The organism is Serratia sp. JKS296 (assembly GCF_900215445.1).
Taxonomy (GTDB): domain Bacteria; phylum Pseudomonadota; class Gammaproteobacteria; order Enterobacterales; family Enterobacteriaceae; genus Serratia; species Serratia marcescens.
In genome coordinates, this window is the sequence record NZ_OCMX01000001.1 from 1 (window position 1) to 55,780 (window position 55,780).

Below are 55,780 nucleotides of genomic sequence, written 5' to 3' on the forward strand. Positions count from 1 at the left end.
TCTAAGCATCAGGTAACATTAAATCGTACCCCAAACCGACACAGGTGGTCAGGTAGAGAATACCAAGGCGCTTGAGAGAACTCGGGTGAAGGAACTAGGCAAAATGGTGCCGTAACTTCGGGAGAAGGCACGCTGGCATGTAGGTGAAGTCCCTCGCGGATGGAGCTGAAGCCAGTCGAAGATACCAGCTGGCTGCAACTGTTTAATAAAAACACAGCACTGTGCAAACACGAAAGTGGACGTATACGGTGTGACGCCTGCCCGGTGCTGGAAGGTTAATTGATGGGGTCAGCCGCAAGGCGAAGCTCTTGATCGAAGCCCCAGTAAACGGCGGCCGTAACTATAACGGTCCTAAGGTAGCGAAATTCCTTGTCGGGTAAGTTCCGACCTGCACGAATGGCGTAATGATGGCCAGGCTGTCTCCACCCGAGACTCAGTGAAATTGAACTCGCTGTGAAGATGCAGTGTACCCGCGGCAAGACGGAAAGACCCCGTGAACCTTTACTATAGCTTGACACTGAACATTGAGCCTTGATGTGTAGGATAGGTGGGAGGCTTTGAAGCGTGGACGCCAGTCTGCGTGGAGCCATCCTTGAAATACCACCCTTTAATGTTTGATGTTCTAACTCGGCCCCGTGATCCGGGGTGAGGACAGTGTCTGGTGGGTAGTTTGACTGGGGCGGTCTCCTCCCAAAGAGTAACGGAGGAGCACGAAGGTTAGCTAATCACGGTCGGACATCGTGAGGTTAGTGCAAAGGCATAAGCTAGCTTGACTGCGAGAGTGACGGCTCGAGCAGGTACGAAAGTAGGTCTTAGTGATCCGGTGGTTCTGAATGGAAGGGCCATCGCTCAACGGATAAAAGGTACTCCGGGGATAACAGGCTGATACCGCCCAAGAGTTCATATCGACGGCGGTGTTTGGCACCTCGATGTCGGCTCATCACATCCTGGGGCTGAAGTAGGTCCCAAGGGTATGGCTGTTCGCCATTTAAAGTGGTACGCGAGCTGGGTTTAGAACGTCGTGAGACAGTTCGGTCCCTATCTGCCGTGGGCGTTGGAAGATTGAGAGGGGTTGCTCCTAGTACGAGAGGACCGGAGTGAACGCACCACTGGTGTTCGGGTTGTCATGCCAATGGCATTGCCCGGTAGCTAAGTGCGGAAAAGATAAGCGCTGAAAGCATCTAAGCGCGAAACTTGCCTCAAGATGAGTCTTCCCTGGGCCTTTAAGGCCCCTGAAGGAACGTTTAAGACTAAGACGTTGATAGGCTGGGTGTGTAAGTGCAGCGATGCATTGAGCTAACCAGTACTAATGATCCGTGAGGCTTAACCTTACAACACCGAAGGTGTTTTTAGAGAGATTTTCAGCGAAGTTCCGAGATTGGTTCTGATGGCTTCATGGAAGTGAAGCGGTTGGAATGAAACAGAATTTGCCTGGCGGCAATAGCGCGGTGGTCCCACCTGACCCCATGCCGAACTCAGAAGTGAAACGCCGTAGCGCCGATGGTAGTGTGGGGTCTCCCCATGCGAGAGTAGGACACTGCCAGGCATCAAACAAAGCCGAAAGCCCTGAACTGACGTTCAGGGCTTTTTGCTATGCGTAAAACGTCAAAAAGCGCAGCTACGCTGCGCCTTTCAACCACTCGACAATAAAGTCGGCGATGCTTTCCGGTCGGTTGAGATCCAGCTGCTTAACCGTGATGGATAGCGGTCGGTCGCTGGCTACCGCTATAACAAACTGATCCAGCATATCTTCCAACGGTCTGCCGATCTCGGCCCGATAAAGCAGGATCTTGCTGACCGGTTCATGTTTGAACCCTTCCACCAGGATCAAATCGACCTTATCGGCGTCAAAGCGCCCCGCCAGATAATGCAGATCCAACGGTTGTTGCTCCGGCGTTTCGGTCATTAATGCCCAACGCCGATCGCTGGCGACCAGCGTTTGGTCTGCGCCCGCTTTACGCAGCTCATAGCTGTCTTTACCCGGCGTATCCACATCCATATCGTGGTGCGTATGCTTTATCAGCCCAACCCGTACCTGGCGCTGTTTCAGCAACGGGATCAGCTGTTTGAGCAGGGTGGTTTTCCCCGTACCGCTGTAGGCACCGATGGCCAGCAAGGGGGGCAATACAGGATTCATTTCTTTAGCTCTCGCGTTTGTTGCCAATTCAGGCAGTCAGCCGGCGTATTCAGGTTATGAAATGCCGCTTGTTGCCCGCTGAACACTACGCGTTGTGCGCCAATTTGATGCAAGAACAGCATCAGCTTGCGTTCACCGCGAGCCAGATAGTCGGCCAGCTGCGGCGCTATTTGGCTATGCAGTAACACTAGGGTGGGGTGATCTCGTTCACCATCGCTGGCAAAGGCCGCCTGCGCCGCGCCTTTTTGCTGCCATAGCTGAGCGACTAAGTCGGCGGGAAAGTCGGGGACATCACAAGGGACGAAGGCCACCCATTCGCTGGAAGATTGCTTGAGCCCGGCCAGCATGCCGGCCAGCGGCCCGGCGAAATCGGGCGTCAGATCGCCAATCACCGGCAAACCGCTCGCCTGATAACATGCCTGATTGCGATTGGCGCTGATGACGATGGAAGTCACCTGTGGCCGTAACCTAGCCAATACGTGTTGATAGAGTGCGATCCCGCCAATCGACACCAGGCCTTTGTCTTCACCGCCCATGCGCGTGGCCCGTCCGCCGGCCAAAATGACGCCGCTGATTTCTTTATGCATCTCGTTTATCCCGCCTTGTCGATGGGCTGATTGTAGCGCTAAAGCAGACGTGACATCAGGATTTACCTTTATTGACAAGCCGGTTCTTTCACTGCGTGGGTAAGCCTGTTACTTTGTGAGTTTATTCATGCTATTGGACGATATTGAGATGAAAACGCATCGCGTAAACGAGTTGATCGAGCTGTTGCACCCGGCCTGGCAGGAAGATCCCGATCTCAATTTGATGCAGTTTTTGCAAAAGCTGGCGAAGGAAGCGGGCTTCCAGGGCGAGTTGTCCGAACTGAGCGACGACATTCTCATTTATCACCTGAAAATGCGCGGTAGCGCCGGCACGGATCAGATCCCGGGTCTGAAGAAAGATTACGAAGAAGATTTTAAAACGGCGCTGCTGCGCGCTCGCGGCGTTATCAAGGACTGATCCTCGTGCGGTGCGAGAAAGCATAGCGCGTGAAATGCGCCATTAATGCTACTATTTCTCATTCCCGGCACCGTGCTGTCAGCGATCAAACGAACGTTATGAATAACTCTGCTTTTAATTTCGACACCCTGTCGCCCGATTTGGTTATTGACGCTCTAGAAGGAGTTGGCCTGCGCGTCGATTCCGGCCTGACGGCGCTGAACAGCTACGAGAACCGTGTCTATCAGTTTATGGACGAAGATCGCCGGCGCTACGTGGTGAAGTTTTACCGCCCGGAGCGCTGGAGCGCCGCACAGATCGGTGAGGAACATCAGTTCGCTCTGGATCTGGCCGGCGCGGAGATCCCGGCGGTGGCGCCGTTGGCGCTGCAAGGCGCTACGCTGCATACGCACGGCGGCTTTTTCTTTGCCCTGTTCCCCAGCGTGGGGGGCCGGCAATACGAGATAGACAATCTGGATCAGTTGGAATGGGTGGGCCGTTTTCTGGGGCGTATCCACCAGGTCGGCGGTGAGCGTTTGTTCGCCGAGCGGCCAACGATGGGGATTGAAGAGTACCTCACCGCCCCGCGCCAGGTGCTGGCCGATTGCGAGCTGCTACCGGCAACGCAGCATGACGCGTTCCTGCAGGCGACGGATAATCTGATTGCGGCGATCAAGTCGCACTGGCATCTGAACTGGCAGCCGCGCCGTTTGCACGGTGATTGCCATCCGGGCAATATTCTGTGGCGCGATGGCCCGCTGTTCGTCGATCTTGATGACGCGCGCAACGGCCCGGCAGTGCAGGATCTGTGGATGTTGCTGCACGGCGAACGTCGCGATCAACTGATGCAGCTGGATGTCTTGCTGGAGGCGTATAGCGAATTTGCCGAGTTTGATCAGCGCGAGCTGGCGTTGATTGAACCACTGCGGGCGATGCGCATGGTGTATTACCTGGCCTGGGTCGCTCGCCGTTGGCAGGATCCGGCCTTCCCCAAGAGTTTTCCGTGGATGGCGGAGTCTGATTTCTGGTTGTCTCAGACTGCGGCCTTCACCGAACAGGTTAAGCTGTTGCAGGAGCCCCCTCTGCAGCTGACGCCAATGTATTGAAGCTTTAACACAATGGAGAGTTTAGTCTTATGAAAAAAATATGGTTGGCGCTCGTTGGCATGGTGATGGCATTCAGTGCCTCGGCGGCACAGTTTAGCGATGGCGCTCAGTATGTGACCCTGGACAAACCGGTGACCGGCGAGCCGCAGGTGTTGGAGTTCTTCTCCTTCTACTGCCCGCACTGCTACCAGTTCGAGCAGGTCTATCATGTGTCTGAGAACGTAAAGAAAGCGCTGCCTGCCGGCACCAAAATGACCAAGTACCACGTTGAATTCCTGGGGCCGTTGGGCAAACAGCTGACTCAGGCATGGGCGGTGGCGATGGCGCTGGGCGTGGAAGACAAGGTGAGCCCGCTGATGTTTGAAGCGGTGCAGAAAACCCAGACCGTGCAAACGCCGGATGATATCCGCAATGTCTTCGTGAAAGCAGGTGTGACCGCAGCAGATTATGATGCGGCTTGGAACAGCTTCGTGGTGAAATCTCTGGTGGTTCAACAAGAGAAAGCCGCAGAAGATCTGCAGCTGCGCGGCGTGCCGGCGGTATTCGTCAACGGCAAATACATGGTTAAGAACGATGGCCTGGACACCAGCTCGATGGACGCTTACGTGAAGCAGTTCGCCGATGTGGTTAAATTCCTCAGCCAGCAAAAATAAGCCAGACCCCATGCGAAAACGCCGGCATCGCCGGCGTTTTTTTATCCATATTGCCGTTTCAATTTATCCAGCAACCGATCTTTTTCCTGCCATAGCGTATTCAGCCACAGCTGGAAGCGCCGCTTGAACTGCTTGTCGTTGAAGTAGTCCCCGTGCAGGGTTTCATCGATCGGCAGCGTCTCTATTCTCACCACGATACGCGTCAGCCGCCCGCACAGCATATCCCTAAAAGGCCGTTGGTTATTTTCCGGATAGAGCAGAGTAACGTTCAATACTTTGTCGAACTGATTGCCCAACGCGCTGAGCGTAAACGCGATGCCGGCGGCTTTAGGCGCCAGCAAATTGCGATACGGCGAATTGCTTTTAATTTTCTTGGCTTCGGTGAAGCGTGAACCCTCGACGAAATTGACGATGGTGGTTGGACGCTGGCGGAATTTTTCGCAGGAACGGCGCGTCGTTTCGATATCCTTGCCGCGCTTTTCCGGATGCTTGAGCAAATAGGTGCGGGAGTAACGCTTCATGAATGGCATATCCAGCGCCCAGCAGGCCAGGCCGACAAAAGGCACCCAGGCGAGCTGTTGCTTGAGAAAATACTTATTCATTGGAATATGATTTCTGAACAGCACGCACAGTACGACAATGTCCGACCAACTTTCGTGGTTGCTGATCAGCAGATACCAGTTTTTGCGGTCCAGCCCTTCCAGCCCTTCAATATCCCAACGCAATTGCCCGTTAATGCGCAATAACAGCGCCAACCCTTGGCACCAACACCACATCATGAAATCGGCGAAAGCCGAGATATATCGCCAGACGGCGGGAATGGGCACCAGGAGTTTCACGATGCCGGCCAGCGTGATGGGGATGGAGCACAACACCGTCACCAGAATGGTAAGTATGACGGAAATGATAAAGATAACAGGCGTTAACAATCTTGGCATGATTATGGGCTGACGGTTGTTGGGAACATCGTTGCATGCCAAAACGCATGAACAAAAACGCATTTTAACAGAAATCGCCGGGGTAAAGCGCCGCTAAAAATCACTGTTTTTCGTCTCATCGGATAACCATTTGCTGAGTTTTCGTGCAACTTGTCCAGCTTGTGCTATGGTAATTGAGGCGCCGAATTTGATGAATAGTGCGATTAAAATCCGGCGAAAGTTATATCCACAAATCCAATAAAAGCCAATAATAAAGCGTCGCCGGAATTCGTTCTTTTAACGCGGTGATTTAAATAGGAATTTTATTCGCCGTTATAACGATAATCGCAGCGTTATAATTCGGTCTCTTTTCTATGCACAAAGTTATCCACAGGTAAGATCTTGCGGATCCTCGCACACAATCACATCATTTTCGTCCGCAATGCACGCTAAGGTTCGTCTCCGACGGCCAGCTATGGCATGCTTACCCCTATGTCCGATCACGATAAAGAAACGCTATGGCCCAGATTGCAGAAAACCCACTAATCCTGGTTGACGGTTCCTCCTACCTCTACCGCGCTTATCACGCCTTCCCGCCGCTGACCAACTCGGCGGGCGAGCCGACCGGCGCGATGTACGGCGTGCTGAATATGCTGCGCAGCCTGCTGCTGCAGTATCAACCGAGCCACGTTGCCGTGGTGTTTGATGCCAAAGGGAAGACCTTCCGCGATGATCTCTTCGCTGAATACAAGTCACACCGGCCGCCGATGCCGGACGATCTGCGCGCGCAGATCGAGCCGCTGCACAGCATGGTCAAGGCGATGGGCCTGCCGCTGCTGGTGACGCCCGGCGTTGAGGCGGACGACGTTATCGGTACGCTGGCGCTGGAGGCCGAAAAGGCCGGCCATGCGGTGCTGATCAGCACCGGCGACAAAGACATGGCGCAGCTGGTGACGCCGAACGTCACCCTGATCAACACCATGAACAACACGATCCTCGGTCCGCAGGAAGTGTGCGACAAGTACGGCATTCCGCCGGAGTTGATCATCGACTTCCTGGCGCTGATGGGCGATTCATCGGACAACATTCCCGGCGTACCGGGCGTGGGCGAGAAAACCGCCCAGGCGTTGCTGCAGGGTATCGGCGGGCTGGATGCGCTGTACGGTAATTTGGAGAACATCGCCACGCTGAGCTTCCGCGGCGCCAAAACCATGGCGGCCAAGCTGGAACAGAATAAAGAGGTCGCGTACCTCTCCTATAAGCTGGCGACGATCAAAACCGACGTCGAGCTGGATCTGACCTGCGCGGACCTGACGGTCTCCGCGCCGGATGTCGACACGTTGCAACAGCTGTTCAAACAGTACGAGTTCAAACGCTGGCTGGCGGACGTGGAAGCCGGCGTCTGGCTGGAACACAAGAAAGGCGCGGGCGCGAAAGCTGCCGGCGCCGCCAAACCGGCTGCCGCCGTGGAAGCGCCGAAAGCCTTGGCGGAAGCCAAGCTGTCCCAGGACGGGTATGTCACTATCCTGGACGAAGCGACCTTTACCGACTGGCTGGCGCGGCTGAAAAAGGCCGACGTGTTTGCCTTCGATACCGAAACCGACGGTCTGGATACCCTGACCGCCAACCTGATCGGCCTGTCCTTCGCGATCGCGCCGGGCGAAGCGGCTTATTTGCCGGTGGCGCACGATTATCTGGATGCGCCGGCGCAGCTGGATCGCGCTTATGTGCTGGAGGCGCTCAAGCCGCTGCTGGAAGACGAGAAGGCGCTCAAGGTCGGGCAAAACCTGAAGTTCGACATGAGCCTGCTGGCGCGCTATGGCATCGAGATGCGCGGCATCGCCTACGACACCATGCTGGAGTCCTATGTGCTGGACAGCGTCGGCGGCCGTCACGATATGGACAGCCTGGCCGATCGCTATCTGGGCCACAAAACCATCACCTTTGAAGAGATCGCCGGCAAGGGCAAAAACCAGCTGACGTTCAACCAGATCGCGCTGGAGCAGGCGGCGCCTTACGCCGCCGAAGACGCCGATGTCACGCTGCAGCTGCACCTGGCGATGTGGCCGCAGCTGAAACAGAGCGCGGAACTGCTGACGGTATTCAATGAGATTGAAATGCCGCTGCTGCCGGTGCTGTCGCATATCGAACGCACCGGGGTGCTGATCGATCCGGCCATTTTGTCGGCCCACTCCCAAGAGCTGGCCAAGCGTCTGGCTGAGCTGGAAGCGCAGGCCCACGAGCTGGCGGAAGAGCCGTTCAACCTGGCCTCGACCAAGCAACTGCAGGCGATCCTGTACGAAAAACAAAAGCTGCCGGTGCTGAAGAAAACCCCGGGCGGGGCGCCGTCCACTAACGAAGAGGTGCTGGCCGAGCTGGCGCTGGACTACCCGCTGCCGAAGGTGATCCTGGAATACCGCGGCCTGGCGAAGCTGAAGACCACCTATACCGACAAGCTGCCGCTGATGATCAATCCGGTCAGCGGCCGGGTGCATACCTCGTACCATCAGGCGGTGACCGCCACCGGCCGCCTCTCCTCGAGCGATCCGAACCTGCAGAACATCCCGGTGCGCAACGAAGAAGGGCGGCGCATTCGCCAGGCCTTTATTGCGCCGGAAGGTTACCGCATCGTCGCGGCCGACTACTCGCAGATCGAGCTGCGCATCATGGCGCATCTGTCACAGGATGAAGGGCTGCTGAAGGCCTTTGCCGAAGGGAAAGACATTCACCGCGCCACGGCGTCGGAAGTCTTCGGCGTGCCGCTGGATAAAGTGACCGGCGAGCAGCGCCGCAGCGCCAAGGCGATTAACTTTGGTTTGATTTACGGCATGAGCGCCTTCGGACTGGCGCGTCAGCTGGGGATCCCGCGTGGGGAAGCCCAGCGCTATATGGATCTCTACTTCGAGCGTTACCCGGGCGTGCTGGATTACATGGAGCGCACCCGTCAGCAGGCTTCCGAACAGGGCTATGTCAGCACGCTGGACGGCCGCCGTCTGTATCTGCCGGACGTCCGCTCCAGTAACGCCATGCGCCGCAAGGCGGCCGAGCGCGCCGCCATCAACGCCCCGATGCAGGGCACGGCGGCCGATATCATCAAGCGTGCGATGATCGAGGTCGACGCCTGGCTGCAGGGGCAGGAGAAGCCGTTGGTGCGCGCGATCATGCAGGTGCACGATGAATTGGTGTTCGAGGTGCATGAATCGGTGATCGACGAAGCCAGCCAGCGCATCCGCCAACTGATGGAAGGCAGCATGACGCTGGCGGTGCCGCTGAAGGTCGATGTGGGCGTCGGCATGAACTGGGATGAGGCGCACTGATCGCCGGGTTATCGCCGTATGCGCTAACTGGCGATAACCTAAGCACTTTTCGTAATTAAGCTACAAGATGCGGCGATAGTTTCCCCAACTTCGCCGTTCTTGCGCCGCAAATTGTGTAAGTAAACTACAAAAAATTCTTTTGCCCTGCGAAAAAATGATGTAGAGTTACAGGCGTAGGGTACAGAGGTAAGATGTTCTATCTTTCAGACCTTTTACTTCACGTAATCGGATTTGGCTGAATATTTAGCCGCCCCAGTCAGTATTGACTGGGGCGTTTTTTATTGTAAAAACAGCAGCAAACCATACGTTTTTCCTATCGCTCGGCTCCGCTTTTCATTTCAGCTTCCGCTCCCTCAATCCGCGTAATTCGGCGAGACAAGCCCGTTTTGGCAATAAGTCTTTATGATGGCTTTATTTCAAAAATGTAATTAGATAACGAAAAATCCCGCCTGCGGCCGATCTGCGGGCATAAAAAAGCCGATGCGGCGAGGCATCGGCTCAAACGTGCGATCAGGGCTTATTCGCCGATGTCCTCTTCCGGCAGCACTTCCGGCGGGATCTCGTTAAACCAGGTGTCCAGCTTCTGGCGCAACTTGTCGACGCCGATCTTTTTCAGCGATGAGAAGGCTTCGACCTGGATATCCCCCATAAACGGCAGCACCGCTTCACGCACCATGTTGAGCTGCGCCTTGCGTGCGCCGGAGGCCAGCTTGTCGGCCTTGGTCAGCAACACCAGCACCGGCGTGCCGACGTCGACCGCCCACTGGATCATCTGCTGGTCGAGATCTTTCAGCGGATGGCGGATATCCATCAGCACCACCAGCCCTTTCAGGCTGTTGCGCATCTGCAGGTATTCGCCCAGCGCGCGTTGCCATTTGCGCTTCATTTCTTCCGGCACTTCGGCGTAGCCATAACCCGGCAGGTCGACCAGACGAATGCCGTCTTCCACTTCGAACAGGTTGATCAGCTGGGTGCGCCCCGGCGTCTTACTGGTGCGCGCCAAGCTTTTTTGATTGGTCAGCGTATTCAGCGCGCTGGATTTACCGGCGTTGGAACGGCCGGCAAAGGCGACTTCAATTCCTGCATCCCCCGGCAGATGGCGAATATCGGGTGCGCTGGTGACGAAATGGGTCACATGATAGTTGTAGTTCTTGCTGGTCAAAATTTTTCGTCTCCGTGAGGATGGCTAACTGGTTGGCGATTATAACTGCATCAGCGGTAAAAATGGCGTGTTTCTCCGTTTTTAAGCGGCGGGGCGCGATAAAACGGCAGTTATGCCGACCGTACGTTGTGAGACATTTGCCATTCGAATCGCGGGTAATGTCGCTTTATTCGAAAGCGATATTTCTGTTTCTACTTTAAAAACAATGTGTTGTTTTTTCGTTGTGTGGAAATGTCAGTCAAATCGGCGTCAGGTGCCTTGAGCCTTCGCAACAATAACGTAAAGTACTCGTTAACGCAGGGTTGCGCAGGATTAGGGAACATCCGGGAAGGATGACAAATCTCAGGGAATGCACAGGGCGTGCAATGAGTGCCAGGATGAACGCAAAAGGAAGTGACCCTTTCGCACCGGAATAGGCGGCAGGCACATCGGATGGTGAAGTATCGGCAGTTTGGATGCCCGCAGGAAGCACGCTCGGGAAGAGCGGATGCGAATGGATTGCGCCATGGACGATTTTCCTTTCAGGATGAAGGACGTAGTGGCAGGGAATGCGGTTATAGCAGAAGGAAAAACCGGGATGTTGCATGTACGCAAGGAGCGCGTAACAGGAATACCCTTCGCAAGAAGGTGCGAAATAGGCGGCAGGTTTAACCTGCCGCCTTTTTTCTTTGTCCGCTTTCTGCTAGATTCCGCCGCAATTCTATACTGAATCTACATACCTAAGAGCACACGCTATGAACCAGCCATCAAAAGCACCTCGCGGCAGCGCGGCGAAGTCAAAAACGAAAAAGAAAAGCCGTATGGAGCTCGATCAGGAAGCGCGCGAGCGCAAACGCCTGAAAAAGCGCCGCGGCCACGCTTCCGGTTCACGCACCCAGGTTGAGTCCGGCAGCCAAAAAAACAAATCGGCGGCGGAAGCCAAAGATCCGCGTATCGGCAGTAAAGTGCCGGTTGCGTTGGTGGTCGACGAAACCAAAGTGAAGGCCAAACCGCAGCCGAAGCCAAAGGCCGAAGCGAAACCGCGCCTGTCGCCGGAAGAAGAGCTGGCGAAGCTCGAAAATGACGAACGTCTGAACGCGCTGCTGGATCGCATCGACGATGGCGAAACGCTGAACGCGCAAGAACAGGCGTATGTCGATAAGACGCTGGATCGTATCGATGTGCTGATGGACGTGCTGGGCATCGAGCTGGGCGATGAAGACGACGAGGAAGAAGAAGAGAAGCAGGAAGATATTCTGAAGCTGCTGAAAGGCGGCAACCCGAAAGACGCCTTTTAACGCGCCATGTGGCTGATCCCGACAATAGCCCTACTCTTGATGTGTTATCTGCTGTGGTTATTCGGTAAACTATGGCGGCTGTCTAAGCGCAAAGCGCGTTTTCGCAGCGCTTCCGTGGCCAGACAGCGCAGACAACCGCCCCTCTCCCGGCCCGGTAGAAAAAGATATCGGAAGGAGTGAGCATGTCAGAGCAGACGATTGTCTGGGATTTGGCCCTGATCCAAAAATATAACTACTCAGGGCCGCGTTATACCTCATACCCCACGGCGCTGGAGTTTAACCAGCGCTACGACGAAGCGGCGTTTCAACGCGCCGCGGCGCGCTACCCTGAGCGCCCGCTGTCGCTGTACGTGCATATCCCTTTCTGCCATAAGCTGTGCTACTTCTGCGGCTGCAACAAACTGGTGACGCGTCAGACGCACAAGGCCGATGAATACCTGAATGTCCTGGCGCAAGAGATCGCCAGCCGTGCGCCGCTGTTCGCCGGCCGCAAGGTTGGCCAGATGCACTGGGGCGGCGGTACGCCAACCTACCTGGACAAAGCGCAAATCAGCCGGCTGGTGGCGCTGCTGCGCGAACATTTTGATTTTCTGCCCGATGCGGAGATGTCGATCGAAGTCGATCCGCGCGAGATTGAGCTGGATGTGCTCGATCATTTACGCGCCGAAGGCTTTAACCGTTTGAGCATGGGGGTGCAGGATTTCAACAAGCAGGTGCAGCAGTTGGTCAACCGCGAGCAGGACGAAGCCTTCATCTTCGCTCTGATCGAACGGGCCAAAGCGCTGGGCTTCCGCTCGACCAATATCGATCTGATCTACGGCCTGCCGAAACAGACGCCGGAAAGCTTCGCCTTCACGCTGCAGCGGGTGGCCGAACTGAATCCCGATCGCCTCAGCGTGTTCAACTACGCGCATATGCCGAATTTGTTCGCCGCCCAGCGCAAAATCAAAGACGCCGATCTGCCCAGCGCGCAGCAGAAGTTGGATATCTTGCAGCAAAGCATCGCGTTCCTGACTGACGCCGGCTATCAGTTTATCGGCATGGATCACTTTGCACGCCCGGACGATGAGCTGGCGATTGCGCAACGCGAAGGCAAGCTGCACCGCAATTTCCAGGGCTACACCACCCAGGGCGACAGCGATCTGCTGGGATTGGGCGTGTCGGCCATCAGCATGCTCGGCGACAGCTATGCGCAGAACCAGAAAGAGCTGAAGCGTTACTATGAGAGCGTACCGGCGCAGGGCAACGCGCTGTGGCGCGGGCTGGCGCTGACGGACGACGATTGCCTGCGGCGCGATCTGATCAAAACGTTGATCTGCAACTTCCGGTTGGCGTATCAGCCGCTTGAACGGCAATACGGCATCGATTTCACCGCTTACTTCGCCGAAGACCTGCAGCTGCTGGCACCGTTTGAACGCGATGGGTTGGTGGAGCGCGATGAGCAGGGCATTCGCGTCACGCCGCGCGGGCGCCTGCTGATCCGCAATATCTGTATGTGTTTCGACCGCTATCTGCGGCAACAGGCGCGCAGCCAGCAGTTCTCTCGGGTGATCTGAGGATGAAAAAACAGCCGCTGATGCGGCTGTTTTTTTAACTGAAGAAGTTAATCAGCGCGGCGCACAGCACCGCGGCGACCGCCGCCTGCGGAGTGTGGCTGGCGGCGGAGCCCAGCTCCGCGCCCTGAGAAATGAATGCGATGAATGAGTCCAGCATCGTCAACCTCCAGAGTGTGCGACACGATCATACTGCGCCCGCACCGGCTGTAAAGCCTGCGGTTGGCGTTTTTTTGTGCGCCGGACTGCGTTTTTCATCATCCATCCCCGTTCCTATTCCATGCCCAGCTCTTTAAGCTTGCGGGTGAGGGTATTGCGCCCCCAGCCCAGCAGGCGCGCGGCTTCCTGTTTGTGCCCCTGGGTGTGGCGCAGGGCGGTGGTGAGCAGCGTGCGCTCCATTTCCGGCTGGGCTTCCGACAGCAGGTTTTGATGACCGGAACGCAGCGCGCGATCGGCCCACTGCGCCAGCAGCGTGGCCCAGCTGTCCGGCAGACTGTGGCTGGGGCTCTCCGGCGCGGCGGTTTCGAACAGCTCACCCGGCAGATCCTGAATCAGCACTTCCTGGCCGGCGGCCATCACCGTCAGCCAGCGGCAGGTGTTCTCCAACTGGCGCACGTTGCCCGGCCAGGGCAGGCGGGTCAGCGCGGTTTCGGTTTCCGGATGCAGGTTCTTGGCCTCGACGCCCAGCTCTTTGGCGGCGATCTGCAGGAAGTGGCGCGCCAGCCGCGGGATGTCTTCACGGCGCTCGCGCAGCGGCGGCAGGTGTACGCGGATCACGTTCAGGCGGTGGAACAGATCCTCGCGGAACTTGCCTTCCTGTACCCGCAGCTCCAGGTTCTGGTGCGTGGCGGCGATGATGCGCACGTCGACCTTCACCGGCGCATAGCCGCCGACCCGGTAGAACTGGCCGTCCGCCAGCACCCGCAGCAGGCGCGTTTGCACGTCGAGCGGCATATCGCCGATCTCGTCGAGGAACAGCGTGCCGCCGTCGGCCTGTTCAAAGCGCCCCTGGCGGATTTGGTTCGCGCCGGTGAAGGCGCCTTTCTCGTGGCCGAACAGCTCGGACTCGATCAGATCCTTGGGAATAGCGGCCATGTTCAGGGCGATGAACGGTGATTTGGCGCGCGGGCTGTGGCGGTGCAGCGCATGCGCCACCAGCTCTTTACCGGTGCCGGATTCGCCGTTGATCAGCACGCTGATCGACGAACGCGAGAGCCGGCCGATGATGCGAAACACGTCCTGCATCGCCGGCGCCTCGCCGATGATGTCCGCCGCCGGATCGCTGGCTGGCTGGCTGCGCACCGGCTGCTGCTGTTCCTGATAATGGCTGATGGCGCGCTCGACCAGCGCCACCGCTTCGTCGATGTCGAACGGCTTCGGCAGGTAGTCGAAGGCCCCTTGCTGATAAGCGCTGACGGCGGCGTCCAAATCCGAATGCGCGGTCATGATGATCACCGGCAGCATCGGGTGACGCTGTTTGATCTGCTTGAGCAGCGCCAGACCATCAATGCCCGGCATGCGGATATCGGACAGCAGCACGTCGGGAGTTTGCGTGGCCAAGGCTTCCAGCACGTCATTGCCGCCTTCGAAGGTGGCGCAGCTCAGGCCCGCGCCGGTGAGCGCGCGCTCAAGCACCCAGCGGATGGAGCTATCGTCATCGACGATCCAGACTATCCCTCGTTGCATTGCAAACCTCACTGACGAATGGGCAGGTAGACCGAGAATTCGGTATGACCTGGCCAACTGTTGAATTCAATTTTTCCGCAATGCTGATCGATCAGATTGCGGGCGATGGATAATCCCAGGCCGGTACCGCCTTCACGGCCGCTGACCATCGGGTAGAACAGCGTGTCCTGCAGCTGCGCCGGCACGCCGGGGCCGTCGTCTTCGACGTCGATGCGCGCCGCCAGTCGGTAGCGGGTGCCGTGCAACGTAATCTGAAACGCGGTGCGGGTGCGCAGCGTGATGGTGCCGCCCGCCTCGCCCAACGCCTGCAGCGCATTGCGGGTGATGTTCAGCAGCACCTGTTCTATCTGATCCGGATCGTGGGCCATTTCCGGCAGGCTCGGATCGTAGTCGCGCACCAGCGTGACGTTATCCGGCATTTCCAGCGACACCAGTTGGCAGACGCGCTCCGCGACCTGATGGATGCTTTGGGTGATGTGCTGGCCGGGCCGTTGCGGCCCGAGCAGGCGATCCACCAGATTGCGCAGCCGATCGGCCTGCTCAATGATCACCTTGGTGTATTCGGTCAGCGCCGGATCGGGCAGCGCCTTGGCCAGCAGCTGCGCCGCGCCCCGCAGGCCGCCCAGCGGGTTTTTGATTTCGTGCGCCAAACCGCGCACCAGATCGCGGGCCGCCACCTGTTGGGCATGCTGCAGCTGTTCCTGGCTCAGGCGGCGCTGATTGTCCATCGGCGCCAGTTCGACCAGGATATAGCCTTCCGGCAGCGCCTGAGCGGTCAGGGAAAGGATATGCGCGCGGCCGTCGACCACCAGGGTCACTTCGTTATCGGTGAAGCCCTGCCCGGCGCGCAGGCTTTCGCGCATCAAAGAGACGTTCAGCGAAAAATAACCGAGCAAATCGGGCAGCGGCGTACCGAACAGCTTGCGGGAGCTTTGCGCCAGCAGCTGCTGTGCCGCCGGGTTGGCGTAGTGAACCGCCAGTGAGTCATCCAACAGCAGGATGCTGTTGATGAGTGAATTGAGGATCTGCCCAGCATCGGGCAGCTTGCCAGTTGCCATACAGCAGACTCCTGCACCTTTTTAGTGCATCTATCCTACTCCATCCGGGATCGACACGGTATGGAATAGTTTTGCAGAAAATACGGTGGAGAAAAAAACCCATCCGAAGATGGGCTGAAAGTTTCCACGGCAACAAAAAAGCGATAACAAAAATTGTGGGCGCCGTCCGCCAGGGCAGACGGCGCGGGTAGAGCTTAGACGCTGTAGTACAGTTCGAACTCGACCGGGTGTGGCGTCATGCGAATGCGGTCCATCTCTTCTTTGCGCAGTTCGATGTAGGCATCGATCGCATCGTCGGTGAACACGCCGCCGCGGGTCAGGAACTCGCGGTCTTCGTTCAGTGCGGCCATCGCCTCGTCCAGCGAGCCGGCCACTTTTGGGATCTCGGCTTCTTCTTCCGGCGGCAGGTCGTACAGGTTTTTGTCCATGGCGTCGCCAGGGTGGATCTTGTTGATGATGCCGTCCAGGCCGGCCATCAGCAGCGCGGCGAAGCACAGGTATGGGTTAGCCGCCGGATCCGGGAAGCGGGCTTCGATGCGGCGCGCTTTCGGGCTGGCGACCACCGGGATACGGATGGACGCGGAGCGGTTACGGGCGGAGTAAGCCAGCATCACCGGCGCTTCGTAGCCCGGCACCAGACGTTTGTACGAGTTGGTGGTCGGGTTGGCCAGCGCGTTGATCGCCTTGGCGTGCTTGATGATGCCGCCGATGTAGAACAGCGCGGTTTCAGACAGGCCGCCGTATTTGTCGCCGGCGAACAGGTTGGTGCCGTTCTTGGACAGCGACATATGGCAGTGCATGCCGGAACCGTTGTCGCCGAACATAGGCTTCGGCATGAAGGTCGCGGTTTTACCGAAGGCGTGCGCCACGTTGTGCACTACGTACTTGTAGATCTGAATTTCGTCGGCTTTCTTGGTCATGGTGTTGAAGCGGGTCGCCACTTCGTTCTGACCGGCGGTCGCCACTTCGTGGTGGTGCGCTTCAACCACCAGGCCCATCTCTTCCATGGTCAGACACATGGTGGAACGCAGATCCTGCGAAGAGTCGACCGGTGGAACCGGGAAGTAACCGCCTTTCACCGCCGGACGGTGGCCTTTGTTGCCGCCGTCGTATTTTGTGCCGGAGTTCCAGGCGCCTTCGATATCGTCGATCGCCACGTGGGAACCGCGGATGCTGCTGCCGAAGCGGATGTCGTCGAACAGGAAGAACTCAGGCTCTGGCCCGAACAGCACGGTGTCCGCGATGCCGGAGGAGCGCAGGAAGTCTTCGGCGCGTTTGGAAATGGAGCGCGGGTCGCGATCATAGCCTTGCATGGTGCCCGGCTCGAGAATGTCGCAGCGAATGATCAGCGTAGGTTCTTCGAAGAATGGATCCAGAACCGCCGTGCTGGCGTCCGGCATCAGCACCATGTCAGATTCGTTGATGCCCTTCCAACCACCGATAGAGGAGCCGTCAAACATTTTACCTTCTTCGAAGAAGTCGGCGTTTACCTGGTGAGCCGGGATAGTCACGTGCTGTTCCTTACCCTTGGTGTCAGTGAAACGCAGGTCTACGAATTTCACTTCATGCTCATTCAGCATCGTCAAAACGTGTTCAGCGGACATACTTAACTCTCCCGGTTTATCATTGTCGTCGTCGTGGAACGAATCTGTGGAACTGGCTTTTTTTCGCCTTGAAAAGACTAAAGCGAAAAGCGTGCCAACTTTTAAAAAAGGCTTTCATCGCCTTTCTGCGCGGGTTTTACCCAACCCCAGTATGCACCATCAGTGATAAATTGCACCGAAATGGTGCAATTGGAGTGAGCGAGGGCACTGAAATGGTGCAAAAGTGCAACGGTTGCGGCTTTTTGCACCGTGAAAGGGATCACAAACTGACCGGTACGCGGTTGTTTATAAGAGATGGTTGTGATCTTGTTTAGTCCCTCGCTTAATACGTGTACAATAGCGCGCTATTTCTAATGCCCGAGGCAAAGCTGTGATCGAAAATTTGCGTAACATCGCCATTATTGCCCACGTTGACCATGGTAAAACCACCCTGGTTGATAAGCTGCTGCAACAATCCGGTACTTTCGGAGAGCGTGCGGAAGCCACCGAACGCGTAATGGACTCCAACGATTTGGAGAAAGAGCGTGGGATTACCATCCTCGCAAAAAACACCGCCATTAATTGGAACGGTTACCGTATCAACATCGTGGATACCCCAGGACACGCCGACTTCGGCGGCGAGGTAGAGCGCGTGATGTCGATGGTTGACTCGGTGCTGCTGGTTGTGGATGCAATGGATGGCCCTATGCCGCAAACCCGCTTCGTGACCAAGAAGGCCTTCGCCAATGGTCTGAAGCCGATCGTGGTCATCAACAAGGTTGACCGCCCTGGCGCGCGCCCTGACTGGGTTGTGGATCAGGTGTTCGACCTGTTCGTGAACCTCGATGCGACCGACGAGCAGCTCGACTTCCCGATCATCTACGCTTCTGCGCTGAACGGCATCGCCGGCGTCGACCACACCGACATGGCGGAAGACATGACCCCGCTGTATCAGGCGATCGTCGACCACGTGTCTGCGCCGCAGGTTGAGCTGGAAGCGCCATTCCAGATGCAGATCTCCCAGTTGGACTACAACAACTACCTGGGCGTTATCGGCATCGGCCGCATCAAGCGCGGTAAAGTGAAGCCGAACCAGCAGGTCACCATCATCGACAGCGAAGGTAAAACTCGCAACGGTAAAGTGGGTAAAGTGCTGGGTCACCTGGGTCTGGAGCGTATCGACAGCACCCTGGCGGAAGCGGGCGACATCATCGCCATCACCGGCCTGGGCGAGCTGAACATCTCCGACACCATCTGCGACACCAACGCCGTAGAAGCGCTGCCGGCGCTGTCCGTCGACGAACCGACCGTCACCATGTTCTTCAACGTCAACACCTCGCCGTTCTGCGGTAAAGAAGGCAAGTACGTGACGTCGCGTCAGATCCTTGACCGTCTGAACAAAGAGCTGGTGCACAACGTGGCGCTGCGTGTTGAAGAAACCGACGATGCGGACGCCTTCCGCGTATCCGGTCGTGGCGAGCTGCACCTGTCGGTGCTGATCGAAAACATGCGCCGTGAAGGTTTCGAGCTGGCGGTTTCCCGTCCGAAAGTTATCTTCCGCGAAATCGATGGCCGCAAGCAGGAGCCATTCGAGAACGTGACGCTGGATATCGAAGAGCAGCATCAGGGTTCCGTGATGCAGGCGATGGGCGAGCGTAAAGCCGACCTGAAAAACATGGATCCGGACGGTAAGGGCCGCGTGCGTCTCGACTACGTGATCCCAAGCCGCGGTCTGATCGGCTTCCGTAACGAATTCATGACCATGACTTCGGGTACCGGTCTGCTGTACTCCACCTTCAGCCACTACGACGACGTGCGTCCGGGCGAAGTGGGCCAGCGTCAGAACGGCGTGCTGATCTCCAACGGCCAGGGCAAAGCGGTCGCGTTCGCGCTGTTCGGCCTGCAGGATCGCGGCAAGCTGTTCCTGGGCCACGGTGCGGAAGTGTATGAAGGCCAGATCATCGGTATTCACTCACGTTCCAACGACCTGACCGTAAACTGCCTGACCGGTAAGAAGCTGACCAACATGCGTGCTTCCGGTACTGACGAAGCGACTACCCTGGTTCCGGCCATCAAAATGACCCTGGAGCAAGCTCTGGAGTTCATCGATGACGACGAACTGGTAGAAGTGACGCCAACCTCGATCCGTATCCGTAAGCGTCACCTGACGGAAAACGATCGTAAGCGTGCCAGCCGCGGTCCAAAAGACGCTTAATCGCTGATTGAGTGTCTCATGCTTAGGGCGCGGTTCTCGCGCCCTGAGTTTTTTCCTCTGTTGTTCCCCGTTTGTGCGGCGCGCTATGCGCTTTTCCGTTCGCTCCCTGTTCAGCTGTTCCTTTTCCCGCTACAGTGAAATCTCACCGGCCCATCAGGAGAGGACTATGCTGTATATCTTTGATTTAGGTAATGTGATCGTCGATATCGATTTCAAGCGTGTGCTGGGCGTGTGGAGCAATTTGAGCGGTACGCCGTTGGCGGTGCTGTCCGATCGTTTCGCCATGGGTGAGGTGTTCCAGCAACATGAGCGCGGTGAAATCAGCGACGAAGACTTCGCCGGCAAGCTGTGCGATGAAATGGGCATCGCGCTCAGCTTCGAACAATTCGCCACCGGCTGGCAGGCGGTATTCGTCGCGCTGCGTCCGGAAGTGATCGACATCATGCAGCGCCTGCGCAACGAAGGCCACCGGGTGGTGGTGCTGTCGAACACCAACCGTCTGCACTGCAACTACTGGCCGCAGCACTATCCTGAAGTGGCCGCCGCCGCCGATCATCTCTATTTGTCGCAAGATCTCGGCATGCGCAAGCCGGAGGCCGATATCTATCAACATGTGCTGGCCGCGGAAAACACCGCCGCCGCCGACGCGGTGTTCTTCGACGATCACCCGGCGAACGTCCTCGCCGCGCAGGCGCTGGGGATCAAGACGGTGCACGTCACCGATCGCGACGTGGTGCCGGCCTATTTTGCCCAATGAGCGCAGGGCGCGTTAAGCTTAAGGCGTATCAACGGACATCAAGGAGTGACCATGTCGTTTTTCCGCCGCAAGAAGCTGCCCCCTGCGATTAAGCCCGGCGTTACTTTTGGGCGTTTGCTGTACCAGCGCATCGACCACGATGGCCTGACGATGCTGGCGGGCCATCTCGCCTATGTTTCTCTGCTGTCGCTGGTGCCGTTGGTCACCGTGGTGTTCGCGCTGTTCGCCGCTTTCCCGATGTTTGCCGACATCAGCGAACAGCTGAAGCGCTTTGTTTTTGCCAATTTCGTGCCGGCCGCCGGCAATGTGATCCAGAACTACCTGGAGCAGTTCGTCGCCAACTCCAACAAGATGACCGCCGTCGGCACCTGCGGGCTGATTGTCACCGCGCTGTTGCTGATCTCCTCGGTGGACAGCGTGCTGAACACCATCTGGCGCAGCAAGAACAAACGGCCGATCGTCTTCTCCTTCGCCGTGTACTGGATGGTGCTGACGTTGGGGCCGCTGCTGGTGGGCGCCAGCATGGCCATCAGCTCCTACCTGCTGTCGCTCAACTGGCTGGCGCAGACCGGGGTTAACGGGCTGGTGGATCAGGTGCTGCGCATTTTCCCGCTGATTTTGTCGTGTATCTCCTTCTGGTTGCTGTATTGCATCGTGCCGACGGTGCGCGTGCCGCCCAAAGACGCGCTGATCGGCGCGGTGGTGGCCGGATTGCTGTTCGAGCTGGGCAAGAAGGGATTCGCGCTGTACGTCACCATGTTCCCTTCCTATCAGCTGATTTACGGCGTGCTGGCGGTGATCCCGATTTTATTCCTGTGGGTCTACTGGAGCTGGTGTATCGTGTTACTCGGCGCGGAAATCACCGTGACCATCGGCGAATACCGCGACTACCGCCGGCAGAAGGCGGAACAACAGGAACCAAAACCAGAAGGGCAGCAGGAATGATTGCGTTGATTCAACGGGTGTTAAACGCCAGCGTCACGGTAGGTGGCGAGACGGTAGGCAAAATTGGCCCCGGTTTGTTAGTGTTATTGGGCGTGGAGCAGGGCGATAACGAGCAAAAAGCGCAGCGCCTGTGCGAACGCGTGTTGGGATACCGCATTTTCGGCGACGAGAACGACAAGATGAACCTCAACGTCCAGCAGGCCGGGGGCAGCGTGCTGGTCGTTTCGCAGTTCACCCTGGCGGCGGACACCCAGAAGGGCATGCGGCCCAGCTTCTCGCGCGGCGCCGCGCCTTTGGTCGCCGATCGGTTGTATCAATATTTTGTTGGCCAATGCCGCGAACGCGGCGTAGAGACCCAGACCGGCGAGTTCGCCGCCGACATGCAGGTGGCGCTGGTCAACGATGGTCCGGTGACATTCTGGCTACAGGTCTAAGCATTCGGAGAACAGGCGTCTATGTATCACCTACGAGTACCCGTAACAGAGCAAGAACTGAAGGAATATTACCAGTTTCGCTGGGAAATGCTGCGCAAGCCGCTGCACCAGCCGGTGGGTTCGGAAAAGGATGCCTATGACGCCATGGCCCATCACCAAATGGTGGTGGACGAGGCCGGTAAAATCGTCGCCATTGGGCGGCTGTACATCAATGCCGACAACGAGGCGGCGATCCGTTTTCTGGCGGTAGACCCGACGTTGCAGGATAAAGGGCTCGGGACGCTGGTAGCGATAACGCTGGAGTCCGTCGCGCGGCAGGAAGGCGTGAAGCGGGTGGTATGCAGCGCCCGTGAAGACGCGGTGGATTTCTTCGCCAAGCTGGGGTTCGTCAATCAGGGCGAGATCACCGCGCCGCAGACCACCCCGATCCGTCACTTCTTGATGATTAAACCGGTAGCGACGCTGGACGATATCCTGCATCGCCCCGACTGGTGCGGCCAATTGCAGCAGGCCTGGTATGAACATATCCCGCTGAGCGAAAAGATGGGCGTGCGCATCAGCCAATACACCGGCCAGCGCTTCGTCACCACCATGCCGGAGATCGGCAACCAGAATCCGCACCATACGCTGTTTGCCGGCAGCCTGTTCTCACTGGCGACGCTGACCGCCTGGGGGTTGATTTGGCTGCTGTTGCGCGAGCGCCATCTCGGCGGCACCATCATTCTGGCGGACGCGCACATTCGCTACAGCAAACCGATCACCGGCAGGCCGCGGGCGGTGGCGGATCTTGGTTCGCTGAGCGGCGACTTGGCGCGTCTGGCGCGCGGCCGCCGCGCGCGCGTGCACGCCGAAGTGCATCTGTTCGGCGATGAGGATAAGGGCGCGGTGTTCGAAGGCACTTACATGGTGTTGCCGGCCGAGCCGGATGTGCCGCTGGATCAGGGCGGCTCTGAAGCGCTGGAGGAGTAAGGCGGCGGCCCTGCCCTGAGGGCGGGCCGCGCAGTGCATTACGGCAGCTGTTGGTTCACCGTCTGGCCGTCGCCGGCGGTGGCTTGCAGAGTCCCCTTCAATGAAGCTTTGAACGGCCCGTCGCTGTTCAGCAGCCCTTTCAACTGCAGCTCAAGGTTGCCGTCGCCCGTCAGCGGCACCGGCTGCCATCCCCATTGCTGCAAGGTATTGAGCGGTACCGAGCGGCCGTGCAGCATCAGCTGGAACGGCTTGCCCGGCAACTGATCGACGGTCGCTTTGGCCTCAAGCAACCCATTAGGCATGAAGGCGCTGAGTTCGGTGACGGCGATCTGGCTGGCGTCGGCGTTCAGCGCCAGCGAAGGGCGCCGCACGTCGATCTTGTTGAAGGTCGCCTCGCTGCCGTTCAGGTTCAGCGAACCGGACCATATACCCCACTGGTGGTCGCGCGCCAGCAGCAGGTTGCTGCCGTAACCGTCCAGCGCGGTGATCTGGAACGGGAATGCCGGGTTGATATCGATAATCAGATTGCGGTTGGTGGTCAGCTTGGTGACGTACACCTCGGCCAGCCAGTCCGGCAGCGGTTTCAGCCACAGCTCGCGCCAGTCGATAGGCAGGGTGTACTCCAGCGCCGCCATGGCCACTTCATCCAGCTGCAGGCGTTTGCCGGCGCGCAGCCAATTGCCGGAGGTGCGCAGCAGCCCGCCTTCCCAACGGGTGGTGAACTGCTGAATGGCGATGCCGGCGGAGGAGAGGCGCAGGGTGGCGATCGGGTCGATCAGATGGAAACCGCCGTTGATCACATCACTGGCATTGACGTTGAGTGAGCCGTCTTCGCTGCGCCAATCGCCTTTTTCGATGCTGACGTTTTGCAGCGACAGATCGAGATCGTTAAACGCCCACGCCTTGCCTTCCAGGCGCGCGTCGATCAGATCGAAACGCTTGAGGGTGACCGGCGGCAGGGCGGTAAAGCGCCGCATGAATTCCGCCAACGTCATCGGGGTCTGCAGGCGCACGCCGCTCAGCCGCAGGCGATCCACCTGCCAACTGCCGTCGGCGGCGCGGCTGGCTACGCCGGTCAGGTCGCCCTGCGCCAGATCGGCGCCGAAATTGTTCAACAGCAGCTGACCCTGCTTTTGCTCCCCCTGCACCAACACCTTCGAAGCGGGGATGCCGTTCAGCGTCATCGAACCGGCGCTGAACTGGAACTGATTGTTGTCCCCCAGCAGATGGCCGGCCAGCGGGCGCCACGGCGTGATGCCGGCATTGACCTGCTGCGCGTTGAGCTGCCACGCGTTATCGTTGGATTGCAGCGCCATGTTGCTCAGTTGCAGCACGTCGGCCTGTACAGGCAGCGCCGCAGTCTGCGGCTGCACGTTCAGCGTGCCGTCACGCAGCGTGACGCTGTGGAAATAGCGCGGTTCGGTGATTTGGCGCAGGCTGAGGCCGAGATCGACGCGTTTGGCGACCAGCGCCTGCGGCTGGCCGCTGCGCGCCAGCTGCACGTCTTCCAGAGCGATCTGGTCCGGTTGGCGCCACGAATGGGTGATTTTTCCTATCGACAGGCGGTATTCGCTGTTGTCGCTGATCCAGGCGCTCAGGCGGCCTGCCGCCCAGCGGGTTTGCCCGACCAGGTACAGCAGCACCACCGCCAGCACGATCAGCAGCAGCAACGTCAGCAACAGCTTTCCGATAAATTTCATCGTCTACATCCGCATCGGTCAAAAAAGATACCCTGTTTATGCCGCAATTGGCTGGGCATCTCAAGGGCAATGGTCTGATAGACAATAAAAAACGGCCGCAAGCGGCCGTTTGAACGCCAATGGGCGGGTTACTTTTTCTCGTGTTCCTGCGGAAACACCAGGTTCAGCACGATGGCGGTAATGCCGCCGGCGGCGATGCCGGAAGAGAGCAGGGTTTTCAGCCAGTCCGGCGCGAACTGCAGGATCAGCGGCTGCTGGGAGACGCCCATGCCGACGGCCAGCGACAGCGCCATGATCATGATGGCGCGGCGGTTCAGGCGCTCGCGCGACACGATGCGCACGCCGGAGGCGGCGATGGTGCCGAACATCACGATGGTCGCGCCGCCCAGTACCGGCTCGGGGATGTGCTGCACGAAGCCGGCCACCGCCGGGAACAGCCCCAGCGCGATCAGCATCAGCGCCACCACGAAGCCGACATAGCGGCTGGCGACGCCGGTCAGCTGGATCACGCCGTTGTTCTGGCCGAAGCAGGAGTTGGGGAAGGTGTTGAACACCGCCGACAGCATCGAGTTCAGGCCGTTGGCCAGTACGCCGCCCTTCAGGCGCTTCATGTACAGCGGCCCGCTGACAGGCTGTTCGGAGACGTCGGAAGTGGCGGTGATGTCGCCGATGGTTTCCAGCGAGGTGACCATAAAGATCAGCATCAGCGGCAGCAGCAGGTTCCAGTCGAAGCCCAGACCGTAATAGAGCGGCGTGGGGATGGTGATCGCCGCCGTTGGAGCTGCCGGTGCGTCGGCGGGCAGCATGTCCATCGCCCAGGCCAACAGATAGCCGACCGCCATGGCGATCACCAGCGAAGCGACGCGCAGGTAAGGGTTGCGCTGGCGGTTCAGCAGGATGATGACCGCCAGCACCGCGCCGGCCAGCAGCAGGTTTTTCGGTGAGCCGAAGCTGTGATCGTTCATCGCGGCATAACCGCCGCCGATCGAGGTCAGACCGACCTGAATCAGCGACAGGCCAATGATCATCACCACGATGCCGGAAACCAGCGGGGTGATGATGCGGCGCGCCAGATGCAGCACGCGCGACAGTAAAATTTCGGTGCAAGAAGCGACCATCAGGGTGCCGAACAGCGCGGCCATCATGGTCGGCACGTCGGCGCCGCCGTTTTTCAGCGCCAGACCGCCCATGATCAGCGGCGAAACGAAATTGAAGCTGGTGCCCTGAATCGACAACAGCCCGGAACCCACCGGTCCCCAGGTTTTGATTTGCAGAATGGAAGCCAGACCGGAGGCGAACAGCGACATGCTGATGATGTGCTGGGTATCCTGTGCCGGCAGGCCCAGCGCCTGGCAGATCAGCAGAGCCGGTGTGATCACCGCGACGAACATCGCCAGCAGATGCTGGCCGGCGGCAAACAGCGTTTGCGGCAGCGGCGGGCGATCTTCCAGGCGATAAATCAGTTCACTGGCGCGGGGTTCTGAGGCGGCTTGGCGCGCGGCATCAAGCTCGGAGGATGACATGCTCATGGTGTGGCGTTTCCAGATACGGCAAAGCAGGCATTTTAATGCCCCGCCCCGCAAAAGCAAACGGTTGCGCGCAAATATTATGTTGCCGACTTTCCCGTTTATGTCGCATTTTCATTCATTTTTTCTTGTCATCTCAGCGTTTTTTACTTCTAATCCTGCACTCATCAAGTTTAAAAACTAAGTGGTTTTCTATAACTTATTATTTTTATTTGGATCTTTTCCCTTACATGGAGTACCTGGATGTTTCATCTTGATACTTATGGCACGTTAGTCGCGGCGACGCTGGTTTTGCTTCTCGGAGGCAAGTGCGTCAGAAGCATTCCCCTGCTGCGAAAATATACCATTCCCGCTCCCGTCGCCGGCGGTTTGCTGGTGGCCCTCCTGCTGTTAGCCCTGAAAAAGTTCGCCAACTGGGAAATCAGCTTTGACATGTCGCTGAAGGATCCGCTGATGCTGGCCTTCTTCGCCACCATCGGCCTGAACGCCAACCTGGCGCGGTTGCGCGCCGGCGGCAAGGCGCTGATGGTATTCCTGTTCGTGGTGCTGGGGCTGCTGCTGGTACAGAACGCCATCGGCATCGGCATGGCGAAAATGCTGGGGTTGGATCCGCTGATGGGTCTGATCGCCGGGTCGATCACCCTGTCGGGCGGCCACGGCACCGGGGCGGCCTGGAGCAAGCTGTTCATCGAGCGCTACGGCTTTGAAAACGCGACGGAAGTCGCCATGGCCTGCGCCACCTTCGGCCTGGTGCTGGGCGGCCTGATCGGCGGCCCGGTGGCGCGCTATCTGGTCAAACACTCCTCTACGCCGGAAGGCACCCCGGAGGACAGCGTGCAGCCGAGCGGTTTCGAGAAGCCGGAAAGCGGCCGCCTGATCACCTCGCTGGTGATGATCGAAACCATCGCCATGATCGCCATCTGTCTGAGCCTGGGGCAGCTGATTGCCGGCCTGCTGAACGGTACGGTGTTTGAGCTGCCTAACTTCGTTTGCGTGCTGTTCGTCGGGGTGATCCTCAGCAACACTCTGGCCTTCACCGGTTTCTATACCGTGTTCGAACGGGCGGTATCGGTGCTGGGTAATGTCAGCCTGTCGCTGTTCCTGGCGATGGCGTTGATGAGCCTGCGCCTGTGGGAGCTGGCTTCGCTGGCGTTGCCGATGCTGGCGATCCTGGCGGTGCAGACGCTGGTGATGGCGCTGTACGCGATCTTTGTTACTTACCGGGTGATGGGCAAGAACTACGACGCGGCGGTGCTGGCCGCCGGCCACTGCGGCTTCGGCATGGGCGCCACGCCGACGGCGATCGCCAACATGCAGGCGATCACCGATCGCTTCGGCCCGTCGCATCTGGCGTTTCTGGTGGTGCCGATGGTGGGGGCGTTCTTTATCGATATCGCCAACGCCATCGTCATCAAGCTGTATCTGCTGCTGCCGGTGTTCCCGGCGGTGGGGTGATATCGCGAGTCATCACGAAAAGGGCGCCGCAGGCGCCCTTTTTTATGCGTTGGAGTAGCGCGCCTTCTCCGGCAGCCAGCGTTCGATCAGCGCCTGGGCGTGTTCCGGATAGTGCTGATGGAGATGGCGAGCGACGCGCTGCACTTCGGGGATCATCGCCTGGTCGCGCAGCAGATCCGCCACCTTGAATTCGGCGCTGCCGGTCTGGCGGGTACCCAGCAGCTCGCCCGGGCCGCGGATCTCCAGATCGCGCTGCGCGATGACGAAGCCGTCGTTGCTGTCGCGCAGCACTTGCAGGCGCGTTTGCGCGGTTTTGCTCAGCGGCGTTTTGTACAGCAACACGCAGTGTGAGGCCACGGCGCCGCGTCCTACGCGGCCGCGCAGCTGGTGCAGCTGCGCCAGGCCCAGCCGTTCCGGGTTTTCGATGATCATCAGGCTGGCGTTCGGCACGTCGACGCCGACTTCGATCACCGTGGTGGCGACCAACAGCTGCAGCTCGCCCTGTTTAAACGCCTGCATTACCGCCTGCTTTTCCTGCGCTTTCATGCGGCCGTGCACCAGCGCTACCTTCAGCTCCGGCAGCGCGGTTTTCAATTCTTCCCAGGTGGCTTCCGCCGCCTGCGCTTCCAGCAGCTCGGACTCTTCGATCAGCGTGCACACCCAGTAAGCCTGTCGCCCCTCTTCCAGACAGGCGCTTTTCACCCGCTGAATGATGTCGGCGCGGCGGGTATCGGGAATGGCGACGGTGGTCACCGGCGTACGGCCCGGCGGCAGCTCGTCGATGACCGAGGTATCGAGATCGGCGTAGGCGGTCATTGCCAGCGTGCGCGGGATCGGCGTGGCGGTCATGATCAGCTGATGGGCGTGGAAGCCTTGCTCTTCGCCTTTCTCCCACAGCGCCAGCCGCTGATGTACCCCGAATCGGTGCTGCTCATCGATGATCACCAGCGCCAGGCCGTTGAACTGCACCTGCTCCTGGAAGATGGCGTGGGTGCCGACCACCATCGACACCTGGCCGCTGGCGATGGCTTCCTGCTGGGCAATGCGCGCCTTGCCTTTCTGCTTGCCGGCCAGCCAGCCGACTTCCAACCCCAGCGGTTCGAACCACTGGCGGAAGTTGTTGGCATGCTGTTCGGCCAGCAGCTCGGTCGGCGCCATCAGCGCCACCTGCTTGCCGTGCGCGATGGCGCGAAGCGCCGCCAGCGCCGCCACCAGCGTTTTGCCGGAGCCGACGTCGCCCTGCACCAGCCGCATCATCGGGAAGTCTTTTTGCATATCGGCTTCGATGTCGGCCACCACGCGCGTTTGCGCGCCGGTCGGCGAGAACGGCAACTGGGCGAGAAAACGGTTTTTCAGCCGATCGTCCGGCAGCAGCGGCTGCGCCTGATAACTCTGCGCGCCGGCGCGCACCGCCAGCATGCTGAGGTTATGCGCCAGCAGCTCTTCGAGGATCAGACGCTTTTGCGCCGGGTGTTTGCCCAGCTCCAGATCTGCCAGCTGGATGTCCGGCGGCGGGCGGTGCAGGGTGTGCAGCGCCTGCGGCAGGCTCATCAGGCCGCCGCTCAGCTCCGGCGGCAGCAGCTCGGCGATGGCGCAGGTATCCAGCAGCGCCAGCGCCTGATCGGTCAGCTTGCGCAGCGTGGCCTGCCGCACCCCTTCGGTGGTGGGGTAAACCGGCGTCAGCGACTCCTGCAGCTCAACCTCGCTGGTTTCGCCCTGAATACGGTATTCCGGATGGATGATCTCCGCGCCGTGGTTGCCGCGTTTGATCTCGCCGTAGGCGGTCACGCGGCGGCCGGTGGCCAGGCTGTTTTTCATTGCGGAATTGAAGTTGAAGAACCGCATGGTGAGGATGCCGGTGCCGTCGCTGATCTGGCAGGTCAGCATGCGGCGACGGCCGAAGCTGATGTCGCTGCGCAGCACTTCCCCTTCTACCGTGGCGTAGATGCCCGGCAGCAGATCGTTGATCGGGTAGAGGCGGGTGCGGTCTTCGTAGCGCAGCGGCAGGTGCAGCAGCAGATCCTGAATGGTGTCGAGGCCAAGCTTGGCCAGTTTGCCCGCCTGGCTGGCGCCAACCCCGGAAAGCGTGGTGAGTGGGACAGCATCCAGCAGGCGGCCTTTCATTTGCGCACCGTCGCCTGCATGGCCGCCCACCATTCGGCGCTGGCGACCACCTGGCCCTGTTCGTCGATCTGTGGACGCGGCAGCCCCTTGCGCTTGGCCACGTTGGCCAGCACCGGATAGCCGCCTTCGAACAGCAGACGCTGCTGCTCTTCTTCGTCCAACATGCTGTTGTCGCGGCGGTACAGGCCGGCGTTTTGCCGCTGGCGCTGCGCCTCATACAGGATCAGCGCCGAAGCCACGGAGACGTTGAGCGATTGCACCATGCCGATCATCGGAATGACGATGTCTTGATCGGCCAGCGCCAGCGCTTCTTCGGTGATGCCGGTTTTTTCCTGGCCGAGCAGCACGCAGGTTGGCCGGGTGTAGTCCACCTCGCGGAAATCGACCGCGCGCGCAGACAGGTTGGTGGCCAGAATTTGCATGCCCTGCGCTTTCAGGTGACCGACCGCGTCGCCGATGGTGGGATGGGTTTTAACGCTGACCCAGCTGTTGCTGCCGGCGGCGGAGGAAACCAGGGTGCGCATGCGGGTGGTGGGCCACACGGCGTGGACCTGATGCACGCCGACGGCGTCGGCGGTGCGGATAATGGCGGAGACGTTATGCGGCTTGTGCACCTGCTCCAGGCAGACCGTCAGATCCGGCTGCCGGGTCGCAAGCATTTCACAAATCCGCGCATAGCGTTCAGGACTCATAAGCGCTAGTTTCGGTTGCGGTTAACTTTGATCACATCCGGCATGATACGGATTTTACGCATAATGTTTGCCAAATGGATGCGATCGCGGGTGGTCAAGCGGATAAAGGCGCTATAAACCCGACCGTCTTTCTCTTCGGTGTTCAGGCTCTGAATATTGGACTCGGCCGCGTTGATCGCCGCCGTCAGGTTGGCCAGCGCGCCCTGGTGGTTAAACATATCCACCTTGATCTCGGCGATGAACTCCTGCTCGGTCTCTTTATCCCACTCAACCGCCATGAACTTCTCAGGCTCTTTCTGATAGCCGCGAATATTGCGGCAAGATTCATGGTGGATCACCAGCCCTTTGCCCGGACTGACGTGAGCGATAATCGGGTCGCCCGGAATCGGACGGCAGCACTTGGCGAAGGTGATCAACACGCCGTCGGCGCCCTTGATGGCCAGGTTACGCACGCCGGAGGTGGTGCCTAGGCTGGACTGATCGCCCTGCAGGTTCTTCGCCACCACCACGCTCATGGCGTTGCCCAGGCCGATTTCCGCCAGCAGATCGTCCAGCGTCGCCAGCTTCATGCGGTCCAGCTCGTGCTGAATGTTTTCCTGCGGAATTTCGGCCAGCTTGCGGCTGCCGCCCAGCGCATGGTTGAGCAGACGGCGGCCGAGGCCGACAGAGTCGTCGCGCTTGAGGTTCTTCAGCATCTGGCGAATTTTGGCGCGCGCTTTCGAGCTGACCACGAAGTTCAACCAGGCGGCGTTGGGCCGCGCGCCCGGCGCGGTGATGATCTCGACGGTCTGGCCGCTGGTCAGCGACTGCGACAGCGGGTACGGCTGACGATCGACGCGCGCGCCGACGCAGGCATGGCCGATATCGGTATGCACCGCATAGGCGAAGTCGACCGGCGTGGCGCCGGCGGGCAGCTCGACGATGCGGCCTTCCGGGGTGAAAACGTAAATCTCATCCGGGAACAGATCGGATTTGACGCTCTCGATAAATTCAAACGAACTGCCGGCGCTTTGCTGCAGCTCCAGCAGGCTTTGCATCCAGCGTTGGGCGCGGATCTGCGCCGTGGTGCCGGTTTCGCCCTGTTCTCTTTCCTTGTAAGCCCAGTGCGCGGCCACCCCCATCTCAGCCATCTGGTCCATGTCTTCGGTGCGGATCTGCACTTCGACCGGCACGCCGTGCGGGCCGATCAGCGAGGTATGCAGCGATTGATAGCCGTTGGCCTTGGGAATGGCGATGTAATCTTTCACCCGCCCCGGGCGCGGTTTATACAGGCTGTGCACCTGGCCGAGTACGCGGTAGCAGGTATCGACCTCTTTCACGATCACCCGGAACGCGTAGATATCCATGATGGAATGGAAACGCTGTTCTTTCAGGTGCATCTTGAGGTAGATGGAGTAGAGGTGTTTTTCCCTTCCGCTGACGCGGCAGGCGATGCCGGCCTCGGTCAGCCGCCCTTCGATCTCGGAGAGGATTTTTTGAATCATCTCTTTGCGATTGCCGCGCGCGGCTTTCACCACTTCCTTGATCACGCGATAGCGGTTTGGGTACAGCGCCTCGAAACCCAGCTCTTCCAGCTCGGTTTTCAGGTGATGAATACCCAGACGGTGGGCGAGGGGGCTGTAGATTTCCAGGGTTTCACGCGCGATGCGCCGGCGTTTGTCGGGGCGCAGCGAACCGAGGGTGCGCATGTTGTGCGTACGGTCGGCCAGCTTGATCAGCACGACGCGGATATCCTGCACCATCGCCATGATCATCTTGCGGAAGTTTTCCGCCTGCGCTTCTTTCTTGTCCTGGAACTTCAGTTTGTCGAGCTTGGAGACGCCCTCAACCAGTTCGGCGACGCTCTTGCCGAACAGCTGTTCCATATCTTGATAGGTGGCCGGGGTGTCTTCGATGACGTCGTGCAACAACGCCGCCATCAGCGTCTCGTGGTCGAGACGCATTTCCGCCAGGATGCAGGCCACGGCGACCGGGTGAGTAATGTAGGGCTCACCGCTGGAGCGTGTCTGGCCCTCGTGCGCGTCGCGCGCGACGAGGTATGCCTGTTTGAGGCGCTTAATCTGCTCCTCGGGCAGGTAACGTTGAATCAGCAGATTCAGGCTTTCAAACAGGTACAAGGCGGACTCGCTGTCTAATTAACGACGACCTTCAGCAATCGCGGTAACCGCTTGAATCTCTGCGGCTTCCTGCTCTTGCTGCTCCTGGCGCTCACGCACGTCGAGGATCTGGCTGGTGATCAGGCCTTCTTCGATTTCGCGCAGGGCGATAACGGTGTACTTGTCGTTCTCTTCCGGAACCAGTGCATCTTTGCCGCCGGTCTGGATCTGACGCGCCCGACGAGCAGCGACCAACACCAGGTCAAAACGGTTACCAATTTTCTCTACAGCGTCTTGAACAGTTACGCGTGCCATATTTGTGCTACTCCACAGGTGACGAAAAGACTGGGCATGATACTGAAACTGCCTTCAGTCTGCCAATAGTTTGCTGATTAAAGCGTCATGCCGCAGCAACTGGCGGCCCAAACGCAGGCGTTCGGCGCGAATGATGGTCTTCAGATCGGACAGCGCCAGATCGAAGTCATCGTTCACGATCAGGTAATCGTACTCCGCGTAATGCGTCATTTCCGCCACGGCCTGAGCCATGCGTTTGGCGATCACCTCTTCGGAGTCCTGCCCGCGCCCGCGCAGGCGACGGCCCAGTTCCTCCTTCGACGGCGGCAGAATGAAGATGCTGCGCGCCTGCGGCATTTTGGCGCGGATTTGCTGCGCGCCCTGCCAGTCGATATCCAGAAACACATCCACGCCGGTCGACAAGACTTGTTCGATGGCGGCGCGCGAGGTGCCGTAATAGTTGCCGAACACTTCGGCGTGCTCAAGAAACGCGTCCTGCTCGATCATCCGGCGGAATTCGTCTTTCGAGACGAAGAAATAGTGCTCGCCGTGATTTTCACCCGGGCGACTGTCGCGCGTGGTGTGCGAAACCGAAACCTGCGTGTCGTACAGCGGTTGCGTCTTTAACAAAGCCTGAATCAGACTTGATTTACCTGCGCCACTGGGAGCAGAGACAATATAAAGCGTGCCTTGAGCCATGATGATGTTCGTTGATAACGGTTGATATGCCAAAAACAGCGGATGTGTATTTTCTCCGCACAGTATACACGGCTAACGCGCCGGGTGCAGCGTTAGCTCGCATTTTGCCCGCGGCTTTGCGTGGAAAAAGCGTCGAATGAGCGAATATGCGCGCTGAAGAGCGACATTTTTGCAGTTTTGGCCTCGGCGGCGGCGCGTTGCCGCCCCGAGATCAGTGATCCGGATGCTGGTAGTTGAACACCGGCAGGCCGAGGCGGAAGCGCAGGGCGATAAGACGCGCGCTCAGGCCGGCGACCAAGGTGAGGATCACCACCAGATTGTGCGGCAGGCTGAGGTGCTGCAGGCCGATATACAGCCAGGCGGCGCTGAAGGAGATGCCGGCGTAGATCTCCTTCTGGAAAACCAGCGGGATGCGGTTGCAGAACATATCGCGCAGCACCCCGCCGAAGACGCCGGTGATCACCGCGGCGATGGCGGCGATAATGGCGCTGTGCCCCATATCCAGCGCCACCTGCGCGCCGATGATCGAGAAGACGATCAGGCCGACGGCGTCGAGCACCAGGAACAGGCGGCGCAGATGGCGCATCAGAGGAGCCACCCAGGTGGTGACGATCGCCGCTATCGCGACGATGACGATGTATTCCGGGTGTTTGACCCAGCCCAACGGAAAATGCCCGAGCAACATATCGCGCACCGACCCGCCGCCGATTGCGGTGACAGAGGCGATGATGATCACGCCGAACATGTCCATTTGGCGGCGGCCGGCCGCCAGCGCGCCGGTCATGGCTTCGGCGGTGATGCCGATGATATAAAGGATGCTCAGTAACATAAGGGGTTCACAGCGTAATTGCGTCAGAATGATGGCCGGCAGGGTAATCGCCGCCGAGGACGCGCGCCACTGAGTTTTTTTCACCGATGGCGTTTCGGATTAATATAGCTAATCCAAACTCCGTTTTTATTGCCGATAACCAGCCTTTTTTAACATCTGGCTGTTAATGAAAGCATTAGAAATTTCGCGCTAATTTCCATCGCTGACTATGATTTTTGCAGCGAATTCTTCAACCGAAAAATCGAGATTGCAGATGAAAAACTCCCCGAGACTGGCCGCCGGCGCCGTGGTGGCCGCCCTGCTGCTGAGCGGCTGCGTGGCGCCAGGCCACCAGGCAACGTCACCCGCCCCGGTTTGCCGCACCGGTGATCCGCTGGTGCAAACAACGCTCTACTTCGGCCTGAACCGCCCTGCGGGGCCGGCGATCACCGCCGCCGAGTGGCAAACCTTCGTCGATAGCCAGGTGACGCCGCGCTTTAAAGACGGGCTGACGGTGTTTGATGCCAAAGGCCAGTGGCTGGGCCACGACGGCAAACTGGCGCGCGAGAACAGCAAGGCGCTGCTGTTGATCCATGCGCCGGGCAAAGAGAGCGAGGCGAATATCGAGGCGCTGCGCAGCGGCTATAAGCAGCAGTTTGCGCAGGATTCGGTAATGCGGGTGGATGCGCCGGTGTGCGTGGCGTTTTAAAGCGAACTCCCGGCCCTGTGGCCGGGAGTGGGGATTACAGCACCAGGCCGGCGATGGCCGCCGACAACAGGCTCACCAGCGTCGAGCCGTAAACCAGCTTCAGGCCAAAACGGGAAACCACGTTGCCTTGCTGCTCGTTCAGCCCCTTGATGGCGCCGGCGACGATGCCGATGGAGGCGAAGTTGGCGAACGACACCAGGAACACCGACAGAATGCCCAACCCGCGCGGCGACAGCTCCGCCGCGATCTTCTTCAGCTCAATCATCGCCACGAATTCGTTGGCCACCAGTTTGGTCGCCATGATGCTGCCCGCCTTCAGGGCCTCCTCCGCCGGGATGCCGATCAGCCAGGCCAGCGGATAGAACACGTAGCCGAGGATTTGCTGGAAGCTGATGCCGAGCACTGCCGAGAACAGCGCATTGACGGCGGAGATCAGCGCGATAAAGCCGATCAGCATCGCCGCGATGATCATCGCAATTTTGAAGCCGGCCAGAATGTACTCGCCCAACATTTCGAAGAAGCTCTGATCTTCGTGCAGCTTGTTCAGCTTCAGCTCCGGCTCGTCTTCGACCTGATACGGGTTGATGATCGACAGGATGATGAAGGTGCTGAACATATTAAGGATCAACGCCGCTACCACGTACTGCGCGTCGATCATCGACATGTAGGCGCCGACGATGGAGAGCGATACCGTCGACATGGCGGTCGCGGCCATGGTGTACATGCGGCGCGGCGAGATGTCGCCGATGATGCCCTTGTAGGCGATGAAGTTCTCCGACTGCCCCAGCACCAGCGTGCTGACGGCGTTGAACGATTCCAGCTTGCCCATGCCGTTGACCTTGGACAGCAGGGTGCCCACCAGGCGGATGATCAGCGGCAGGATGCGGAAATGCTGCAAAATGCCGATCAGGGCGGAAATAAAGATGATAGGGCACAAAACGCCGAGGAAGATAAACGCCAGGCCATCCTTGCTCATGCCGCCGAACACGAACTCCGACCCTTGGGCGGCGTAGGCGAGCAGGGTGTCGAAGAAGCCGGCGACGTGCTTGATCACGCTGAGCCCGCTGGCGGAGTGCAGGAAGAAGTAGGCCAGCGCGCCTTCGATCACCAACAGCTGGATGATATAGCGCAGGCGGATTTTCTTGCGATTATTGCTGACCAGCAGCGCCAGGGCGACGATCACCACCAGGGCCATAATAAATTGCAGAATTTGTGGCATAAACGGTCCGTACGGTTCACGGGCAGGAAAAAAACACATTTAGCCACAGCATCGCCGTCCTTTCATTACCTTGCGTGATAATTAGAACAAAATACTTATGGCATGCGGGATATCTTGCCGATTGTCATCCGCACGCGCTGCTCGGCAGTTTTTCATAAGCCCCCGACGTTCCTTAGTGGGCTGTCTTCCATGATGCCTGCCGGCTCGCAGCCTGATGCAACCACCGTCCCGCAGGTTCAGGCGCCTGGAATCTGGCTCGCAATGGGCGATTTTTCCCGGCGCAAAGCGTGGTTTTCTCGGCTAAGGCGGAGAAACATGTTTGGGCAAGGCGCCGCGACCGGCGCGCATTTTATCGAACCAGGAGGCGAACGATGAATACCGGCATGTTGCTCAGGGCGCTGGCCAACGGCGTTAATCCCGACACCGGCGAACTGTTGAAACCGGCTTCAGCGGCCTGCGCGCCGGAGGCTATCCGGCTGCTGTTCGCATTGGCCAGCGAGTTCGACGGCGAATCCGAACTGCAGAAAAAAGCCAGGTTGACGCCGGAGGAGAAGTGGCAGATGAATCTGGCCGAGGGCCGGCCGGCCAATGCCTGCTTCCCCTGGTCGGAAGAAGAAAAACTGCGGCTGCGTGAGAGCCATGCGGCCGGGGCGACGCTGGAAGCGCTGAGCGATGAGTTTGAGCGCTCAACCTGGAGCATTGCGGTGCAGCTGCAGAAAATGGGGCTGATGGAGGAAGAGCAGGCGGCCGCCTATCGCTGATCTGCAGCCATAAAAAAGCCCGCTTGGCGCGGGCTTGATGGCGTGCGGAGCGGGATCACTCGATGTTGGATCTGCTCATTGAGTAGTGGCCTGAAATCCTTGTGATAAAAGAGTTTTATATGATGCTTTTTTCTATTGTGTACACCCATGGGTACACACTAAAACGGAGTGCTCACCGAGCTGTATATTTTTTACTCCGCTACGGTGGTGAGGTTCGAAGGGGAAAACTTTGGACGGCGATCTACGATTATTGACCTTCGCAAAAACCTAATCAAAACTCATCTTTTCGCACCTCAACATTTCTCAACATATCGGTCAAGTGAAGCGCAGTTATAGGCAGGGGGAGCTCTCTATCTGTAGGATTCGTTGCGAAGATCTACACAATATTGAACCCACAACACCATAATACATATACACTCAAAAACAGCGTTTCAATCGTTTCAGCGTTTCATCGGGCTGAGAGGTTCGTCCTCTCTGCCTTTAGGAGAAACGACAAGTTGAACGACCTGTGTTTCGGGTCGTTTCATAGCTGAAAATTCTGTGTTTGTAGGGCTGAGTGAGTTGGTATCGGCACAATATCATGTAGAACTTTGCAAGTTTCGTAAAAAAGCCTGCAAATCGTGAGAAGTGCAGGCTTAATGATTAAATCATATCTGTTCCTGGTGGCGGTGACTCTTCTTCCTGTTCAGTTATTGGCACTAACATGAGCGCATAAGTTCGATGCTGGTGACCATTAATCCGGGGGGTCAATGCCGTATACCCCTTCTTATCTTTTTTCCACAAAACACCTTCCTCATGCATTAGTTTTACGGCGTTAAGGGGCTCTTTACCCGGAATTACCTCTGCTTTAAGCACTCCAGGCAAAACGTAATAGACGTTTCGCCCATCTGGTGCACTGTTTGGCACCAACCATCCAGCACGCTTATTTTTGTCTGTTGTCCATGGGAGATCTTCAGATCCATAGATCAAATCAAAGCGGTTTTCATTCACCAGCAGGAAGTTTTCCACCATTTCCACAAGTTGAACCCGTTCTCGGTTCCCTACGCCGTAAATGCCTAACCAATTTTTGAAAGTATGCTCTATCGCAGCCTGGCAATCAGTTGCCTCCCATCCAGTCAGCGGTAAGGAAAGCATCAGTGCAGCTTCCAGAATGGCAAAACAGTCTGCTACTCGCCCGGCTTGTTCGCTGCCTTGTGCCGGAATTAGCGGTTTCCATCGCTGTTTAGCTATCGCTACGGCTTCCCGAGCCTGCTGAGGGCTTTCGGCCAGCATGCTTACCCACTTACGCCCCGCGGCCCCATAATGACCCTGATATGCTGTTTTTAGCCCATCAGCATGAGCCTTACCGTCGGGCAGGGTGTGGTACTCGCTGGCCTTCGTCAGTGGAATATTCAGTAATCGCACCAACTGCCCGGCGTTAACAGTGCCCCCATCTTCACGGATGAAGCTCTCTAAGTCCGTTTCGCCTGTGCTGAGTGCTACAGTGGTATAGCGCAGCACTTCACGGTTGCCGCCATCCCGGCGCCCTTGTAGCTTACCCACGCCGTTGAACAGTGCATAAGCCGATTCAGCTACATCACGGCGGCGGGTGTTCTGACTGATCTCATCCAGTGACATAAACCCGTCATTATGCGCAGCCGCCTCGTTAACCATCCCCAGCGCTGTGCCGTACCAGGTCAGCTTTGTTTTATCCGGTGAACCATAAAGACTGGCTGCAGTGTTGGCCGTGGTAGTTTTTCCCGCGCTGGATTGTTCATAGAAGTGAATGCCGAAGCCATCAGCACCTACTAGTGCCAGCATAGGGGCAGCGAACGCTGCCGCTACAGCAGTGACCATCGACGGGTTGCCAGCCACCAGTCTGGCGACGTTATCGCGCCAGCTCTCGGCAGTGCCCTTAACCGTATAACCTTGCGCAGTAGCAGAGTGGCCACAAAAAATAACGGGTTTGGACGGTGTGCCGATGATCTCACCATCGGGCATGATGTAGGCGCCATGTTGCCAACCCGTAGTTTTTGCCACATTCCAGCGGGTTGGGTCGCCATGCAGTTGGAGGTGATCACCCAAAACAGCTCGGAGGCTGCTTTTTGTCGTGACATTTAGCCCTCCAGCTTTCATACGTCGCCAGCCGTCGCGCTCACCAATTTCACAAAGCGGGATCGCCTCTATCACTTTACGGCAATTACACATCCACGACAGGATCAGGTACTCCTCTGCACCGTCTGCACCTCGGCCAATAACCTCAAGCGGGGAGCACAACCAAGCTGCGGGTTCTTCTATCTCCCCCGTCAGCTTATTAACTCGTGGCGTCACGTGATACAGGCCATTATCCCGTGTTTCTACTCGCGGAAGTAATCGGGCAGTAGCGCGCTTTGTAGCCTCGTTCACCCAGCCTATATCCTGCGAAGCCGCGAAAATTCCCCGATAACTGGAGCGTTCAGCGGTAAAGGTTTCCCATTTATCCTCTGTGAAGTCGGGATTGTTCGCTGGCGAACGGGCGCTGTACTCAAGCCACAACGCTTTTGCATCATCCTCGTATTCAGTATCTTTCAATGAGGCAAGACGAATACCATTACCGATCCATGTCTCATAATCGTCGCTCGGGTTCTGCCATTTAGGAAAACTAAGTGCACTGCGTAGATCAGAAATTGTGTATTCGTCAGGGGCGCCTGCATTGAGTGCGTCAAAACCATCCCCTATGTCCCTCGGTGCGGTTTTTTTCCCTTTTATTTTGCTGGTAACCTTCCCAATATCTGGCGCAACCAAGGGCAGAGGGAGAGCATCGACGTCGACTACCTCACCTTCATAAAGCTTCCCTACAGCACCCTTGTGGGGACAGTAATGGTAGCTCTGTGCGCCATACACACTTCGATCAAAAACTGCGTAATCGTCACCTTTCGTCCATTTGGCTTTTTCACCTTCAAGACTGGCCAGTGTGAAACCGGCTTCCAGCATCAGTAATGCTTCAACTGCCTCACCGACAGTGCGACGTTCTGCTGGTGCTACCGGGCGACAGTACTCTGGCACTATGCGCAGGCGCGGATTGGTAGGGGTATGGCTCGCCGTCTGGTATACCAACACGGAATAACGTTGCAGAACGGGAGTTAGCACCTTGATTGCATCGGGAGTACTATCGTCAATGTCAGCGCCGCCAAAAGCGCAGGCGTCCATATTCTCCACTTTGCGACGTACACCTTTAGAGCGGGTCGGCGGGGAGAACCAGAACAACTTTGCTTTTTCCTTGCGCCGTTCATCTTTGGTCATTTTCGGATTGATGGAAATATCTACACGTTTGGATAGAATGAAAGTGCTGAAATCTGCAAAATTGTTCGCTGTCCTAAGCTCGGGGGTAAGCCGTTGCCCCTGAGCGCACAAGAAGTTAACCGTCATTATTTATCGCCCCCCTTCAACATCACACATTTTTTTAGCTTCAATGCCGAACTTCTTACGCAACATACGGCGGGTATGGCGATTTGTTGCATACGTGCCTGTTGGCTCATTGGGTAATAAAGTGGGGTGGCTGTCGGTTGTCTGTATATCCTCGCGGCCTACTCCTTTCTGGCGTTCCATCAATTGGATAAGATTTGTGGATGAGAGGTGTTTACGCATTTGCCTTCTCTCCTTGTTGGTGATCGCTATCTTTCAGATCGGCCATATAGTCGGCGTGGTCGCTGTAGAAGCCTGTAACCCTAGCCATCTGCGCAGTGTGTTTGAGGAAGTCTGCCAACGCAGGGAGATCGTGAACATGGTCGGTGTAGTTAGGGTTTTCACACGCCCACGAAGTGATATTGCCGATAGCCGCTAACCCGCGCAGATAGTCGTTCACTGCTAAGCGGCCTGCATCAGCGGTAATACGCAGTTCGGCTTCACTCAACTCTTTCTCTGTACCGGTCATTGGTGCCGTCATCAGCGTATACACGTTGAGATTACGCATTGCCTACCTCCTCATTTTCTTTGGCGGCCAACGTATGTGATTTAGCCATTTCTTGAGCGTAAGCGATCAGATCAGCCGCCAGTTCTTTAGCGCGCGGGTCAAGCTGCAGAAACTGTACTGCCTCCAGGAACACCGCCAACGGGTGGATCACATCTTGAGGATGCGAATAAACGCGAGTGATATTGTTGTTATGCATGACACACCCCCAGGAGCGGCAGACGAGCAGCGAAAGAGAGGATGAAATGGGGAGCGAGAATTTGGCGTGCCTCCTGCTCGCTGGTGGCCTCAATGGACAGCTGGCGGGGTTTAGCCTGATGTTCGGCACGGTTTATGGCCAGAAATCGATACTGAAATTTAGGGTGAGTTTGGTTACACTGCGGCTTAGCCATAGCGTTAGTCTCCATAACGTTGTTGGTCAGACGCCCTGGTAGTGTTCCCGCACTCCGGGGCGTTGTTTTTGTAGATGTCACCGTGTTAAGGTGCGTACCTATCTCAATTGATGTTAGCCAAATAGGTACATACATGTCAACAATGATACAGAGAGATAAACAGCCCAAAGGGGGAGGTAAAGCCCCAGCCTTCCAAGTACGGATAGCGCCTGAACTAAAGGCACAATTCGAGGCTGCGGCTTCAGCCGCCGGTATGAGTTTGGCTAACTGGCTTAAAACTTTAGGGCGAAAAGAACTTGAGCGTTTAGGGATAAAGCCTAAGGCTTGATTTGTTTCGTAATCCAGTTCCGGGCAAGGGGTAGAAACGGAGTCCACCAGCGAGAACACAGAATTAAGCATAACCACCCCCCTGCTTGCGTGACTCAAGCCACTGGCGTACGGCGGCCGCATCAAAGACCGTTGCGCGGTCAGATAGCTTTATCGGTTGGGGGAAGCCCGGGCGTTTGGCATAGCGCCAGACTGTGGCCTCGCTCACTGACAAAAAGCGTGCCACGGCAGCGGCGCGGGCGTTACCGCTGAGGGGGAATGTGAAATCTTGAGTGTTCATGCGATTACCTTTGGCTTATTGAGTCGGTAATCGCAGGGTATGGCGGGCGGCTATGTGATTGGGTGAGCTATGGAAAATTCACGTGAGCTATCAAAAATCACTCACCGGGCGCCACCTTTTTTTAGCCAATCATCCAGCGTATTCTTGTCGATGCTGGTTAGAGTTCCGCCTAAGCCAAGTCTGGTCAACTTCTGTTGCAAGGTAGGGATCTCCCCCTTGTAATCTTCATCGGTAAGGCCAACTACTGTTAATGCCTCTACAAGCGCTTTAAGCGGAAGCTTTGTTGTTCGAACCTTCGGCGCTTTTTCTTGAACTTCTAGCGCATTAACATTATGGATCATGTTGTAAATTTTCTGCGCTTCATAGCGGGGTAGGACTGGTTCTGGCATCGGGAAGTCCAACTCCAGATAATCCGGGCGGGGAGTGCCCGTATTTTGCTGCGGAGGATCAGAAGATAGCCCCCCTTGCTCGACATCGGGTAACATTTGAAAGAGCGATGCTGCAGTATCAATACCGAATGCACTATACGTTGGTTTTTCCCCGCGTTCTGTTTTGCTCCATTCCATATCAGTTCGGCAGGAAGCGATTAACGTGCAGTGTTTGGCCTCACCGTAGAACAGGTCAAATAGCGTTCCAAAACCCTCATGGTTCCATAACTCCCGTATGTCGTCCACCAGCATATAGCGGCCAATAGCACCTTCCTTAAACCAAGCCTCAAGATGGTGTGGCTCAACTATAAACGCAGGTTCTGTCGCGTTTATAGCCGCTAGGCCAACGGTCATTGAGGGGTTTTCAAAGGGGTAGATAAGTGGCTTCATTAACGTTCGCCTTACACGTAATCGCCTTGAGATGGGGCGAGGCAGGCAGCAAGGCGTAGCCGCTTTTCTCTCCGTCGAGATAGCCTCTTTTCTTGATTCTACTACGGGAGCGAAGGTTGTCCACCTCCGGAAAAATGTTGAGGAAGTGGTAATATTAAATAGCAATATCATTGCGGGGATTGGGTAACGGTTTTGATTGGTGGTTGTATCCATGGCATTAACCCGTTAAAAAATAAAGGCTAAAACATGAACAAAGTATTAATAATTATACCGCTAATTCTATCCGGGTGTGCTCAGTCAACCCAGATACACCGCGGAGATGGGCAAAAACAGTACCTCATTGAGTGTGGTGCAGGAACCGCATGGAGCGTTTGTTATGAAGAGGCGAATAATGTTTGCCCATCAGGGTATGCAGACGTAAATAAGTCATCAGGTTTCAACAGAAAAGAATTGATCGTCGATTGCAAATAGCCCTCCATGGCTGTAACTCATTTGTGGCCATCATCCAGATTGTTCAGTACGGTTGAGTGGGCATACTAACACCTCAATACATCAAAGACCCAAGTCCCCCAATAATCCCCCCACCAATGGCGCCGGCGGCGGTACCAATACCCGGTACAACGCTGCCGACCATGGCTCCTGATGCAGCGCCAGAGGCTGCTCCCATCAAAGCTCCACCTAGCTGTGAAGGTCTATTGGCATTTGCTGCCGCAAGCGTCGCATTCTGCTGGAGAAGCTGGCCAGTGTTGTTCGCATAGGACTGCCCCGCGTTGGCCTGCCCCTGCAGCGCACCCAGGCCGATGTTGGCAAGATTCTGGTAGTTGTTCATCTGGCCGGTTAGCCAGTTCTGCCCCAGCAGGGGGGTGATTGAGGCCAACCCGTTGCTTGTAGCTGTCGAACCTAAACCACCTGTTGCTTCAGCCGCTGCTAACTGCTGATATCGCGCCTGGCTTGCCAGATCTTTAAACTGGCCGGAGTTGTAGTAATCGTTCAACGCCGACTGCTGGCCGCCGAGAGACGAGAGATTTTGCAGCTGTCCAATGTACTGCTGCGCCAGAGGCGTGAACGGTGCCAGGTTCTGCATATTGGTTTGCCACATTTCACGCTGCAGCGCAGTGGCCTGTTTTGTTGCATCTGCCTGAGCACCGGCGCCGCTATCGCCGCCCTTACAGGGCACAGCACGGTCGCGCACTTTGTACATGAGCTGGAAAATGATCATTGTTGCCACTCCTTATATTTGGTTGGACTACTCAGCTCAATGGGCTGCATCGCCGTACCTCACTTTGTCAATCCACTCCGCTACATAGGCAATCAGCACTCGCCACATATTTGCCCCAAAATCTGAAAGTAATGCGTTTTCTGTTATGCACTTATCAAGCACAGTGAGGGCAACCAACTGCCAGCCGTCGGGGTGTTCGATTTTCAACACAGGGAAGAAGTAGGCGTCAATCAGTTCTGCCACATCGTTAGAGGTTAGCGGCGTAGAGACATTACGGCCTTCAGGGGTTGTTATAAGCAAAAATTCTTCCTGATTGGATACCGCAATAGCGTGAGCCACATTATGAAGCTTTAGGGTAACCTGCCGATTAATCTTGCCGATATTTTCGTCATAGCCGATATGATTTGTAACTGGCATAGAATTAACCTGCGGCTATATTGCTTAACGCATTACCGATCAGCTTCCGAGCGATCTCATGAATGCTGGGTGTTAAACCAAGGGCTGACTTGCTTCTTTCTGCCTCCTGGATCTGTCGGATAGCGTTCATCTGCTCTTTGCTGAGTAGTACTGGTCTCACGCTTTCACGTACTGTCATGGTCCCGTTCCTCCTATCGCTTTTTTTTTCTCTCTCACCAGTATTTCATAAATTGCAACAAAATCAACTTTGTTGCAATTTATGAAACATTAATTGTTATGGTTAATGATCATTCTGTTCCATGTTCTCCAAAGGCCACACAGTTTCGCCCGCTGTATGGCCTTTTTTTATCCTCCGGAATTACGCGTGATCTGTCGGGTAGGGAGAGGTTGAGTAGAGTAGATGAGAGGGAAGGCGCAAAACCTAGCATTTGAGGACATACCTGAGCGTTGTAGTTGTGCAAATTATCCTCGTTAGGGTGCATAATTTTCTTTCAATGTTGATCACTCGAAAAAATAGGAGTATAAAATCTCGTTATGCGAAATATAAATAGCGCCTTGGAGTCAGTATCGTGAATGAGTCAAAAATCGCAGATTTGTTACTTGAAAATCTTCCACGCCAGCTTGTTCTCGGTCTCCGTGAAGCGCTTTTCGTAGGTGCTGAAAGAGCCTTTAAGGCAGCGGTAAGTAAGAATCGGGGTCATCGTGCAACCGCTCTGGGGTTTGAACGATATCTTCAGATGAACGAAACAATACATGAAGTGTTTGAGGCAAACGGTTGTGAGCCAGCAAAATTACGTGGGAACACTATAGTTGAAGGTAAAAGCGGTATCTTCAAAATCGCCCGTGAGAACTACAGTGATACAAGGTGGAAACGTCTTTTCCAGAGTAAAAGAAAGCAGACTCTGATTGAGGATAACGCGGCTATAGAGTCGATAGTTCAACCTGATCTTTTTGCTGAACCAGGTATCGTTACTCGGGCGTCAGTGTTCTTTGTTTCTCAGTTTTCTGGCTCGCTGGATGTACAACCGGATGCTCCTCTCTCCATTGAATTGGTTGTCCCAAGTTCTGACAGAAAGCTATGGCTTTTTCACGAACCAATTGATGTGTTCCTGACTCGTTATGATAAAGTTCAGGCACAAAAAGACACCGCTTTCTCTAAATTCAAAGCGGGGGTCATCAAACTTGATGGTAGTAAGGAAGGTCCAGAATGAGCCGTGGGATCAACGAATTCCAACCGGAGCGCTTAATACAAGTCTTGGCAGCAAGACGGCAAACCCAGACACAACTTGCAACTATGGTGGGGGTTTCTCCTGCCACGATTAGCAAGTGGCGTTCAGGTCAACAGGCACCGGAGGCTGAAGCCCTCAAACGTTTAGCGTCAGTAGTTAATGTGTCTCCAGAGTGGTTTACACGTCCAATGCCACCAAAGATGTCGAGGCCGTTATTTCGCAGTAATGCATCAGCTCATGTGGCTGCTCGAGCTATGCTTGAAGCGCGCCTTCAATGGGCAGAAGAGTTAGTTCTGGGGTTATCTGAGTTTGTTGATTTCCCTGCTCTATCCCTGCCTGTTTATAAATTCTCCGATCTTGATGAGATTGGGGATTCTGACATTGAAGCTGCGGCTATAGAGTGTCGGAAACTCTGGGGCCTTGGCTCCGGTGTCATGCCCGACCTGGCTTTGGCGGTTGAGAGCAACGGTATCATTTTGGTACGAGAAGAAACAGGTGTTGCTCAAATTGAGGGTTTGTCAGCGTGGAGCGAAGCATTGGATCGCCCGCTAATTTTGTTGTCTTCTGATAAGGGGAATGCGTTTAGAAGTCGTTTTGACTTAGCACACGAACTTGGTCATTTAGTTCTGCATCGCTATGTTGATGATTCCCTGGACCCGGAACGTTATAAGCTTAAAGAAAGCCAAGCGCACCAGTTTGCGGGGGCTTTATTGCTACCTGCAGAAAACTTTGCTGAAGAGATCCGTACGCCAGTGACTCTTGACAGCCTGCTACTGATTAAACAACGTTACGGTATTTCAGTTGCAGCCACGATCATGCGTTTGCATGTCTTGGGTATTATTAGCGACGAAGAAAAACAGAACCTGTATAAGCGCCGTTCCGCAAGGTGGGGGGTAAAATCTGAGCCTGGTGATGATAGCCGTGTTCCTGAGCAACCGCGTTTGCTTAAGCGCACTATTGAGCTGCTGATTTCTTCTGGAGTTATGGCTATTGACGCAGTATCAAATTACGTAGGGCAATCAGATAGAGATGTAGAGATGCTTGCCGGCCTGCCCGAGGGCTACTTAAATGGCACGAAGGCTGAGGTTGTCCACCTTGCGCGTTTGAAATCTATGATCCAGCAGCATAAGCAAGAGAACGCTGGTGGCGACAATAATGGATCGATAGTTCAGTTTTCACGGATACCAAAACGTTCAAACTCGTGATTGAAGAAAGCCGACGCAATGTCGGCTTTTTCATACCAATCTTCTTATACCTTACGGTTATTTTCCTCCCATTCCATCACATCAGACTGACGCCATCGGTTAGGAACTCCAGGGATTGTGGGGGCGGGGAATGGGAGTAAGAAAGCCCGAGGCATCTTGTCCTTATCTCTCCACTTCCACAGTGTTTTCTCTGAAATCTGGTAACGCGCGAGTATATCTCTTGTAAAAATAACGGGGTCTTTGTGCATCATGATCTCCTAATTGGTATTTGTTGGTACCGATCGGAGTATCGAGGTTTTCGGGCACCGGGGGTGAAACGACCTTATAAAAAGTCGTTTCAGTAGTCGTTTCATTCAACTAATTGATTTATATATAAATATTTATTGGTGAAACGTTGAAACAACTGAAACGACTATAATTACGCTCACGCATACGCGCGGGGGAAAGCTACTTCCTATTCGTTATGGATACAACGTTGTAATTTTCACCCTGTTCCAGCGCCACCAGCAGATCGGCCCACAACTCCAACGCTGCCCGGCGTTCCGCAAAGTACTGGTGTCGGTTATAGATACCCTCAACACCTTTGATGCGATGATTCAGGCAGCGTTCTGCAACAATCGGATCAACACCCAGCGCCGCTAAATGGGTACGGGCAGTGCGGCGGAAGTCATGAATAGTGAAGTTCAGCACTTCCGACATTTCGCGGCGTACTTTGCCCAATGCGACAGGGAGAGTACTTTCCTGAATATGGGGGATCATCCGGTGCTGCATTTTCCTGGCGGGGAGCACCCATTTGCTGTTGCTGGAAAAACTGTGCAATTCCCTGAGCCATGCAACAGCTGGTGGAGGTAAGGGAATATCGATAGCGTCGCCATTCTTGGCGCGCTCTGCAGGAAGGTGCCACACTGCTTCATCTAAATCGAATTCATCCCATGTAGCGCCGCACAGCTCCATTTTGCGGCAACATAGCGTAAGGATCAGCTTCATGGTTAATTCGTTCTCGCGGCTGAAACCTTTTGCCATACGCATTGCCCGGAAAAACTGCATAAGTTCTTCGCGGGTTAGCCAACGTTCCCGGCTTTTCTCCTGGCCACCAGCGTCGGAAATCTCAAAAGCTCCGGTGGGGTTAATTTCCAGCATGTGCCGTTTAATACCGTAGTCGAAAATACGACGGGTCCAGCGCAGTACATCGTTGGCAATGGTTGGCGCACCCCGAGCGACGATCTTCTGCAGCATATCGTCAATGTGTCTAGGGCGAACATCCTCAACCTTGAGATGGCCAATATTGGGGTTTATGTCCTTATCGATACGGCGGCGCAGAATATCGGGATGTTTCCATCTTCCAAGGATCTGCCGCTCGAAATACTCGGAGGCCAGTTCTGATACCCGGAGCGCGTTTTTCCCCTGCTCGATTTTCTCTAGTGCGTTAGCTTTGCGTTCCTGCTTCTCCCCGGCAACGTCATAACCCAGGGCAACACGGGCAGAAAGCTCTTTGGCGGTTTCCCTAGCTTTGGCTAACGATAGTTCGACATAGGAGCCAATAACCATAGCCCTCGTTTTACCTGCAAACTTATATCTGAAACGCCATACCGGGGATCTATCTACTTCTCTATAGCGCAAATAGAGCCCATTACCATCTGAGCGTCCTTCAAATCGTTCTCCCGCCTTAACCCATGCCCGTATCTGCATATCTGTGAGCTTTGCCATAATCCCGCCTGAGCATTGAATCTATCGTGTACCCAAAGTGATCTGCCTTACTTCGCAATGGGTACATGCTTGGGTACATAAATAAGTTGCGATTTGATGAGAGTATATGCGATGGCATGACATTAAAAAAGCCCGCGAATATGCGGGCAGTCTGGATTTTTGCGATTACGTGAGACGCTATGCAATGTTACTCAATGTTTTGGATCTGCTCGCGCATCTGCTCGATCAACACCTTCAGCTCGATGGCGGAGGCGGTGACGTCGGCATTGATCGACTTGGAGGCCAGGGTGTTCGATTCGCGGTTGAATTCCTGCATCATAAAGTCGAGGCGGCGGCCGACGGCTTCTTTCTTCTTCAGGATGTTGTGCGTCTCTTTCACGTGCGCTTCCAGACGATCCAGCTCTTCGGCGACGTCGATGCGCTGCGCCATCAGCACCAGCTCTTGCTCCAGGCGGGTGTTTTCCAACTGCACCTGCGCCTCTTCCAGCTTGCTGACCAGGCGCTCGCGCTGCCATTGCAGGATGTTCGGCATCTGGGCGCGCACTTTGACCACTTCGGCGCTGACGCCGTCGAGGCGCTGTTCGATCAGCGTTTTCAGCGCGGCGCCTTCGCTTTCGCGTGCGACGATAAAGTCATCCAGCGCGCCGTCCAGCGCCTGCATCAGCTCGGCGCTGATGGCGTCCAGATCCTGCTCCTGCGCGGACATCACGCCCGGCCAGCGCAGCACGTCGATCGGGTTGATTTCCCCTTCGTCGCTCTGCATTTTCACCCAGTTGGCGGCTTCGACCAGCTGTTTGGCCAGTTTTTCGTTCAGGATCAGCGAGCTTTGCGCGCTTGGATCCAGTTCGAAACGCAGGTTGCATTCGACTTTGCCGCGGGTCAGGCGGCCACGGATACGTTCACGGATCACCGGCTCCAGGCTGCGGAATTGTTCCGGCAGGCGGATGTAGGTTTCTAAGTAGCGCTGGTTAACGGAACGCAGCTCCCAGGCTGCGCTGCCCCATTCACCCTTGATTTCACGCCGGGCGTAGGCGGTCATGCTGCGGATCATTGATGCGTACCCGTAATAGGAAAAGATGGGGCGATTATAGCGTCGCGGCTGCGGGCAGGATAGGCATTACGTCACGAAGCCCGTATAATGCGCAGCCAATAGTTGATTTGAAGCCGGAGAGAGCCCATGCGTCCTGCAGGCAGAGCACCACAGCAAGTTCGCCCCCTGACACTGACCCGTCACTATACCAAACACGCTGAAGGTTCAGTGCTGGTTGAGTTTGGCGATACCAAAGTCTTGTGCACCGCCACGGTAGAAGAGGGCGTTCCGCGCTTCCTGAAAGGCCAGGGGCAAGGTTGGATCACCGCCGAGTACGGCATGCTGCCGCGCTCCACCCACAGCCGCAACGCCCGTGAAGCCGCCAAAGGCAAACAGGGTGGCCGCACGCTGGAGATCCAGCGCCTGATCGCTCGCTCGCTGCGCGCCGCGGTGGATCTGAAAAAGCTCGGTGAATTCACCATCACCCTCGACTGCGACGTACTGCAGGCCGACGGCGGCACCCGCACCGCTTCCATCTCCGGCGCCTGCGTGGCGCTGGCCGACGCGCTGAACACGCTGGTGGCCAACGGCAAGCTGAAAGCCAATCCGATGAAGGGCATGGTGGCGGCGGTTTCCGTCGGCATCGTCAATGGCGAAGCGCTGTGCGATCTGGAGTATGTGGAAGATTCCGCGGCGGAAACCGACATGAACGTAGTGATGATGGAAGACGGCCGCATGATTGAAGTGCAGGGCACCGCCGAAGGCGAGCCGTTCAGCCACGATGAGCTGTTGGCGCTGTTGGCGCTGGCCCGAGGGGGCATCGAAACCATCTTCCAGGCGCAGAAAGCGGCGCTGGCGGACTGATTTTTCAAGGCGACTGAGAAGTCGCCTTTTTTATGCCCGGCGATCGGGCGGCAGTAATGACAAGACCCAAGCAGATTCAGACGAGGAGAAGCAGTAATGAAAGCCTATCAGCGCCAGTTTATCGAGTTCGCGCTTAACAAGCAGGTATTGAAATTCGGCGAGTTCACCCTGAAATCCGGCCGCACCAGCCCGTATTTCTTCAACGCCGGCCTGTTTAATACCGGGCGCGATCTTGCGCTGTTGGGGCGCTTCTACGCTGAAGCCCTGATGGATTCCGGCATCGATTTCGATCTGCTGTTTGGCCCGGCCTATAAAGGCATTCCTATCGCCACCACCACGGCGGTGGCGCTGGCGGAACACCATGAGCGCGACGTGCCTTACTGCTTTAACCGCAAGGAGGCCAAGACTCACGGCGAAGGCGGTTCGCTGGTGGGCAGCCCGCTGCAGGGGCGCGTGATGCTGGTGGACGATGTGATCACCGCCGGCACCGCGATCCGCGAGTCGATGGAAATCATCGGTGCCAGCGGCGCTTCGCTGGCGGGCGTGCTGATCTCCCTCGACCGTCAGGAACGCGGCCGCGCGGATATCTCCGCCATTCAGGAAGTGGAACGCGACTATCACTGCAAGGTGATTTCAATCGTCACGTTGAAGGATCTGATCGCCTATCTGGAAGAGAAACCGGAGATGGCGGACCACCTGGCGGCGGTACGCGCTTACCGCGAGCAGTACGGGGTATAAATAACAACGCCGGGCATGCCCGGCGTGTTCGTTATTGCAGCTGTGCCGCCAACAGCGGCCAGCGGGCGTCGAATTCCTGTGTGGGGCGATAGCGGAATTCCGAACGCACATAGCGCGACAACATGCCTTCGCAGAAGGCCAGCAACTGGCTGGCCAACAGCGTTTCATCGACGATAAAGCCTTTGCCTTCGCGCAATTTGCGCTCTTTCAGCACCTGACGCAGCTGCGCCTCGATGCGTTCGAACAGCTGGTTGATGCGGCCCTGCAGGCGATCCTGTTCAAACATCAGCGCGTGGCCGGTCATGATGCGCGTCAGCCCCGGGTTGCGTTCCGCAAAGCCCAGAATCAGCAGTAAAATCAGGCGCAGACGATTGAACGTCTCTTTCTCGTCCTGCAAGATCAGGTTGATGCGGGTGATCAGGCTGTCTTCGATAAACTCGATCAGACTGTCGAACATCCGTGTCTTGCTGGGGAAATGCCGGTACAGCGCAGCTTCAGAAACACCCACGTTTGCGGCGAGCTTGGCGGTGGTGATGCGTTGGCTGCCGTCGCTGGATTCCAGCATCTGGGCTAACGCCTGCAATATTTCCTCGCGCCGATTCCTTTTCGTATTTTCTTTTTCTGCCATGTCTGATTAGACCCTTGCTAAAACTTAACTGACGGAAACCCGGGCACCGGCCGCTGCAGAGCAGGCTCTGTGCGGCTTATGTGATAGCTTTTTTACGATGCTGGGGTCAGCGGCCTTAACGGCCTTTTTCCGCGCTGCCTGGTGTGCGCTGCAATTGTCGCGGTAAAACCTTGCCGCAGAGACATCCCTCTCCCCGGAAAGCAAGGTTCAGGCGACGTTTCCCTGCCGGCCCTCGTGCATTGGGTGGCGCTTAGTGGCGCCCCGAGTGGCCGAAGCCGCCTTCGCCGCGTTCGCTGCTGTCGAACTCTTCTACCAGGTTGAATTCGGCCTGCACCACCGGCACGAAGACCATCTGCGCGATGCGTTCGCCCGGCTCGATGGTGAAGTGCTTCTGGCCGCGGTTCCAAACGGACACCATCAGCTGGCCCTGATAATCGGAGTCGATCAGGCCGACCAGGTTGCCCAGCACGACGCCGTGCTTATGGCCGAGGCCTGAGCGCGGCAGGATCACCGCCGCCAGGCCGGCGTCGGCGATGTGGATCGCGAGGCCGGTAGGCAGCAGCGTGGTTTCACCCGGCGCCAGCTCTACCGCGCTATCCAGGCAGGCGCGCAGGTCGAGACCGGCGGAGCCCGGCGTAGCGTAGGTCGGTAGCGGGAAATCCTGACCGATGCGCGGGTCGAGGATCTTAACGTCGATTTTTTTCATCATAACGGCTGACTATCTCGTCTATTAAACGTTGGCCAAGGAGTGCCTTGTCGCTCAGCGCCAGGCGCTTTTCTCCATCCTGCCAAAAAAGGTGCAGGGCATTGGTGTCGCTGTTGAACCCGTGCTCTGCAAGCGAAACATCGTTAGCGCAAATCAAATCCAGCTTCTTACGCGCCAGTTTTTGCCGCGCGTATTCTTCCACATTCTGGGTTTCGGCGGCAAACCCCACGACAAACGGTCGATTTTTGGTCATCGCCGCCACGCCGGCGACGATATCGGGGTTTTTTACCATCTTGAGGACGATTTCATCACCCTGTTTTTTTATTTTTTCATCGGCGATCTGCTCGGGGCGGTAGTCGGCCACGGCGGCGCAGGAGATGAAAATCTGCTGCTGCGCGGCGCGCTGTTGCACTGCCTGCTCCATCTCCAGCGCACTGGTGACGTCCACGCGTGCGACCCTCGGCGGCGTCGGCAGGCTCACCGGCCCGGCGATCAGCGTCACCTGCGCGCCGCGGGCGGCGGCGGCGCGGGCGATGGCGAAGCCCATTTTGCCGGAGCTGTGATTGCTGATGAAACGCACCGGATCCAGCGCTTCACGCGTTGGGCCGGCGGTGATCATAACCTGCAAATGTTGCAGATCCTGCGGAGCGGAGAAATGACCGTTCGCCAGCTCGACGATGTCCAGCGGATCCAGCATGCGGCCCGGGCCGACGTCGCCGCAGGCCTGGCTGCCGCTGTCCGGCCCCCAGAGCAGCATGCCGCGCGCCTGCAGCGTTTGCAGGTTGGCCTGTGTGGCGGCGGCGCGATACATCTGCTGGTTCATGGCGGGGGCGGCGGCGATGGGGGCGTCGGTCGCCAGGCAGACGGTGGTCAGCAGATCGTTGGCCATGCCGGTGGCGACGCGCGCCAGCAGATCGGCGGTCGCCGGCGCCAGAATCACCAGATCCGCCCATTTGCCGAGTTCGATGTGGCCCATGGCGGCTTCGGCGGCGGGATCCAACAGATCGTCGGACACCGGGTGGCCGGAAACGGCCTGCAGCGTCAGCGGCGTAATGAACGCCTTGGCGGCGTGGGTCATCACCACGCGCACTTCCGCGCCCCTGTCGCGCAGGCGGCGCACCAGCTCTGGGCATTTGTAGGCGGCGATGCCGCCGCTGATGCCAAGCACAATATGTTTGCCGGAAAGTCCCGTCATCATCATTGTCCGATTGAAAGCCGAAAGATGCGCCATTTTAGCATATCCGCCGTTCAGGTGAGTGATTCCGCAATGGCTGCAGGGCGTTACATTGTGCTTTGCGAAACACTTCGCAATGTTATCAAACACCTGTCGAACGCGCCGGGCGGCGCGTGGCATGCTGTAGCCCTTTCAGGGAGGAACACGATGAGCAACCCGACTGTGGCGTGCTGGCCGGGCGCGCTGGCGCCGCGTGAAAAGCTGTTGATGCAGGGGGCCGCGGCGCTGTCCGACGCGGAGCTGTTGGCCATTTTCTTGCGCACCGGGTTGCCCGGCGTGCACGTGATGCAGCTGGCGGAGCAGCTGCTGCGCCGGTTCGGCTCGCTTTACCACCTGATGTCGGCCGATCATCAGGCGTTTTGCAGTCAAAAAGGCCTGGGCGACGCCAGCTATACGCAGCTGCAGGCGATTGCCGAGCTGGCGCTGCGCTTCTTTTCCAGCCATTTGTCGCAGGAAAACGCCATGCTCAATCCGCGCGTCACCCAGCATTATCTGCAAAGCCTGCTGGCGCATCGCGAGCGAGAGGTCTTTTTGGTATTGTTTTTAGACAATCAGCACCGGGTTATTCGCCATCAGGAGATGTTTGCTGGTACCATCAGCAGCGTCGTCGTCTACCCGAGAGAAATTGTGCGTGAAGCGTTGAAGGCTAATGCCGCCGCGCTGATTCTCGCGCATAATCACCCTTCGGGTAAGGCTGAACCCAGTCATGCCGACCGTTTAATAACGGAACAGGTGGTGAAAGCCTGTCAGTTATTGGAGATCCGAGTGCTTGATCATTTGGTGATCGGTCGGGGTGAATGCGTCTCTTTTGCCGAGCGCGGATGGCTTTAAGCGATTTTTTCGCGATCCTTGTGGGATCTTTAGCTGTTCGGGACTTGAGCACTTACGCTTCAGAGCGTATACTACGCCACCTTTGAGAATCTTGGGTTTGGCGCAAGAGCCTATCTCAGCAGGTTTCTGACCTGATGTGTGGTTTCTACCTGATGACGAGAGTCTCCTCAGTATGAAGTTTGCTGAGATGGGCTCTAAAAGCCTGACGAGGCGGCCATACCCTATACGAAGCTCGAGCTGATTTGATTTTTGGAGAATAGACATGTCCCGAGTCTGCCAAGTTACTGGCAAGCGCCCGGTGAGCGGTAACAACCGTTCCCACGCAATGAACGCGACCAAACGCCGTTTTCTGCCTAACCTGCACTCACACCGTTTTTGGGTTGAGGCTGAGAAGCGCTTTGTAACTCTGCGTGTATCTGCTAAAGGTATGCGTGTTATCGATAAGAAGGGTATTGAGACGGTTCTGGCCGATCTGCGTGCCCGTGGTGAGAAGTATTAAGGAACTGAATCATGGCTAAAGGTGTTCGCGAGAAGATCAAGCTGGTTTCTTCTGCTGGTACTGGTCACTTCTATACCACCACGAAGAACAAGCGTACTAAGCCGGAAAAATTGGAACTGAAGAAATTCGATCCAGTTGTCCGTCAGCACGTAGTATACAAAGAAGCTAAAATTAAATAATTTTAGTGGATTAATGAAAAACCCGGCCTTGGCCGGGTTTTTTGTTTTATAAAGGGTAGAAAACGTCGGAGGGGAAGCCAGATGCCTGAATTACCGGAAGTTGAGACGAGCAGACGCGGTATAGAGCCTTATCTTGTCGGCCACAGCATTCAGTATGCGGTGGTGCGCAACGCGCGCCTGCGCTGGCCGGTTTCCGAACAGATCCTGACGCTGAGCGATCGGCCGGTGCTCAGCGTGCAGCGCCGGGCCAAATACCTGCTGATCGAGCTGGAGAACGGTTGGATTATCGTGCACCTGGGCATGTCGGGCAGCCTGCGCATGCTGCGCGAGGAAAACGAAGACGAGGCCGGCAAACACGACCACGTCGATCTGGTGATCAGCAACGGCATGATCCTGCGCTATACCGATCCGCGCCGTTTCGGCGCCTGGCTGTGGTGCGAAGACCTGGCGACCAGCAGCGTGTTGGCGCATCTGGGGCCGGAACCGCTGAGCGAAGCGTTCAACGGCGACTACCTGTATGAAAAATCACGCAATAAGCGCACGCTGATCAAACCGTGGCTGATGGATAACAAGCTGGTGGTCGGCGTCGGTAACATTTACGCCAGCGAATCGCTGTTCAGCGCCGGGATCCTGCCCGATCGTCCGGCGGGCTCGTTGAGCAAAGCCGAAGCGGAACTGCTGGCGAAGACCATCAAGGCGGTGTTGCAGCGCTC

At 57.0% G+C, this 55,780-nt stretch carries 56 protein-coding genes and 2 rRNA genes (1 of these 58 cut by a window edge); 26 read left to right on the top strand and 32 right to left on the bottom strand.

Translation table 11 applies throughout. The features are described from left to right. A 23S ribosomal RNA gene (locus CRO23_RS00005) occupies positions 1–1,331 on the top strand; the annotation flags it as partial. 99 nt (positions 1,332–1,430) lie between these two features. Continuing rightward, a 5S ribosomal RNA gene (rrf, locus tag CRO23_RS00010) occupies positions 1,431–1,546 on the top strand. Between the two features lie 72 nt (positions 1,547–1,618). Here rrf and mobB read toward each other — a convergent pair. Further along, a complete protein-coding gene (mobB, locus tag CRO23_RS00015) occupies positions 1,619–2,137 on the bottom strand; it encodes a molybdopterin-guanine dinucleotide biosynthesis protein MobB (protein WP_097101161.1) in 519 nt (172 codons plus the stop codon). Then, a complete protein-coding gene (gene mobA, locus CRO23_RS00020) occupies positions 2,134–2,724 on the bottom strand; it encodes a molybdenum cofactor guanylyltransferase MobA (RefSeq protein ID WP_097101162.1) in 591 nt (196 codons plus the stop codon). The genes mobB and mobA overlap by 4 nt, the downstream gene beginning before the upstream one ends. A gap of 148 nt (positions 2,725–2,872) precedes the next feature. On the opposite strand from mobA, the gene CRO23_RS00025 reads away from it, so the two are divergent. From CRO23_RS00025 to dsbA, 3 genes are all read left to right on the top strand, one after another. Next, positions 2,873–3,142, top strand: coding sequence for a YihD family protein (locus CRO23_RS00025; protein WP_004931268.1), 270 nt, complete (start codon positions 2,873–2,875; stop codon positions 3,140–3,142). A gap of 98 nt (positions 3,143–3,240) precedes the next feature. Beyond that, entirely contained in the window at positions 3,241–4,227 is a 987-nt protein-coding gene (locus CRO23_RS00030; protein ID WP_097101163.1) for a serine/threonine protein kinase, read from the top strand. A 29-nt stretch (positions 4,228–4,256) separates the two neighbouring features. After that, positions 4,257–4,880 carry a thiol:disulfide interchange protein DsbA gene (dsbA, locus tag CRO23_RS00035; RefSeq protein WP_004931264.1) on the top strand — a complete coding sequence of 208 codons (624 nt, stop codon included), beginning with the start codon at positions 4,257–4,259 and terminating at the stop codon, positions 4,878–4,880. A gap of 41 nt (positions 4,881–4,921) precedes the next feature. Here dsbA and CRO23_RS00040 read toward each other — a convergent pair whose 3' ends face one another. Next, positions 4,922–5,818 (bottom strand): acyltransferase, encoded by an 897-nt coding sequence (locus CRO23_RS00040; RefSeq protein ID WP_097101165.1) that lies wholly within the window; start codon positions 5,816–5,818, stop codon positions 4,922–4,924. A gap of 497 nt (positions 5,819–6,315) precedes the next feature. On the opposite strand from CRO23_RS00040, the gene polA reads away from it, so the two are divergent. Next, positions 6,316–9,114, top strand: coding sequence for a DNA polymerase I (gene polA, locus CRO23_RS00045; protein WP_033639118.1), 2,799 nt, complete (start codon positions 6,316–6,318; stop codon positions 9,112–9,114). 191 nt (positions 9,115–9,305) lie between these two features. Continuing rightward, on the top strand, positions 9,306–9,353 hold the full coding sequence (locus CRO23_RS25385; RefSeq protein ID WP_071892919.1) for a spot 42 RNA, inhibition of DNA synthesis: 48 nt from the start codon (positions 9,306–9,308) through the stop codon (positions 9,351–9,353). Positions 9,354–9,631: 278 nt separating this feature from the next. Here CRO23_RS25385 and yihA read toward each other — a convergent pair whose 3' ends face one another. Next, positions 9,632–10,276: a ribosome biogenesis GTP-binding protein YihA/YsxC gene (gene yihA, locus CRO23_RS00050; RefSeq protein WP_004931258.1), complete on the bottom strand. Its 645-nt coding sequence runs from the start codon at positions 10,274–10,276 to the stop codon at positions 9,632–9,634. Between the two features lie 734 nt (positions 10,277–11,010). Here yihA and yihI point away from each other — a divergent pair. Together yihI and hemN are read left to right on the top strand one after the other, a co-directional pair. Then, positions 11,011–11,553, top strand: coding sequence for a Der GTPase-activating protein YihI (gene yihI / locus CRO23_RS00060; RefSeq protein WP_015379455.1), 543 nt, complete (start codon positions 11,011–11,013; stop codon positions 11,551–11,553). 182 nt (positions 11,554–11,735) lie between these two features. Further along, on the top strand, positions 11,736–13,109 hold the full coding sequence (hemN, locus tag CRO23_RS00070; RefSeq protein ID WP_097101167.1) for an oxygen-independent coproporphyrinogen III oxidase: 1,374 nt from the start codon (positions 11,736–11,738) through the stop codon (positions 13,107–13,109). Between the two features lie 34 nt (positions 13,110–13,143). On the opposite strand, the gene CRO23_RS24845 is transcribed toward hemN, so the two are convergent. The 4 genes from CRO23_RS24845 to glnA all read right to left on the bottom strand — a co-directional run bounded on the left by CRO23_RS24845 (position 13,144) and on the right by glnA (position 17,454). After that, positions 13,144–13,266 (bottom strand): YshB family small membrane protein, encoded by a 123-nt coding sequence (locus CRO23_RS24845; protein WP_004931250.1) that lies wholly within the window; start codon positions 13,264–13,266, stop codon positions 13,144–13,146. Positions 13,267–13,379: 113 nt separating this feature from the next. Beyond that, the gene (gene glnG / locus CRO23_RS00075; protein ID WP_015379452.1) at positions 13,380–14,792 is read right to left on the bottom strand and encodes a nitrogen regulation protein NR(I); all 1,413 of its coding nucleotides are present in this window, start codon (positions 14,790–14,792) and stop codon (positions 13,380–13,382) included. Positions 14,793–14,800: 8 nt separating this feature from the next. Next, positions 14,801–15,850 carry a nitrogen regulation protein NR(II) gene (gene glnL, locus CRO23_RS00080; RefSeq protein ID WP_004931246.1) on the bottom strand — a complete coding sequence of 350 codons (1,050 nt, stop codon included), beginning with the start codon at positions 15,848–15,850 and terminating at the stop codon, positions 14,801–14,803. 194 nt (positions 15,851–16,044) lie between these two features. Further along, the gene (gene glnA, locus CRO23_RS00085) at positions 16,045–17,454 is read right to left on the bottom strand and encodes a glutamate--ammonia ligase (protein ID WP_004931244.1); all 1,410 of its coding nucleotides are present in this window, start codon (positions 17,452–17,454) and stop codon (positions 16,045–16,047) included. Positions 17,455–17,824: 370 nt separating this feature from the next. Between glnA and typA the strand changes: the two genes are divergently transcribed. From typA to fabY, 5 genes are all read left to right on the top strand, one after another. Further along, on the top strand, positions 17,825–19,648 hold the full coding sequence (gene typA, locus CRO23_RS00095) for a ribosome-dependent GTPase TypA (RefSeq protein ID WP_004931243.1): 1,824 nt from the start codon (positions 17,825–17,827) through the stop codon (positions 19,646–19,648). Between the two features lie 166 nt (positions 19,649–19,814). Next, complete coding sequence (yihX, locus tag CRO23_RS00100) at positions 19,815–20,405, top strand: glucose-1-phosphatase (RefSeq protein WP_004931242.1); 591 nt, start codon at positions 19,815–19,817, stop codon at positions 20,403–20,405. A 51-nt stretch (positions 20,406–20,456) separates the two neighbouring features. Then, a complete protein-coding gene (locus tag CRO23_RS00105) occupies positions 20,457–21,350 on the top strand; it encodes a virulence factor BrkB family protein (RefSeq protein WP_097101169.1) in 894 nt (297 codons plus the stop codon). Next, positions 21,347–21,784, top strand: coding sequence for a D-aminoacyl-tRNA deacylase (gene dtd, locus CRO23_RS00110; protein WP_016929644.1), 438 nt, complete (start codon positions 21,347–21,349; stop codon positions 21,782–21,784). Before CRO23_RS00105 ends, dtd begins: the two co-directional genes overlap by 4 nt. A 21-nt stretch (positions 21,785–21,805) precedes the next feature. Beyond that, positions 21,806–22,753, top strand: coding sequence for a fatty acid biosynthesis protein FabY (gene fabY / locus CRO23_RS00115; protein ID WP_025304711.1), 948 nt, complete (start codon positions 21,806–21,808; stop codon positions 22,751–22,753). A 38-nt stretch (positions 22,754–22,791) separates the two neighbouring features. Here fabY and CRO23_RS00120 read toward each other — a convergent pair whose 3' ends face one another. Next, positions 22,792–24,453 carry an AsmA family protein gene (locus CRO23_RS00120; RefSeq protein ID WP_048796324.1) on the bottom strand — a complete coding sequence of 554 codons (1,662 nt, stop codon included), beginning with the start codon at positions 24,451–24,453 and terminating at the stop codon, positions 22,792–22,794. A 128-nt stretch (positions 24,454–24,581) separates the two neighbouring features. After that, entirely contained in the window at positions 24,582–25,982 is a 1,401-nt protein-coding gene (locus tag CRO23_RS00125; protein WP_019452186.1) for a nucleobase:cation symporter-2 family protein, read from the bottom strand. Between the two features lie 240 nt (positions 25,983–26,222). Between CRO23_RS00125 and gltS the strand changes: the two genes are divergently transcribed. Further along, a complete protein-coding gene (gene gltS / locus CRO23_RS00130; protein WP_025304708.1) occupies positions 26,223–27,434 on the top strand; it encodes a sodium/glutamate symporter in 1,212 nt (403 codons plus the stop codon). Positions 27,435–27,476: 42 nt separating this feature from the next. Here the strand turns inward: gltS and recG are convergent, their stop codons facing one another. The 6 genes from recG to CRO23_RS00160 form a co-directional block, all read right to left on the bottom strand. Next, complete coding sequence (gene recG / locus CRO23_RS00135) at positions 27,477–29,558, bottom strand: ATP-dependent DNA helicase RecG (protein ID WP_097101170.1); 2,082 nt, start codon at positions 29,556–29,558, stop codon at positions 27,477–27,479. Beyond that, the gene (gene trmH / locus CRO23_RS00140; protein WP_033639122.1) at positions 29,555–30,250 is read right to left on the bottom strand and encodes a tRNA (guanosine(18)-2'-O)-methyltransferase TrmH; all 696 of its coding nucleotides are present in this window, start codon (positions 30,248–30,250) and stop codon (positions 29,555–29,557) included. The genes recG and trmH overlap by 4 nt, the downstream gene beginning before the upstream one ends. A gap of 5 nt (positions 30,251–30,255) precedes the next feature. Beyond that, the gene (gene spoT, locus CRO23_RS00145; protein WP_015379445.1) at positions 30,256–32,367 is read right to left on the bottom strand and encodes a bifunctional GTP diphosphokinase/guanosine-3',5'-bis pyrophosphate 3'-pyrophosphohydrolase; all 2,112 of its coding nucleotides are present in this window, start codon (positions 32,365–32,367) and stop codon (positions 30,256–30,258) included. 18 nt (positions 32,368–32,385) lie between these two features. Then, complete coding sequence (rpoZ, locus tag CRO23_RS00150) at positions 32,386–32,661, bottom strand: DNA-directed RNA polymerase subunit omega (RefSeq protein WP_004931221.1); 276 nt, start codon at positions 32,659–32,661, stop codon at positions 32,386–32,388. Positions 32,662–32,715: 54 nt separating this feature from the next. Then, the gene (gene gmk / locus CRO23_RS00155; protein ID WP_033636481.1) at positions 32,716–33,339 is read right to left on the bottom strand and encodes a guanylate kinase; all 624 of its coding nucleotides are present in this window, start codon (positions 33,337–33,339) and stop codon (positions 32,716–32,718) included. Positions 33,340–33,550: 211 nt separating this feature from the next. Next, positions 33,551–34,168 carry a trimeric intracellular cation channel family protein gene (locus CRO23_RS00160; protein ID WP_025304704.1) on the bottom strand — a complete coding sequence of 206 codons (618 nt, stop codon included), beginning with the start codon at positions 34,166–34,168 and terminating at the stop codon, positions 33,551–33,553. 253 nt (positions 34,169–34,421) lie between these two features. Here CRO23_RS00160 and CRO23_RS00165 point away from each other — a divergent pair, with 253 nt between their 5' ends. Beyond that, the gene (locus CRO23_RS00165; protein WP_049299565.1) at positions 34,422–34,856 is read left to right on the top strand and encodes a DUF3574 domain-containing protein; all 435 of its coding nucleotides are present in this window, start codon (positions 34,422–34,424) and stop codon (positions 34,854–34,856) included. Positions 34,857–34,890: 34 nt separating this feature from the next. Here the strand turns inward: CRO23_RS00165 and CRO23_RS00170 are convergent, their stop codons facing one another. Beyond that, complete coding sequence (locus CRO23_RS00170) at positions 34,891–36,075, bottom strand: NupC/NupG family nucleoside CNT transporter (RefSeq protein WP_028128070.1); 1,185 nt, start codon at positions 36,073–36,075, stop codon at positions 34,891–34,893. A 371-nt stretch (positions 36,076–36,446) separates the two neighbouring features. Here CRO23_RS00170 and CRO23_RS00175 point away from each other — a divergent pair, with 371 nt between their 5' ends. Next, positions 36,447–36,836 carry a hypothetical protein gene (locus CRO23_RS00175; protein WP_097101172.1) on the top strand — a complete coding sequence of 130 codons (390 nt, stop codon included), beginning with the start codon at positions 36,447–36,449 and terminating at the stop codon, positions 36,834–36,836. A 642-nt stretch (positions 36,837–37,478) separates the two neighbouring features. Here CRO23_RS00175 and CRO23_RS00180 read toward each other — a convergent pair. The 5 genes from CRO23_RS00180 to CRO23_RS25370 are packed head-to-tail and all read right to left on the bottom strand — an operon-like array spanning position 37,479 to position 41,291. Further along, a complete protein-coding gene (locus tag CRO23_RS00180; protein ID WP_255253500.1) occupies positions 37,479–40,223 on the bottom strand; it encodes a DUF927 domain-containing protein in 2,745 nt (914 codons plus the stop codon). Between the two features lie 3 nt (positions 40,224–40,226). Further along, positions 40,227–40,442: a hypothetical protein gene (locus CRO23_RS00185; protein ID WP_086580735.1), complete on the bottom strand. Its 216-nt coding sequence runs from the start codon at positions 40,440–40,442 to the stop codon at positions 40,227–40,229. After that, complete coding sequence (locus tag CRO23_RS00190; protein WP_086580734.1) at positions 40,435–40,767, bottom strand: hypothetical protein; 333 nt, start codon at positions 40,765–40,767, stop codon at positions 40,435–40,437. The genes CRO23_RS00185 and CRO23_RS00190 overlap by 8 nt, the downstream gene beginning before the upstream one ends. Next, the gene (locus tag CRO23_RS00195; RefSeq protein WP_086580733.1) at positions 40,760–40,963 is read right to left on the bottom strand and encodes a hypothetical protein; all 204 of its coding nucleotides are present in this window, start codon (positions 40,961–40,963) and stop codon (positions 40,760–40,762) included. The genes CRO23_RS00190 and CRO23_RS00195 overlap by 8 nt, the downstream gene beginning before the upstream one ends. Beyond that, positions 40,956–41,291 carry a host cell division inhibitor Icd-like protein gene (locus CRO23_RS25370; RefSeq protein WP_369680467.1) on the bottom strand — a complete coding sequence of 112 codons (336 nt, stop codon included), beginning with the start codon at positions 41,289–41,291 and terminating at the stop codon, positions 40,956–40,958. The genes CRO23_RS00195 and CRO23_RS25370 overlap by 8 nt, the downstream gene beginning before the upstream one ends. On the opposite strand from CRO23_RS25370, the gene CRO23_RS25190 reads away from it, so the two are divergent. Further along, the gene (locus CRO23_RS25190) at positions 41,290–41,484 is read left to right on the top strand and encodes a hypothetical protein (protein ID WP_086580731.1); all 195 of its coding nucleotides are present in this window, start codon (positions 41,290–41,292) and stop codon (positions 41,482–41,484) included. The genes CRO23_RS25370 and CRO23_RS25190 overlap by 2 nt on opposite strands. 63 nt (positions 41,485–41,547) lie before the next feature. Here the strand turns inward: CRO23_RS25190 and CRO23_RS00210 are convergent, their stop codons facing one another. The 5 genes from CRO23_RS00210 to CRO23_RS25030 all read right to left on the bottom strand — a co-directional run bounded on the left by CRO23_RS00210 (position 41,548) and on the right by CRO23_RS25030 (position 44,395). Continuing rightward, positions 41,548–41,763: a helix-turn-helix transcriptional regulator gene (locus tag CRO23_RS00210; protein ID WP_086580730.1), complete on the bottom strand. Its 216-nt coding sequence runs from the start codon at positions 41,761–41,763 to the stop codon at positions 41,548–41,550. Between the two features lie 101 nt (positions 41,764–41,864). Beyond that, on the bottom strand, positions 41,865–42,581 hold the full coding sequence (locus CRO23_RS00215; RefSeq protein WP_097101176.1) for a hypothetical protein: 717 nt from the start codon (positions 42,579–42,581) through the stop codon (positions 41,865–41,867). Positions 42,582–43,125: 544 nt separating this feature from the next. Beyond that, positions 43,126–43,800: a DNA transfer protein gene (locus CRO23_RS00225; RefSeq protein ID WP_086580727.1), complete on the bottom strand. Its 675-nt coding sequence runs from the start codon at positions 43,798–43,800 to the stop codon at positions 43,126–43,128. A 36-nt stretch (positions 43,801–43,836) separates the two neighbouring features. Then, entirely contained in the window at positions 43,837–44,217 is a 381-nt protein-coding gene (locus CRO23_RS00230; RefSeq protein ID WP_097101178.1) for a hypothetical protein, read from the bottom strand. Between the two features lie 4 nt (positions 44,218–44,221). Continuing rightward, complete coding sequence (locus tag CRO23_RS25030; protein ID WP_176519308.1) at positions 44,222–44,395, bottom strand: hypothetical protein; 174 nt, start codon at positions 44,393–44,395, stop codon at positions 44,222–44,224. Positions 44,396–44,786: 391 nt separating this feature from the next. Between CRO23_RS25030 and CRO23_RS00235 the strand changes: the two genes are divergently transcribed. Continuing rightward, positions 44,787–45,428, top strand: coding sequence for a hypothetical protein (locus CRO23_RS00235; protein ID WP_086580725.1), 642 nt, complete (start codon positions 44,787–44,789; stop codon positions 45,426–45,428). Beyond that, positions 45,425–46,651 (top strand): XRE family transcriptional regulator, encoded by a 1,227-nt coding sequence (locus tag CRO23_RS00240; RefSeq protein ID WP_086580724.1) that lies wholly within the window; start codon positions 45,425–45,427, stop codon positions 46,649–46,651. The genes CRO23_RS00235 and CRO23_RS00240 overlap by 4 nt, the downstream gene beginning before the upstream one ends. A 447-nt stretch (positions 46,652–47,098) precedes the next feature. Here the strand turns inward: CRO23_RS00240 and CRO23_RS00250 are convergent, their stop codons facing one another. Both CRO23_RS00250 and CRO23_RS00255 read right to left on the bottom strand, forming a co-directional pair. Continuing rightward, entirely contained in the window at positions 47,099–48,358 is a 1,260-nt protein-coding gene (locus tag CRO23_RS00250) for a tyrosine-type recombinase/integrase (protein ID WP_097101180.1), read from the bottom strand. A 187-nt stretch (positions 48,359–48,545) separates the two neighbouring features. Then, positions 48,546–49,409, bottom strand: a complete 864-nt coding sequence (locus CRO23_RS00255) for a YicC/YloC family endoribonuclease (RefSeq protein WP_015379441.1) — start codon at positions 49,407–49,409, stop codon at positions 48,546–48,548. A gap of 126 nt (positions 49,410–49,535) precedes the next feature. Here CRO23_RS00255 and rph point away from each other — a divergent pair, with 126 nt between their 5' ends. Together rph and pyrE are read left to right on the top strand one after the other, a co-directional pair. Further along, a complete protein-coding gene (rph, locus tag CRO23_RS00260; RefSeq protein ID WP_025160305.1) occupies positions 49,536–50,252 on the top strand; it encodes a ribonuclease PH in 717 nt (238 codons plus the stop codon). Positions 50,253–50,348: 96 nt separating this feature from the next. After that, positions 50,349–50,990 (top strand): orotate phosphoribosyltransferase, encoded by a 642-nt coding sequence (gene pyrE, locus CRO23_RS00265; RefSeq protein ID WP_004931204.1) that lies wholly within the window; start codon positions 50,349–50,351, stop codon positions 50,988–50,990. Between the two features lie 31 nt (positions 50,991–51,021). Here the strand turns inward: pyrE and slmA are convergent, their stop codons facing one another. From slmA to coaBC, 3 genes are all read right to left on the bottom strand, one after another. After that, on the bottom strand, positions 51,022–51,618 hold the full coding sequence (slmA, locus tag CRO23_RS00270; RefSeq protein WP_025304700.1) for a nucleoid occlusion factor SlmA: 597 nt from the start codon (positions 51,616–51,618) through the stop codon (positions 51,022–51,024). 250 nt (positions 51,619–51,868) lie between these two features. Beyond that, a complete protein-coding gene (gene dut, locus CRO23_RS00275) occupies positions 51,869–52,327 on the bottom strand; it encodes a dUTP diphosphatase (protein ID WP_016929680.1) in 459 nt (152 codons plus the stop codon). Beyond that, positions 52,305–53,522, bottom strand: a complete 1,218-nt coding sequence (gene coaBC / locus CRO23_RS00280) for a bifunctional phosphopantothenoylcysteine decarboxylase/phosphopantothenate--cysteine ligase CoaBC (RefSeq protein ID WP_176519309.1) — start codon at positions 53,520–53,522, stop codon at positions 52,305–52,307. Before coaBC ends, dut begins: the two co-directional genes overlap by 23 nt. A 183-nt stretch (positions 53,523–53,705) precedes the next feature. Between coaBC and radC the strand changes: the two genes are divergently transcribed. The 4 genes from radC to mutM form a co-directional block, all read left to right on the top strand. Next, on the top strand, positions 53,706–54,389 hold the full coding sequence (radC, locus tag CRO23_RS00285) for a RadC family protein (RefSeq protein WP_016929682.1): 684 nt from the start codon (positions 53,706–53,708) through the stop codon (positions 54,387–54,389). Between the two features lie 262 nt (positions 54,390–54,651). Further along, on the top strand, positions 54,652–54,888 hold the full coding sequence (gene rpmB, locus CRO23_RS00290; RefSeq protein ID WP_004931195.1) for a 50S ribosomal protein L28: 237 nt from the start codon (positions 54,652–54,654) through the stop codon (positions 54,886–54,888). Positions 54,889–54,899: 11 nt separating this feature from the next. Then, entirely contained in the window at positions 54,900–55,067 is a 168-nt protein-coding gene (gene rpmG, locus CRO23_RS00295; protein WP_002442576.1) for a 50S ribosomal protein L33, read from the top strand. An 81-nt stretch (positions 55,068–55,148) separates the two neighbouring features. After that, positions 55,149–55,780: the 5' portion of a bifunctional DNA-formamidopyrimidine glycosylase/DNA-(apurinic or apyrimidinic site) lyase gene (mutM, locus tag CRO23_RS00300; protein ID WP_028128080.1), read on the top strand. 184 nt of this gene lie beyond the right edge of the window; 632 of the gene's 816 nt are visible here — the first part of the coding sequence; it begins with the start codon at positions 55,149–55,151; the stop codon falls past the right edge of the window.

Coding starts and splice junctions, on each gene's coding strand:
- CRO23_RS00030 (WP_097101163.1), top strand. CDS start 3,241: ATGAATAACTCTGCTTTTAATTTCGACACCCTGTCGCCCGATTTGGTT.
- CRO23_RS00215 (WP_097101176.1), bottom strand. CDS start 42,581: ATGAAGCCACTTATCTACCCCTTTGAAAACCCCTCAATGACCGTTGGC.
- rpmB (WP_004931195.1), top strand. CDS start 54,652: ATGTCCCGAGTCTGCCAAGTTACTGGCAAGCGCCCGGTGAGCGGTAAC.
- coaBC (WP_176519309.1), bottom strand. CDS start 53,522: ATGATGACGGGACTTTCCGGCAAACATATTGTGCTTGGCATCAGCGGC.
- rpoZ (WP_004931221.1), bottom strand. CDS start 32,661: ATGGCACGCGTAACTGTTCAAGACGCTGTAGAGAAAATTGGTAACCGT.
- gltS (WP_025304708.1), top strand. CDS start 26,223: ATGTTTCATCTTGATACTTATGGCACGTTAGTCGCGGCGACGCTGGTT.
- glnL (WP_004931246.1), bottom strand. CDS start 15,850: ATGGCAACTGGCAAGCTGCCCGATGCTGGGCAGATCCTCAATTCACTC.
- CRO23_RS25370 (WP_369680467.1), bottom strand. CDS start 41,291: ATGTATGTACCTATTTGGCTAACATCAATTGAGATAGGTACGCACCTT.
- CRO23_RS00250 (WP_097101180.1), bottom strand. CDS start 48,358: ATGGCAAAGCTCACAGATATGCAGATACGGGCATGGGTTAAGGCGGGA.
- glnG (WP_015379452.1), bottom strand. CDS start 14,792: ATGCAACGAGGGATAGTCTGGATCGTCGATGACGATAGCTCCATCCGC.
- CRO23_RS00040 (WP_097101165.1), bottom strand. CDS start 5,818: ATGCCAAGATTGTTAACGCCTGTTATCTTTATCATTTCCGTCATACTT.
- CRO23_RS00105 (WP_097101169.1), top strand. CDS start 20,457: ATGTCGTTTTTCCGCCGCAAGAAGCTGCCCCCTGCGATTAAGCCCGGC.
- recG (WP_097101170.1), bottom strand. CDS start 29,558: ATGAAAGGCCGCCTGCTGGATGCTGTCCCACTCACCACGCTTTCCGGG.
- CRO23_RS24845 (WP_004931250.1), bottom strand. CDS start 13,266: ATGCTGGACTCATTCATCGCATTCATTTCTCAGGGCGCGGAGCTGGGC.
- CRO23_RS00125 (WP_019452186.1), bottom strand. CDS start 25,982: ATGAGCATGTCATCCTCCGAGCTTGATGCCGCGCGCCAAGCCGCCTCA.
- CRO23_RS25030 (WP_176519308.1), bottom strand. CDS start 44,395: ATGACAGTACGTGAAAGCGTGAGACCAGTACTACTCAGCAAAGAGCAG.
- CRO23_RS00160 (WP_025304704.1), bottom strand. CDS start 34,168: ATGTTACTGAGCATCCTTTATATCATCGGCATCACCGCCGAAGCCATG.
- CRO23_RS00255 (WP_015379441.1), bottom strand. CDS start 49,409: ATGATCCGCAGCATGACCGCCTACGCCCGGCGTGAAATCAAGGGTGAA.
- CRO23_RS00170 (WP_028128070.1), bottom strand. CDS start 36,075: ATGCCACAAATTCTGCAATTTATTATGGCCCTGGTGGTGATCGTCGCC.
- yihI (WP_015379455.1), top strand. CDS start 11,011: ATGAACCAGCCATCAAAAGCACCTCGCGGCAGCGCGGCGAAGTCAAAA.
- CRO23_RS00175 (WP_097101172.1), top strand. CDS start 36,447: ATGAATACCGGCATGTTGCTCAGGGCGCTGGCCAACGGCGTTAATCCC.
- glnA (WP_004931244.1), bottom strand. CDS start 17,454: ATGTCCGCTGAACACGTTTTGACGATGCTGAATGAGCATGAAGTGAAA.
- polA (WP_033639118.1), top strand. CDS start 6,316: ATGGCCCAGATTGCAGAAAACCCACTAATCCTGGTTGACGGTTCCTCC.
- yihX (WP_004931242.1), top strand. CDS start 19,815: ATGCTGTATATCTTTGATTTAGGTAATGTGATCGTCGATATCGATTTC.
- trmH (WP_033639122.1), bottom strand. CDS start 30,250: ATGAGTCCTGAACGCTATGCGCGGATTTGTGAAATGCTTGCGACCCGG.
- mobB (WP_097101161.1), bottom strand. CDS start 2,137: ATGAATCCTGTATTGCCCCCCTTGCTGGCCATCGGTGCCTACAGCGGT.
- CRO23_RS00240 (WP_086580724.1), top strand. CDS start 45,425: ATGAGCCGTGGGATCAACGAATTCCAACCGGAGCGCTTAATACAAGTC.
- pyrE (WP_004931204.1), top strand. CDS start 50,349: ATGAAAGCCTATCAGCGCCAGTTTATCGAGTTCGCGCTTAACAAGCAG.
- rpmG (WP_002442576.1), top strand. CDS start 54,900: ATGGCTAAAGGTGTTCGCGAGAAGATCAAGCTGGTTTCTTCTGCTGGT.
- dut (WP_016929680.1), bottom strand. CDS start 52,327: ATGATGAAAAAAATCGACGTTAAGATCCTCGACCCGCGCATCGGTCAG.
- CRO23_RS25190 (WP_086580731.1), top strand. CDS start 41,290: ATGTCAACAATGATACAGAGAGATAAACAGCCCAAAGGGGGAGGTAAA.
- fabY (WP_025304711.1), top strand. CDS start 21,806: ATGTATCACCTACGAGTACCCGTAACAGAGCAAGAACTGAAGGAATAT.
- CRO23_RS00230 (WP_097101178.1), bottom strand. CDS start 44,217: ATGCCAGTTACAAATCATATCGGCTATGACGAAAATATCGGCAAGATT.
- slmA (WP_025304700.1), bottom strand. CDS start 51,618: ATGGCAGAAAAAGAAAATACGAAAAGGAATCGGCGCGAGGAAATATTG.
- gmk (WP_033636481.1), bottom strand. CDS start 33,339: ATGGCTCAAGGCACGCTTTATATTGTCTCTGCTCCCAGTGGCGCAGGT.
- CRO23_RS00180 (WP_255253500.1), bottom strand. CDS start 40,223: ATGACGGTTAACTTCTTGTGCGCTCAGGGGCAACGGCTTACCCCCGAG.
- CRO23_RS00210 (WP_086580730.1), bottom strand. CDS start 41,763: ATGAACACTCAAGATTTCACATTCCCCCTCAGCGGTAACGCCCGCGCC.
- dtd (WP_016929644.1), top strand. CDS start 21,347: ATGATTGCGTTGATTCAACGGGTGTTAAACGCCAGCGTCACGGTAGGT.
- hemN (WP_097101167.1), top strand. CDS start 11,736: ATGTCAGAGCAGACGATTGTCTGGGATTTGGCCCTGATCCAAAAATAT.
- CRO23_RS00165 (WP_049299565.1), top strand. CDS start 34,422: ATGAAAAACTCCCCGAGACTGGCCGCCGGCGCCGTGGTGGCCGCCCTG.
- dsbA (WP_004931264.1), top strand. CDS start 4,257: ATGAAAAAAATATGGTTGGCGCTCGTTGGCATGGTGATGGCATTCAGT.
- CRO23_RS00120 (WP_048796324.1), bottom strand. CDS start 24,453: ATGAAATTTATCGGAAAGCTGTTGCTGACGTTGCTGCTGCTGATCGTG.
- rph (WP_025160305.1), top strand. CDS start 49,536: ATGCGTCCTGCAGGCAGAGCACCACAGCAAGTTCGCCCCCTGACACTG.
- radC (WP_016929682.1), top strand. CDS start 53,706: ATGAGCAACCCGACTGTGGCGTGCTGGCCGGGCGCGCTGGCGCCGCGT.
- mobA (WP_097101162.1), bottom strand. CDS start 2,724: ATGCATAAAGAAATCAGCGGCGTCATTTTGGCCGGCGGACGGGCCACG.
- CRO23_RS00190 (WP_086580734.1), bottom strand. CDS start 40,767: ATGCGTAATCTCAACGTGTATACGCTGATGACGGCACCAATGACCGGT.
- CRO23_RS00025 (WP_004931268.1), top strand. CDS start 2,873: ATGAAAACGCATCGCGTAAACGAGTTGATCGAGCTGTTGCACCCGGCC.
- CRO23_RS00195 (WP_086580733.1), bottom strand. CDS start 40,963: ATGCATAACAACAATATCACTCGCGTTTATTCGCATCCTCAAGATGTG.
- CRO23_RS00185 (WP_086580735.1), bottom strand. CDS start 40,442: ATGCGTAAACACCTCTCATCCACAAATCTTATCCAATTGATGGAACGC.
- CRO23_RS00225 (WP_086580727.1), bottom strand. CDS start 43,800: ATGATCATTTTCCAGCTCATGTACAAAGTGCGCGACCGTGCTGTGCCC.